Below are 47,076 nucleotides of genomic sequence, written 5' to 3'. Positions count from 1 at the left end.
TGTGTCCCAGCACATACGACTGCACCAGATGATTCCAACTACAGGTCCGGCACACCTCGACCACGTGCACCGAGAACTCTTCCCGAGTTTCGGCCAGCCGCACCAGTTCCTCGGGGGTTCGGGCCGAACCCGCGATCGGTCCCAGTCCGTCGCCGTAGACCCACGATACGAGCGTGAGCTGCTCTTTCCGGCAGATCGGACATGTGACATCGCTCCCCCGCCCGTGGAATTTCGCCGCACGCAGCAGGTACGGATTCGCATCACATACCTCGGCGACGTCCACACGGCCCGCATAGACATCGGCCAGCAGCGACCGGCGCCGGAGCGCGTAGTCGACCACCTGCCGCTGAATTCGCACGGGTCCCAGAGTACTTGCGTCGGCGGGGGCACGGCATGCCACCGAGAGAAGCCACACGTTCCTTTCCGCTCACTATATCGGTCCGATATAGTTTGTAATCGCATCCATCGGTTAGGTCTGTTCAATACAGTCAGGAGGTGAAGCCCGTGCTCGAACTCGCGATTCTCGGGCTGCTCCTGGAGTCACCCATGCACGGCTACGAGCTGCGCAAACGGTTGACGGGCCTGTTGGGACCGTTCCGGGCCTTCTCCTACGGGTCGCTGTACCCGACGCTGCGGCGCATGCAGACCGACGGTCTCATCGCCGAGGAGAGTCCGGCCGGCGCGGTCACCCGCCGGGCCCGCCGGGTCTACCAACTGACCGAATCGGGTCGGGAGCGGTTCGGTGAACTGCTCGCCGACACCGGTCCGCAGAACTACACCGATGACGGCTTCGGCGTTCATCTCGCCTTCTTCAGCCGCACCCCCGCCGAGGCGCGGATGCGGATCCTCGAGGGCAGACGACGGCAGGTCGAGGAGCGCCGAGAAGGACTGCGGGAGGCGATCAAACGCGCCAGCGGAACACTGGATCGCTACACCCGCCAGCTCCATCAACTCGGTCTCGAATCAAGCGAGCGCGAAGTGCGCTGGCTCAACGAGTTGATTGCAGCGGAGCAATCAATGAAGGCGGCACCACAGAAAGAGGGAAATGTCGGCCATGAGTGATGTCAACCCGGCTGCCAATGAGATTCGCGTGGCCATCGTCGGCGTGGGCAACTGCGCCTCCTCGCTGGTCCAGGGCGTGCAGTACTACAAGGACGCAGACGAGAACTTGACTGTGCCCGGCCTCATGCACGTCAAGTTCGGCCAGTACCACGTGCGCGATGTGAAGTTCGTCGCCGCATTCGACGTCGACGCGAAGAAGGTCGGATTCGACCTGTCCGATGCGATCTTCGCCAGCGAGAACAACACCATCAAGATCTCCGACGTGCCGCCGACCGGCGTCACCGTCCAGCGGGGCCCGACCCTCGACGGCATCGGCAAGTACTACGCGCAGACCATCGAGCTCTCCGAGGCCGAGCCGGTCGACGTCGTGCAGGCGCTGAAGGATGCCGAGGTCGACGTGCTGGTTTCGTACCTGCCCGTCGGTTCGGAAGATGCCGACAAGTTCTACGCGCAGTGTGCCATCGACGCCAACGTCGCATTCGTGAACGCGCTGCCCGTCTTCATCGCCTCCGACCCGGCCTGGGCGCAGAAGTTCGTCGACGCCGGCGTGCCGATCGTCGGTGACGACATCAAGTCCCAGGTCGGCGCGACCATCACCCACCGCGTGATGGCCAAGCTGTTCGAGGACCGCGGCGTGCAGCTGGACCGCACCATGCAGCTCAACGTCGGCGGCAACATGGACTTCAAGAACATGCTCGAGCGCGAGCGCCTGGAGTCGAAGAAGATCTCCAAGACCCAGGCCGTCACCAGCAACCTGAAGAAGGAACTGGGCGCCAACGACGTGCACATCGGCCCGTCCGACCACGTCGGCTGGCTCGATGACCGCAAGTGGGCCTACGTGCGCCTCGAGGGCCGCGCCTTCGGTGACGTGCCGCTGAACCTGGAGTACAAGCTCGAGGTGTGGGACTCGCCGAACTCGGCCGGCATCATCATCGACGCCGTGCGCGCCGCCAAGATCGCCAAGGACCGCGGCATCGGCGGACCCGTCATCCCGGCCTCGGCCTACCTGATGAAGTCCCCGCCGAAGCAGCTCGCCGACGACGTCGCCCGCACCCAGCTGGAAGCCTTCATCATCGGCGCTGAATAGTCTGGCCTCGCTCCGCTCGGCGGGTTCGCGGCCCCGGCCGCGAACGGGGCCTCCTCGAGGTCGGCCTCGTGCGGGGTTGGGGTAGGCGCTATGTCGCCTGGAACGTCGGCCTTCGAAAAAGGCTGGGCTACATGGTTTTCCATGTAGCCCAGCCTTATCGCGTTTCCGGGGGCGGGTTACAGGTCTCGATAGACGTCTCGTCTCCATCCGACTTTGACCACGAGGATCACGAGGACGCCGTTGTCGATTCGGTAGGCGACCCGGAATCTTCCGACACGCAGCCGATACAAGCCCTCGTGTCCGACCAGCTTCTTCACGTCCAGGCCCGGGGCATACGGGTCGTCGCCGAGCGCGGTCAGGGCGGTCAGGATGCGCATCGCGTCCTGCCGATCGAGCGCGCGCAGTTCGTGCCGGGCCGATTCCAGGAAGCGGAAGCGGTACTTCACTCCTCATCCTCGAAGAGGTCGGCGAGAACCTCGCTCATGCTGTAGGTCCGTTCATCGGAAGTGAGCCGGGCCGCCGCTTCGCGTGCGAGCAACTCGTCCTCGGCGGCATCGAACTTTTCCACCATCGACAGCGGGACCAGCGCGGCGGCCGGGGTGCCGTCACGCAGGATGATCACCCGCTCGCCCTGCTCGGCTTCACGGATGTGGGTGGCGAGGTTGGCGCGGAGTTCACGGATGCTGATCTCGGACACGCAGCAAGTGTACGCGCTTTCGTGTACACGCGGCTCAGTCGAGGGACACGTATACCTCTACCGAGGTGGGGCCGGTGTAGCGTTCGATTTCCGCGGCGTGAGAGCGGGTTATGGTGCCGGCGTTTTCGGCCTTGGCGACCTTGGCCCAGGCGGTGCGCAGCAGGTCGTACGGTTTGTCGGAGACGACGAACTTGGCGTAGCGGCCCGCGGGGATGCGGGTGATCACGTCGCCGGTCTCCAGGTCGTCGAGTCCGCCGAGTTCGTAGCCGAGGACCGCGACCGCGTGGTCGTCCTGGCCGATGTAGGCCGCCACGCGCGGGACGTTCCTCTCCCGCGACAGGTAGCGGTCCCAGGTGAAGTTCACCAGATCCAGATCCCGGGCGGTCACCTCGCGCCCGGCCAGCGGAACGGTGAGCCCGCCGACGAGGCTCGGTTCCAGGGTGACGATTTCGAAGTCCACGAGTCCCTACCTGTTCTCGGCGGAATCTGCCTGTGCCACACCGTTGTTCAGCGCATCGGTGAGCGGATCGCTCTGCAGGGCGACGAACACCTCGACCGTGCGAGCCTCCGGATAGTGCTCGAAGTCGCCGGTGTAGGCCCGCACCAGCGCGCCGGCCGCTTCCAGATCCCAGACCGCGCGCCAGATCGAGACGATGGTGTCGCCCAGATTGTCACCGGTGCGCAGGAAGCGCGCGAACTTCGCCGCGGGGATGCGGGCCAGTACATCGCCGGGCTGCAGATCGTCGAGGCTTTCGCACTGGTAGCCGACGATATGGGTGAGATAGGAACCGATCTCGGGCGCGTGGTCGACATAGGCGGTCGCCGGCGGACCGGGTAACCGGCGCGCCAGAGTTCGCTTCCACGCCTCTTCCACCTTCTGCCGGCGCGGTCCCTCGACCGCCAGCGCCGGGCTGCGTAGCACCGTGCCCGCCACCAGTGTTTCGTGGCGCTCAACCACTTCGAAATCCACCCGTGTCGCCCCTAATGTCTCGTGTTCAACCCCGTTCCACCCTATCGGCGTGTGCTGGGTGATGGCCGGATTACTCCAATTCGTTTCATCACAGCGTGCCGGATCGGACGGTCATCCGGGAACCGGGACGGTCAACCCCGGAAAGATCTCCACCTGCCGCGGCGGCGGGGGTGGTGGCGGTGGTGGCGGCGCGGGCGGAATGACGATCACCGGCGGCTGCTGCGGCTCCGGCTGCGACGGCGGTTGCAGGATGTCGAACGGTGCGTTCCCGGTCGGCTGCGGCGGCGCGGCCTGCGGCTCCGGCTCCGCGAACGGCCCGGCCGAATTCGGCGGCGGGGGCGCCGCGAACGGCCCGGCCGCAGCGCTCGGATCGGGATTCGCGAACTGCTCGACCGGAGTTCCGGCGAGCGCGCCGTCCATGGTGCGCTTCCAGATGTCGGACGGCAGCCCGGAACCGTAGATCAGGCCGCCGCCCGCCGTCCGGATCGGCTGGGGTTGATCGGTGCCCACCCACACCGCGGTGGACAGCGAGGGGGTGAACCCGATCATCCAGGCGTCCTTGTTCTCGCCGGAGTCACCGAGCTGCGTGGTTCCGGTCTTCGCCGCCGACGGCCGCCCGGCCAGATTGTGGCCGTTCGAATATCCGGGGATGGGCTGCATCGCCTTGGTGGTCGTATCGGTGATCCCGCGCGGGAAGCGTTGCTGCGGCGGCGGCAGCTGCCCCGCCCCGGGCGCCCCGCGATCCAGTAGTACCCGGCCGTCCCCGGCCACCACCCGCTGCACGAAATACGGCTGGTGATAGCTGCCCGACGCCGCGATGGTGGCATAGGCCGATGCCATGTCGACGGGCCGCACCGAATACACGCCGAGGACGACCGTGGGCGCCGGCTGCCCGTCCGGTTCCGACAGCGAGGTGCCCGGCACGCCCGGGATCTGCAGCGGAATACCGGCCTGATGGGCGGCATCGGCCACCGACCGCGGCCCGATGGCCTGGGTGAGCCGGATGAAACTGGTGTTCAGGGAACGCTTGTAGGCCTCGGCGAGACTGCAGGTCCCGCAGGATTCGCCCTCCACGTTGGTCACCCGCACCCCGTTCACCACGACCGGCGAACTGTCCAGCTGGGACGTCAGCGTGAAGCCCTGCTGCAGCGCCGCCAGCACGGCGAAGGTCTTGAAGGAGGACCCGGTCTGCAAGGGGGCCTGCGCGAAGTCGTAGCCGACACCGTCCTCACCGCCGTAGTAGGCCCGGATCGCGCCCGACCGCGGATCGATCGACACGACCGCACTGCGCAGCTGCGGCGGCTGGCCGTCGAGAGTGCGGTGCACCGCGTCCAGCGCGGCCTGCTGCGCCTTGGCGTCGATGGTCGTGGTGATCTGCAGCGCGCCGGTATTGATCTCCTGATCGCCGATTCCCGCGGCGCGCAACTCCTTCAGCACCTGGGTGCGGATCAGGCCGGCCGGGCCGCGGGCGGCATCGTCGTCGGGTTTGGGCGGCGGCGCGATCGTCGGGAATTGCACCTTGTCGCGTTCGCCGAGCGGCAGCACGCCCATCCCGACCATGCCGTCGAGCACATAGTTCCAGCGAGCCTTCAGTTGGTCGAGGTGCGTCTCGGGGTCCAGGATCGACGGCGTGCGCACCAGCGCCGCCAGCACCGCGCCCTCCGCGAGGGTCAGCTGCGAGACCGGTTTGTCGAAGTAGGCGCGCGCGGCCGCGGCGATCCCGTAGGCGTCTCGGCCGTAGTAGATGGTGTTGAGGTACGCGGCGAGGATGTCGTCCTTGCTCCACTGCCGCGCCATCTTCGCCGAGATCACCAGCTCCCGCATCTTGCGCGACAGGGTGCGCTCCGAGCTGAGGAAGGCGTTCTTGACGTACTGCTGGGTGATGGTGGACCCACCGCCCGCGTCGTCGCGGCCGAGCAGATTGTCGCGCGCGGCCCGCAGGAAGGCGGGCGCCGAGAATCCGGGATTGCGGTAGAAGTCGCGATCCTCGGCCGAGAGTATGGCGTCGCGCATGGTCTGCGGCACCTCCGACAGCGGCACCGGCGTGCGGTTCCCTTCGGGGGGAACGATTTTCGCGAGGACCGTCGTTCCGTCGCTGGCGGTGACGGTGGCGATCTGATTGGTCTGCACCGCACTCGGATCGGGTATCTCGGCACTCCAGTACGCCAGTACCAGCAGTAACGACGGAATCGCGACGAAGATCAGGAACAGCGCCAGCAGCAGGCGCCGAATTCGCTGCCCGCGAGTGCGCGGCGGGCGTTCGCCGGCGCCGGCCGGTCTCTCGCGACGGCGGGGACGGCCGCTGTTCGGCCGGGACGCACCGTCGAGCTGCTTCCACCCGGCAATCGAGGCATAAGGCGCCGTTTCCGGGCGGCCGCGCCGCGGTTTGCGGGTCGAGCTCACGATCATCTCCTCCCGGAGCGTCGGCGAACCAGCGAGAAACAACGATCCCGACCAGCCTACGGGGCCGGTCGATGGTCGACCAGAACAGCTAATACCCAGTAAATCGCAGTCTCACTCGGAAACCGGGCACGACCGGCCGACGGCACCTCGGCGTGAATTGAACAACCGCTACGGCAACCCGACTCGCGGCGGTCCGGCCATCGCGCGGCAAGAGCGCGACGCAACAGGTACTCGACGCCGCGTCGACGGCCCGGTTGCCGGTACAGAAACGGATGAATTAGACGTCCGGCCCGCATTTTGTGAAGTGGGGCACCAGCGGTCGTTCCGGATGGTAGCGCGTCGAACTGCCTGGTAGCTTCCGTTTTGCTTACGTGCAACGTCGCGCATCGCATTCGATCTCTCACTCACCGAACGTCTTCTTCCTGTCGTCCGTGTGCCTCGGCCGTCCGGTACGAGGCGGAATCGTCATATCCGTCCACCGCCGATCGCGCGGGTCGTCGTCGACCCCGAAATCGGTGGTGACGCTGATGGAGCCGTCATGACACGCACCCTCGCGATGCCCGCGAATCGCGCACTCGAAATACCCCACGACGTCGTACGGAGTCGCGGCCTGCTGACGGGCTACTTCGCCGGCCTCGGCGTGGTGATGGCCGTCTGGGGAACTCGCATCCCCGCCGTCCAGGAATCCGCCGGACTCGGCACGGCCGGGCTGGCCGGGGTCCTGCTCGCCGCGGCGATCGGAATGGTCGCCGGCCTCCAGGTGGGTGGTCGCCTCGCCCGTCCCGCGCGATTGCCCCGGTTGCTGACCACCGGCGGACTCGGTCTGGCCCTCGGCCTCGCGTTGGTCGGCAGCTGCCGAATGCCGCTCGCGCTCGCCGCCGCGGCGCTGTGCTTCGGCGCCGCGCACGGTGTGCTGGACGTCGCGGCGAACGCCGCCGCGGTGCGCTGCCAGAACGCCTACGGCCGGCCGATCATGTCGGGCCTGCACGCGGCCTACAGCCTCGGCGCGCTGGGTGGGGCGGTGATCGCCGTTGTGGCCGCGGACGTTTCGCACACCTACGTCTTCGGTGTCACCGCGGCGGCGGTCGTCGTCGCGACGATCGCGGCGGCGCCCGCTACCGGCTGTGTCGGATCGCCGGTCGCGGACGCGGGGGTGGTGGCGCGGGAGCGTGCGCCCGGACTGTCCCGGTCGCGAATCTGGTTGCTGGGGGCATTGGCCGCCGCATGTCTGCTCGGCGAGGGCGCGGCGGCCGATTGGTCGGCGGTGCACCTGACCGGCCTGCACGCCTCGGCCGCGATCGGCGCCGCCGCCTACGCCGCCTACAGCGCCGCGATGGCGGGCGGACGCCTCGTCGGCGATCGGCTCACCACTCGCTTCGGGGCGCCGAAAGTCGTTCGGGCGGGCGCGATTGCGGCCTCGGCCGGACTTCTCACCGGCGTGGCGGTGAACGATGTGCCGTTCGCGCTGGCCGGCTGGGCCGTCTTCGGTCTCGGCCTGGCCGTCACGATTCCTTCCCTGTTCAGCACGGCCGGGACGGGAGGTCCGCGCGCCGTCGCCGCCGTGGCCGTCGCCGGATATCTCGGACTCCTCGCGGGACCGGCCCTCATCGGTGCCGTGGCCACCGTCACGACCCTGCCCGTCGCCCTCGTGCTGCCCGCCCTGCTCGCCGCGGGCGTGGCCGCGCTGTCTCATCGAGCATTGGAGAACCAGTGGTAAGTCCACTATCCCATTCGCCAGCCGACATCGACGCGGTCATCTTCGACTACAACGGGGTCATCGGTCTGCAGCCGACGACACCTATGTGGAGCGACCTCGCCGAGCTCGCCGGATGGCGCACCGACGACCTCACCCACTTCCAGACCACCTTCTGGAGCGCCCGCGAACCCTACGATTCCGGCGAGTTCGACGACACGGACTTCTGGGCCGCGGTACTCGGCCGCCGGCCGGAACCGGTATTGCTCACCCGGTTGCGCGAGGTCGACACCGCCCTGTGGACGCGGACCGACCACCGCGTCGTCACCCTCCTGCAGCAGGCGCGCCGGGCGGGTCTGCCGATGGTGCTGCTGTCCAACGCGCCCCACCCGGTCGGCGACGCACTCGACGCCTCCGAGTGGCGCGGGCTGATGACCGATGCCCTCTACTCGGCCCGTCTCGGCATGAACAAACCGCATCCCGACACCTATCGAAACGCTCTGGCGGCCACCGGTATTCACGATCCGAGCCGGGTGATGTTCATCGACGACCGCCCCGACAACTGCGAAGCGGCGGCACAACTCGGCCTGCGAACCCTCCACTACACGGGCTCGCCCGCCGAGTTGGAAAAACACCTCGACTTCCCCGCCGGACGCCTGATTTCGGGAGCTAGCTCTTGACGCCGCCCGCGGTGAGGCCGGAGATGATGCGGCGCTGGAACAGCAGCACCATGATCACCAGCGGCACGGTGACGATGATGCCCGCCGCCATGATCGCCGCATAGGGCTGCACCAGCGGATCGTTACCGGAGAACCGCGCGATCGCGACGGTCACCGGCTCGGTCCGGTCGACCGAAAGCAGACTGGCCAGCAGGTACTCGTTCACCGCGGCGATGAACGCCAGGATCGCCGTGGTGAACACCGCGGGCGCGGCCAGCGGCAGCATCACCAGCCGGAAGGCCTGGAACCGGCTGGCGCCGTCGATGCGGGCCGCCTCCTCGAGCTCCCACGGCAGTTCGGCGAAGAACGAGGCGAGGACGTAGACCGTCATCGGCAGCACGAAGGAGATGTTCGGGATGATCATCGCCTGGTAGTGCCCGATCCAGCCGATGTTGGTGAACAGCTGGAACAGCGGCGTCACCAGGACGACCACCGGGAACATCGAGGCGCTCAGGATCAATCCGGCGACCAGCGTCTTACCGCGAAAAGCCATGCGCGCCAGCGCATAGGCGGCCATCATGCCGATCAGCAGTGCGATCACGGTGGTGGCCGCGCCGATGACGACGCTGTTGGTCAGTGCCCGCCCGAAGTCGTTGCCGCGGCTGGTGTCGAACGCGTTGCGGAAGTTCTCGAAGGTCACGTGGGTCGGCCACGGGGTGTTGTCGAAGGTGTAGTCCGGATCGCGGAAGGCGGTCACCGCCATCCAGTAGAACGGGGCCAGACCCCAGATCAGCACGATCAGCGCACCGACGTACACCCGTGCGGACCGCCACGGTTTGCGGCCGGAGGTAGCAGTGGTCATCAGTGTGCCTTCCGCTGTTCTTCCTGCGTCGCCACCGCATTGGCGCCCAGTATCTTCACCAGCACGAACGCCACCGCGAAGATCATCAGGAAGGTGAGCACCGACAGCGCGGCCGCACTGTTGGAGCCCTGCCGCACCTGATCGACCACGAGGATCGAGATGGTCCGGGTCGCCGGGTTGCCCTGCATCATGATGGCCGGCAGGTCGTAGAGGCGCAGCGCGTCCATGGTCCGGAACAGCACCGCGACCAGCAGCGCCGGCTTCAGCAGCGGCAGCGTGATGTGGGTGAAGCGCTGCCAGGCCGAGGCCCCGTCGACCTTGGCCGCCTCGTACACGTCGTTCGGAATCACCTGCAGTCCGGCGAGGATCAGCAGGGCCATGAACGGGGTGGTCTTCCAGACGTCGGCGATGATCACTGCGAATCGCGACCACCACGGATCGGTCTGCCACAGGATGTGCGTGTGCAGGACTCGGTTGACCACGCCGTTGTACTGGAACATGAACTCCCACAACCGGGCCGTCACCGCGGTCGGGATCGCCCACGGGATCAGCACCGCGGCACGCAGCAGCGCCCGCCCGCGGAAGGTCTTGCCCATCACGGTCGCCATGCCGAGGCCGATGGTCGCCTCCAGCGTCACCGTGATCAGCGTGAACAGCAGCGTGATGCCGATGGCCGCCCAGAACTGGGAACCCAGGTTGCCGGTGGGGCAGGGCTCGGTTCCGCCGCCGGGCAGGGTGCACTGCTGCAGCAGCCAGTGCGTGTAGTTGCTGAACCCGGCGCTGCCGCCCTCGACGAACATGCCGGTGGCGGGGTCGAGTCCGGCGTCCTTCTGGAACGACATCCACACCGCGCGCACCACCGGATAGCCGATGACGACCGCGAGCGCCACCAGCACCGGTGCGACGAACAACCACGCGCGGCCCGACCCCCGCGGTAGCCGTAAGCCCCGGGAGTTACTGTCGCTCTTCGGTTTCGGGCTCACCGGCTGATCGTCGGGTGGCGCGAGATCGGTCGCACCCGAAGGACTCGACACGTTCAACTCTCCTACGGGGCAGACTGCGGACAGGGTCAGGAGCCGGCGGCTTCGATGCCCTTCTGCATGCCGACGATCGCGTCATCGACTGATTTCTTACCGGTCAACGCAGCATATGCGTTGTCCTGGATGGCCTTCGACACCGCCGGGTAGAAGGGGGTGACCGGGCGCGGCACGGCGCTGGCGATCGAATCCTTCAGCGCGGGCAGGTACGGGAACTTCGCGATCAGCGCCGGATCGTCGTACATCGACGACCGGACCGACGGGAACGCGCCCTCGGCGACGATCCGCTGGGCGTCCTCGCTGATCAGGAAGCGCAGGAAGTCCAGCGCGGTGGCCTTGTGCTTGGAGTAGGCGCTGATGGCGGCGTTGTAACCACCGAGCGTGGAGGCGCCGATGCCGTCCTTGCCGGGCAGCGGGGAGACGCCGAAGTTGCCCTTCACGGCGGAGGAGTCGGCCTGGGCCACACCGTAGAAGTTCGGCCAGGTGCGCAGGAACAGCAGCTTGCCCGAGGCGAAGGCGTTCTGGCTCTCCGGCTCCTTGTAGGAGATGGCCTCCTTGGGGATGTCGCCGTTCTTGTAGGCGTCGGTGAGCACCTGCAGGCCGGCGCGCGACTGCGGGGAGTTCACGGTCGCGGTCTTGCCGTCCGGGCCGACGAACGAGCCGCCGTAGGCGTTGATCACCTCGGCCGCGTTCACGGTCAGACCTTCGTAGGGCGCGAACTGCCCTGCGTAGCAACCGATTCCGTGATCATGCGCGATATTGCAGTCGGCCAGCAGCTCCGGCCAGGTCTTCGGCGGGTTCGGGACCAGATCCTTGCGGTAGTACAGCAGGCCGCCGTTGGTGTTGCGCGGCGCGGCGTAGAGAGTGCCCTGGTAGGTCGCGCTGGCGACGGTCGGCGAGAGCAGCGTGGAGGTGTCGAGGGCGAAGGAGTCCTTCAGCGGCTGGATCCAGCCCTTGGCCGCGAATTCCGCGGTCCACGGCACGTCCAGCGCCATCACGTCGTAGTCGGACTGCTTGGCCCGCATGTGCTGGGCCAGATCGTCGTACTGCTGCGAGGCGTCGTTCGATTGCTCCTTGAACGTCACCTGCTCGTTCGGATGGGCGGCGTTCCACCGGTCGATGAGTTGCTTGACCGCACCCGTCTCGGTGGTGTCCTTACCCTCGACATAGGTGATCGGGCCGCGGCCGCCCAGGTTCTGGCCGGTCGGGTTGCTGCCGTCGCCGCTCGAACAGGCGCTCGTCAACCCGGCGGTCAGCAGCGCCACCGAGGCGGTGGCCAGTGCGGCGCGGGACACGAGGGACGAGCGTCGTGACGCGGCGCGCGCGTGAACCTTGCGCGCCTTGTTCGAGGACGCCTTGTTCAAAGCCATCGATACTCCAGGGTCGTAACGAACACAGGTGCCATGCGTGAGCGCCCGCACACTGCGCCGGTTGCACAAGGCAAGATACATTGTTCGGCTGCCGGATGGGACTCGGCGTCCGCACCGCCCTCCGTGGTTACGCAAGCTGCCGCCTCCGCCCCGCCCGATGGTGTGGCGATGTCGGTGGGTTCTCGTATCCTGGCGCTCGATGTCGACCCAGATGCCTCAGGACAAGTTGCTCACCCGGATCGGTGGGCTGTTGCGTCAGGCCGAGTCGACCGACAACGAGCACGAGGCCGAGGCGTTCATGGCGGCCGCCCAGCGCCTGGCGACCCGTTCGTCGATCGACCTGGCGGTGGCGCGCGCCCATATCGCCGGTCGCGAACGCCGCCCGACGCCGATGCAGAAGGTCGTCGCGATCGGTGCGGCGGGCAAGAAGGGGCTGCGCACGTATGTGCAGTTGTTCGTGGCGATCGCCGCGGCCAACGACGTGCGCTGCGATGTGACCCGCACATCCACGCAGGTCTACGCCTACGGCTTCGATACCGATATCGCGACGTGCGAGGCGCTGTACACGAGCCTGCTGGTGCAGATGGTGCGCGCGTCCGACCACTACATCAAATCCGGCGCCTACAGATCGGCGACGGTGGAGAAGATCGTGGTGGAGACGCGCTGGGGTCGCACGGTGCAGCGTCGCATTCAGGCCCCGGTCGCAGCCGTGACGGCTCGGCTGAATTTCCAGATGGCGTTCGCCGACCGGATCGGCCGCCGGCTCGCACAGGTGAAGGCGGATGTGGAGGCCGAGGCGGTGGGCGCGGGTACGACCGCCGCCGAATCCGCGGGTACCGCCCTGGCGCTGCGCAACAAGGACCTCGAACTGACCGATTACTACGCCCGCACCTCCGAAGCCCGCGGTACCTGGCGCGGGCCACAGGAATCCACCGGGTACTCACCGGCCGCGCGCCGGGCGGGCGACCGCGCCGGTCGCACCGCGCGCCTGGGCCTGTCGGCCGAACTGCCCTCCGGGCGAGGACGACTCGAAGCGCCCGGGGCATGAGCCGCGCGCGAATGGCGCGATGCGGTGCCTTCGTGAAGTACACGTCGTTCGTTGTCTGCGGGAAAGCACTGTGACGCAACGGGATTCGCAGCGTAGCCGGGTCTACGACGCCGAGGGCCTGGTGCGGCGGATGTTCGAACGAGCCGCCGAGTTCGGGGCTCGCACGGTCGACTTGCACGGTTCGCAGCTCACGCTGCCGATCGAGCGGAAGTTCGCTTCGGTCGAGTCGGTCCAGAGTTATGTGGACCGGGTGCTGGCCCTGAATTGGGTACGCGCGCAGTGGGTGCGAGCGGGCACGCCGCTGGCCGTGCGGGCCCGTGCGGGCACCGCGGCGGCGCACTACGAGACCGGCCGCGCCGTGCTGGCCGTCCCGTTGCATACCGGCGGAACCGCTTGGGCCCTGCGTGAATTGGTCATCCTGCACGAACTCGCCCACCACCTGGAGCCGCCCGGGGCCGACCTCGCCCCGCACGGCCCCGAGTTCTGTACCCGATACCTCGAGCTGGTCGACGGTGTCATCGGCCCCGAAGCCGCCCTTCTCCTGCGCGCCACCCTGCACGACTGTGGCGCTCGCGTGGGCTGAACCCCCGTGACGAACGCGAGGCACGGTTCGCCGGCTCCGGCGTGACCCGCGGTTGCCGGCCGGAACAGGTGCGCCCCGGGCCGTTGCGGACGACCCGGGGCATGCCGAGCCCTACTGTCCCGGCGTCTCCGCCCGCACCGTCGGGTCGATGAGGCCGAAGATCTCGCCCTGGGGAGCCTGGACGACGGCCGAGCGACCGAACGGGGTGTCGTCGGGGCCCATCAGCACCGTGGCGCCGAGTTCGGTTGCGCGAGAGAGTTTTTCGTCCGTGCCCGCGACCTGGAACCAGGTGAGCCAGTAGGGCGGGTTGTCGCCGGGTGCGTTGCCCGCGTCCATCACACCGCCGGCGACGTCCGCCCCGGGCGGGGAGAAGGTCGAATAGACGAAGTTCTCGCCGTCGCCGATTTCGTCGAAGGTCCAGCCGAAGACGCGGCGGTAGAACTCCTGGGCGGTGGCGTAGTCGCCGGTGTGCAGTTCGTTCCAGCAGTAGGAGCCGGGTTCGTTGTAGATACCGGCGCCGGTGTGGGCCTTGGCCTGCCAGACGCCGAAAATCCCGCCGGTGGGATCGGAGGCCACGCACATGCGGCCCACGTCCATGACGTCGAAGGGTGGGACGAAGACGGTTCCCCCGGCCGCGCCGATGGCCTCGGCGACCGCGTCGACGTCGTCGGCGGCGAGGTAGGTGGTCCACACCGAGGGCATCGGCGCCTCGCCCATCTTGGGGCCGATTCCGGCTGCCGGTTTACCGCCCAGCATCGCCATCAGATATCCCCCGGCCTCGGGCGGGCTGTCCATGATCTCCCAGCCCAGCAAACCGGAGTAGAAGTCGCGGGCGGCCCGCGGATCATCGACCGAACAGTCGACCCAGCAGGGCGTACCCTGCGGCCACGCAGAATCACGAGTGGGCATTGCGGAACTCCTATCGTGTGTTCGAGCACGTGAGAACTGCCGATGGCACACGATCAGCTAATCACAGACCGGCGGGTGGGAAAACCCTCTCCCCGGCCCTGTCGAGGCTCGAGACGCCGTGATCAGTCCAGCAGCCGCAGTACCCGCTCCAACCGGCTCCGCCACCACGCCGTGCGCTCCGGATCGGGGTGGCGGAAGCGTTCCAGCAGAGCGGGATCCGGGGCCGGCGGGGTGCGCGGAACGCTCAGATATCCGTCGACCGGGCGCAGCGAATCCGCGACCACATCGCCGGTGAACAGGTTCACGGTGCCCAGCCCGCAGGCGTGGTCGAGTTCCGGCAGCGCACCGGCCAGCGCGAGCTGCGCCGACAGTCCGACGCTCGTCTCCAGGGCCGAGGAGATCACGCACGGCAGCCCCGCGGCCTGCGCCACCCGCAGCGCCCGCCGCACCCCGCCGAGCGGCGTGCATTTGAGGACGGCGATATCGGCCGCTCCCGCCACCGCGACCCGCAGCGGATCCTCGGCGCGCCGGATGGATTCGTCCGCGGCGATGGGAATGTCGATCCGCCGCCGGACCGCCGCCAGTTCCTCGATCGTCCGGCACGGTTGCTCGGCGTACTCCAAACCCTGTGCGGCACGGTCGATCTGCCGCAGGTTCGCGACCGCCGTGTCCACGTCCCAGACCGCGTTGGCGTCGACCCGGACGGCGCCGTCGCGGCCCAGCGCATCGCGCACGGCCGCCACCCGCTCGATATCCTCGGCGAGCGATTCGGGATGATCGGCGATCTTGACCTTCGCTGTGCGGCAACCGGATTCGGCGACGATGGCATACGCGCGCTCGGGCCCGACCGCGGGGACCGTGCAGTTGACCGGAATACGATCCCGGACCGGTTCCGGCCACCCGTCCTCGATCTGCTCGACGGTGGTGGCCAGCCAGTTCGCGGCCTCCCGATCGTCGTACTCGACGAACGGGCAGAACTCACCCCAGCCGCGCGGGCCTTCGAGCAGCAATCCTTCGCGGACGGTGATGCCGCGGAAGCGAGTTCGCAGCGGAATCGCGTACACCAGCGCCGACGCCGGATCCAGATCGCTCACCCGAGCCAGCCTAACCACCGCGGCTCGGGGTCCGCGATATGGCGCAGCAGCGCACTCGTCCGGGGCGCAGTCATCCGACGCCGGCCTACGCCGCGGTTTTCCTGGCCCTGGTGGGCGCGCTGCTGACGGCCGGGCGGTGGACCCTGCGGGCGTTGCGGGAGCGCCGCCCGGCCTGGTGTTACGCGTTGCTCACCCTGCCGCTGCTCGCCGAGGCGTGGCTCCTCGGTTTCGCGGTGGCGCTGATCGTGGTGCCGGTCCGACGATCACAGCCGCTCGTAGATGGTCGCGTTCGCCAAACCGCCTGCCTCGCACATGGTTTGCAGCCCGAAGCGGGCGCCGCGTTCGTGCAGCGCGTGGACCAGCGTGGTCGCCAGCCGCGCACCGGAGGCGCCGAGCGGATGCCCCAGCGCGATCGCGCCGCCGTTGACGTTCACCCGGGACAGATCGGCCCCGGTATCGGCGGCCCAGGCCAGGACCACCGAGGCGAAGGCCTCGTTGACCTCGAACAGATCGATATCGGCGAGCGACAGGCCGGAGCGCTGCAACACCTTTCGGGTCGCCGGGATCACCGCGGTGAGCATCAGCAGCGGATCGTCGCCCGCGACCGCGAAACTGTGCAGCCGGGCCAGCGGCCGCAGGCCCAGTTGCGCGGCCTTCTCGCTGGTCATGATCAATACCGCGGCACTGCCGTCGTTGATCTGACTCGCGTTGGCGGCGGTCACGTTCCAGCCGATCTCGGGGAACCGGGCGGCATAGGCCTCGCTGTAGTAGGCCGGCCGCAGCCCGGCCAGGGTCTCCAGGGTGCTGCCGACCCGGATGCCCTCGTCGGTGCTCAACCCGGCCAGCGGCGCGAGTTGTGCCTCGAAGGATCCGTTCTTCGTCGGGGCGGCGGCCTTCTCGTGACTGGCGAGTGCGAACTCGTCCATGGCGGTGCGCGAGATGTTCCAGCGCGCCGCGATCAGTTCCGCGCTGATTCCCTGCGGTACCAGCTCGTCCGGATACCGTTCGGCGAAGGCCACGCCGTTGATATCGGTCGCGCCGGCCACGCTCGACCCCATCGGCACCCGGCTCATCGACTCCAGACCGCCGGCGACGACGATGTCGTAGGCCCCGGCCAGCACGCCCTGTGCGGCGAAGTGGATGGCCTGCTGGCTGCTGCCGCACTGCCGGTCGACCGTGGTGGCCGGAACGGACTCCGGGTAGCCGGCCGCGAGCGCGGCGCGGCGGGTGACGTTGACCGACTGCTCGCCGATCTGGGTGACCACGCCGCCGATGACATCGTCGATCAGCACCGGATCGATCCCGCTGCGCCGCACGACCTCGCGCAGGCTGTGGGCGAACAGGTCGACCGGATGCTGATCGTGCAGCGCCCCGGTGGCTTTGCCCTTCCCGATCGGGGTGCGTACGGCCTCGACGATCACTGCGTCTCTCATGGCGATTCCTCCGGTATCGCGCCGTTGCGACAATCTGACTTAGTCGCCCTAAAGTCAGCCTAGGAGCTGACATTAGTTATGACAAGTCAGAGTTGGTATGATCGTCGTCATGCCCGTGAAACTGGAAGGACCCCTGCGTGACCTGAATTCGTGGAAGCCGGACGGCTGTTCCATCGTGAAGGCTCTCGACATCGTCGGCGCGCGCTCGGCGATGCTGATTCTGCGCGAATCCATCTACGGGACGACCCGCTTCGACGGTTTCGCGGCGCGGGTGGGTATCACCGACGCCGCCGCGGCCGCCGCGCTGCGCAAACTCACCGACGCCGGGCTGCTGCGCAAACAGCCGTATCGCGAAGAGGGTAAGCGCACCCGCAACGAGTACGTGCTCACCGAGATGGGCCGGGATCTGCTCCCGGCGATCTTCGCGCTGTGGCAGTGGGGTGACAAATATCTGCAGGGCGGGGTGCCGCCGCTCGAGCGGATCGAGGACACCACCGGCGAACCGGTGCGGGTGGAACTGCGCGGCGCCGGAGGCGACGAAGTCGGACTGGAGGACATCCGGATCCGGGTGAACAAGGATTGGCGCCGGCCACGCGGCTGAACGCGAACTGCCCCCGAATACCGAAAGTATTCGGGGGCAGTCGGTTTCGACGACTAGGTCAGTCGCCGACCGTCGGCCGGGTCGAAGAAGTAGGTGTGCTCCGCATCGGTTGTGAGTGTCAGCTTGTCGCCCTTCTGCGGCGGATTGCGCCAGTCGGCGCGGGCGACGATGGTCTGATCTCCGCCGGCCTCACCCAGGGTGCGGCCGTAGATGTAGGCGTCGGAGCCCAGCTCCTCGACCACGTCGATCTCCATGGCGATCCCCTCGGAACCACCGGCCAGATCGAAGTGCTCCGGGCGGATACCGACCACCACGGTCTCGCCCGCGGCATCGGCCACCGCGCGCGGCAGCGCGATCGAATGTCCGCCGAGGGTGACCGAACCGTCCGACACCGGCAGCGTGAACAGGTTCATCGCCGGTGAACCCATGAAGCCCGCGACGAACAGATTCGCCGGATCCCGATACAGATCCCGCGGCGAGGCGCACTGCTGCAACAGCCCGTCCTTGAGCACCGCCACCCGGTCGCCCATGGTCATCGCCTCGACCTGGTCGTGGGTGACGTAGACGGTGGTGGTGCCGAGCCGGCGCTGCAACTGGGCGATCTGCGTGCGGGTCTGCACGCGCAGTTTCGCGTCCAGATTCGACAGCGGTTCGTCCATCAGGAACACCTGCGGCTGGCGTACGATCGCGCGGCCCATCGCGACACGCTGCCGCTGACCGCCGGACAGCGCCTTCGGCTTGCGGTCCAGGAAGTCCTGCAGGTCGAGCAGTTTCGCCGCCTCCAGCACGCGCTGGCTGCGCTCGGCCTTGCCGACCTTGGCCATCTTCAGCGCGAAGCCCATGTTCTCCGCGACGGTCATATGCGGGTAGAGCGCGTAGTTCTGGAACACCATCGCGATATCGCGCTGTTTGGGTTCGGCGTCGGTGACGTCCCGGTCGCCGATCAGGATGCGGCCGTCGTCGACCTCCTCGAGTCCGGCCAGCATGCGCAGCGAGGTGGATTTGCCGCATCCGGACGGTCCGACCAGTACCAGGAATTCGCCGTCGGCGATCTCGAGATTCAACTTGTCGACGGCGGGTTTGGTGCCACCCGGGTAGAGCCGGGTGGCGTGGTCGAAGGTGACCGTGGCCATGGTGAATCAATCCCTTCACCGGCAGGAACGTGCCGGACGATCCGAGTAGAGGGGTCGGTGCGCGCCCCACAGTAACCCAGCGCCCCGCACGGGGTGCAGCGGGCGAGTAGCCTCGTCAAGGGCCGCTGACCGGCCGCGAGAGCAGCTCACGAGACGAAGGAGCATCGGATGACTCGACCGGTTCGCATCGGAGTTCAGCTACAGCCGCAACATGCTCCCGATTACGGGTTGATCCGGGATGCGGTGCGCCGGGCCGAGGATGCGGGCGTCGACATCGTGTTCAACTGGGATCACTTCTATCCGCTCACCGGCGATCCCGACGGCGCGCATTTCGAATGCTGGACCATGCTCGGTGCGATCGCCGAGCAGACCGAACGCGTCGAACTCGGCGCACTGGTGACCGGCGGCGGATATCGCAATCCCGATCTGCTCGCCGATATGGCCCGCACCGTCGACCACATTTCCGGCGGCCGGCTGATCCTCGGCATCGGCGCCGGCTGGTTCCAGAAGGACTACGACCAATACGGCTACGAATTCGGCACGCCCGGAACACGTCTGGCGTTGCTGAAGGAATACCTCGCGCGCATCGACGCCCGGCTGCCGAAGCTGAATCCGCAACCGACGCGCCACATTCCGATTCTGATCGGTGGCGGTGGTGAGCGAAAGACGTTGCGACTGGTGGCCGAATACGCCGACATCTGGCACAGCTTCGCCGATATCGAAGCGCTGGAACGCAAATCGAAGATCCTGGCCGAACACTGCGCCGAGGTCGGCACCGACGCGAACCGGATCGAGCGGTCGGTGTCCTGGCCCGGTGCCGAACAGGCCGAGCGGCTGGTGGGCGCCGGGGCGACGCTGTTCACCGTGGGCGCCGGCGGACCCGACTACGACCTGAGCGTGGTCGAGCAGGCCGTCGCATGGCGGGACAACTTCAATCCGGAGTCGGTGGCCGGTATCGCCTGATCGAATCAGCGGGATTCGATTTCCGCCGGGCGATGTGGCAGGGGCGGCGGCCCGTGGACCCGCGTCGCCGCCCTCGGCGCGCCGCCGGCCCCGCTAGGGTTCTCGGCTATGGCCCGTTTGCCCGTCTCGCGCCCGCGTGCGCTGATCGCGCTGATGGCGGCGATGATGCTGCTGTTCGCCGTCGCCTGCAGTTCCGACGGCGGCAGCTCGTCGCAGGCCTCGAACCTGTGCGCACCGCCCGGGCCCTCGGCCGCCTCCCCCGCGCCGACGAAACTGGCGAGCGGTGCGACGGCCGGCACCGATCGCTACACCACCGCGACCACCGCGCCGCTGAGTTCGATCGATGTCACCAAGCTCGGTTTGTCCCAGCCCGGTGTGCTGAGCGTGGGCACGCTGTCGGATGCGCCGCCGAGTATCTGCGTGAATCCGTCGGGGACCTTCACCGGATTCGACAACGAACTGCTGAAGGCGATCGCCGCGAAGCTCGGATTGCGGGTGCAGTTCTCCGGCACCGAATTCGCCTCGCTGCTCTCGCTGGTCGCCACCGGCCGGTTCGACGTGGGGTCGTCCAGCATCACCACCACCGATGCGCGGCGGCAGCAGGTCGGTTTCACCAACGGCTACGACTTCGGTTACTTCTCGCTCGTGGTGCCCAACGGCAGTGCGATCCAGGGGTTCTCGGATCTGAAACCGGGCGTGCGGATCGGCGTGGTGCAGGGCACCGTACAGGACGAATACGTCAGCGGCACGTTGCATCTGGACGCGGTGAAATTCCCCGACTACAACACCGCTTACGCGAATCTGAAGACCGGGCAGATCGATGCCTGGGTCGCGCCGTCCCAGCAGGCCACCGGTGCGATCAAACCGGGTGATCCCACCTCGATCGTGCAGAACACCTTCAGCCTGGACAATTTCACCGCCTGGGCGGTCCGCAAGAACAATCAGCCGCTGATCGACGCGCTCAATTCCGGCCTCGACGCGGTGATCGCCGATGGGACCTACGCCAAGCTCTACTCCGATTGGGTGCCGCGCCCGCTGCCGCCGGGCTGGAAACCGGGCTCCAAATCCGCGCCGATGCCGCAACTTCCGGACTTCGAGAAAATCGCGGCCGAACATCAGCACAGCGATCAGCAGAACGCGCCGAAATCGACGCTGACGCAACTGAAGGAAACGTTCTTCGACTGGTCGTTGTACCGCAAGGCATTTCCCGATCTGTTCAAGACCGGTTTGCCGAATACGCTGATTCTGGCGCTGGTTTCGGGGGTGCTGGGCACGCTGATCGGCATTCTGCTGGCGGTGGCCGGTATTTCGCGCACCCGCTGGTTGCGGTGGCCCGCGCGGGTCTACACCGACATCTTCCGCGGTTTGCCCGCGGTGGTGATCATCCTGTTGATCGGCCTGGGCATCGGCCCGATCGTCAAGGGGATCACCGGGAACAATCCGTACTGGCTGGGGGCCGTCGCGCTGGCGCTGCTGGCCTCGGCCTATATCGGCGAGATCTTCCGCTCGGGTATCCAATCGGTGGAGCCGGGGCAGTTGGAGGCCGCGCGCGCGATCGGATTCGGCTATCGGCAGTCCATGACGCTGGTGGTGATTCCGCAGGGTGTGCGGCGGGTGCTGCCGGCGCTGATGAACCAGTTCATCGCGCTGATCAAGGATTCCTCGCTGATCTACTTCCTCGGCCTGCTCGCCTCCCAGCGGGAACTGTTCGCCGTCGGCCGCGACCTGAATTCCCAGACCGGAAATCTGTCGCCGCTGGTCGCGGCGGGCCTGGTCTATCTGCTGCTCACCATCCCGCTCACCCACCTGGTGAACTACATCGACCGCCGATTGCGCACCGGCCGCGCCGAAGCCGCCGCCGACGAAATCGACCAGGCAGTCATCACGGAAGGACGCGGAGCGTGAGCGACCAGAATGCCGACGGCGTGAGCGACCAGAATGCCGACGGCGTGAGCGACCAGAATGCCGACGGCGTGAGCGACCGGAAGGGCGCCGGCGTGGGCACGAGTTCCTCGCTGACCGGGGTGGATCTGCATCTGACCCTCGGCAACAACCAGGTGCTGCGCGGCGTCGACATCCACGTCGAGGCCGGTCACACCACCACGGTCATCGGCCCGTCCGGTTCGGGAAAATCCACCCTGTTGCGGGTGTTGAACCGTCTGCACGAACCCGATTCCGGCGATGTTCTCATCGACGGGGTGTCGGTGCTGGGCGAGAATCCGGATCGGCTGCGGCAGCGCATCGGGATGGTCTTTCAGCATTTCAATTTGTTCCCGCACAAGACGGTGGCCGAGAACGTGGCCCTCGGACCGCGGAAACTGCGCGGCCTGAGCAAGGAAGCGGCGCGGGCGCTGGCGTTGGAACAACTCGAGGCGGTCGGATTGGCGGCGCGCGCCGATACCCGGCCCGCGAATCTGTCCGGTGGTCAGCAGCAACGCGTCGCCATCGCCCGCGCGCTGGCGATGAAACCGGAACTCATGCTGTTCGACGAGGCGACCTCGGCCCTGGACCCGGAGCTGGTCAAGGGCGTGCTCTCACTGATGGCGGATCTGGCTTCCGGCGGTATGACGATGATCGTGGTGACCCACGAAATGGGTTTCGCCCGTTCGGTTTCCGACAGTGTGGTGTTCATGGACCAGGGCAAGGTGGTGGAGTCGGGGTCTCCGGAACGCCTCTTCGACGATCCGGAAACCCCACGCCTGCAACAGTTTCTGTCCCAGATCCTCTAACTGCCCGAACTGCTGCCGCTGAACGGCATATTGGCGAACTGCGCGAAATTGCCCTGCGCTCCGCTGTAGACGTTGAGGTCGGTATTGCCCGCGATACCGGGCACACTGCCGGAATCGGTGGTCTGCCAGAAGGTCCACGCCGGCCAGCCGCCGGGCACCTCGGGCTGGGCGTTACCGCGGTAATCGGCGATCCACAGCGGATATTGGTGGAACTGGTCGGAATCGGCCATCGCCGTCTGCCAGAACCGCGGGTAGGTGTAGATGATCGGCACGCGGCCGGTCAACGCCTGCACCGTGGTCAGATAGCGATGGGTCCAGTCGATCAGCGCCGCCGGGGGCAATCCGCCGGAATTCTCCATATCGAGAACCGGCGGCAGGTCCAGCGGGCCGTTCTGGCCGAGGACGACCGCGGCATAGAGGGCGGCCTGCGGTTCCGGCGGCAGATCCGGATGGGCGTAGTGATAGGTGCCGCGCGCGACCCCGGCCGCGCGCATGAGCAGGCTGTCGGGGACGAAATAGGGATTGACGTAGTTCAGCCCCTCGGTGGCCTTCACCATGGCGAAGTTGTGCCCGGAGGCGCGGACCGCGAACCAATCGATCAGACGGCCGTCGATGTGCTGCCAGGACGACACATCCGGCCCGGTGGGTCCGGCGGAGGCGATACCGGTTGCCGAAAATATGCCGGCAACGGCGAGCAGCGGCAGGGCTGCGGTGAAGCGACGGACTTTCGGACGAGCCACGGTGCGTCGATACATGGCTACGAGAGTAGGCAGCCGAGGCGCTTGTGACCAGTGTTTACGTGTGACTCATCCGAGCCAGTCGAGGACCGCGGCCGCCGTCCAGGACTGCTGCATGCTCCCCAGCGGGTCCCCGGTGAACGGGTCGTAGTACTCCGCGAAGCTGCCGTCGCCCGCCTGCCGCAAACCTTCCGCACGCAGCATGAAGGACCGTTCGGCCCAGCCGCGGCGGGCGAAGACCCAGGAGAACAGCCAGCTCATCACCGGCCAGACCGGCCCGCGCCAGTATTCGCGGGGGCGGAAATCCTTCGACACCGGCGAGGTCGAGGGCGGCAGCGCGTAGCGCAGATCGGGGTGTCCGCAGAAGCGCGGACCTTCGAACAGTCGCAGCAGGCTGCGTTCGGTGGCGCGCGGCAGCCCCCCGCACAGCAGCGGTGCGAACATGGCCAGCGTCTCGGTGCCGATCCACTCGTCGGCGCGCAGGTCGAAGTCGCGCGCGGCGCCGGAGCGCGGGTCGGCGGTAGCGATCACGCCGGCGCGGAAATAGTCGGCCCACTCGTAGAGCTCGCGGACGTCGGCGTGCGGCATGCGGTAGTCCTCCCCGATTCCCGCCAGCACCTCGCAGGCCAGCGCGAAGACGGCGGTGACGAAGACATCCTCCACAGCGAAGCTCATCGTCGAGGCGAGTTGAAAATCGTCGTATCCACAACGACGCATTTGTTCCACAAGCCACAGGTAGCGGTCGTATTCGCGATCGGAGGGACGCTGCGCCGGGTCGACCACGTCGATATCGGCCCGCCGATACGGCGGCAGGTCGCCGACCACCACGTTGGCGTAGGCGCGATCCCACCGCGGCGAATTGTCCATTCCGGATTCCCAGCCGTGATACAGGGTGATCCGGCCGTGCTGTTTGGGGTCGCGGGCATGGGCCAGCCAGCGATGCCACCGCATCAGATCGACCCAGCGCCGATCCAGGAATTCCGCGGCAACCGCCCGGGTGGTGCGGCCGTGGCGCCGGGAATGGTCGAGGATGCGCTGAACCGCGATCGCGTGCACCGGCGGCTGGGTGATGCCCGATGTATCGGGACCGGCGGGGGCGTTCGTGGCCAGCCGGCGACACTCCCACCGGCTCGGTCCCGGGAAATAGCCGTCCACCCCGTTGGCGAACACGATGTGCGGGATCATCCCGTTGCGCCACTGCGCCGACAGCAGGGTGTCGAGTTCGACCACGGCGCGCTCCACACTCAGCGGCGCCAAGCCGACCGCGACGAAGGCGGCGTCCCAGCTCCACATATGGGGATAGAGCTTCGGGGCCGCGCTGGTCATGGTCCCCAGATCGTTGCCGCGGAGCAGATAGGAGGCCCGGGCAGCCAGTTGGGTGGGGGTGAAGCCGGGACCGTTCATTTCCCTATTCTGCGACGTCACCTTCAGATATGCGCGCCGCCCCGGCGTCGCGTGCCGCACACCGGCCGCTGCTGGGGCATGGTCCGGCCCGGTCACCTGTTCGGCAGTGTCCACCCTCATCGCCTCGTTCTTCGTCATGCGCGGTGTTCGTCCCCGCCCGCCGCTGTGAGCCGGTTGTTCGAATCCGGATTACACCCATCGGCCGGGGCTCGCCACCGATGGACGACAGATGTCCGCTCGCGGCGGTGCAATTGTCCGGGACGTCCCTCCCCGGTGCGTAGCGCCGCGACGGTGCCGTGCGTAGCGCCGCGACGGTGCCGTGCGTAGCGCCGCGACGGTGCCGTGCGTGGCAAGCGCCGCCCCAGCCGGGGCGGTGGGGGGTCTACGGTGGGCACATGGCCGCAACTTCGGAATCCACTGCCGCACAGGATGTACCGACCGCCTTGATCACCGGCGCCAGCCGGGGCCTGGGGGCCGCGATCGCGCGGGAGCTGGCGGGAACGCACCGGCTGCTGCTGGGCGCGCGCTCGGCGGAATCGCTGGCGCCGATCCGGACGGAACTTCCCGATGCCGAACCGTGGCCGGTCGATCTGACCGATTACGCCGCACTGCCCGCCGCCACGGCGTCGATCGACCGCCTGGACGTACTGGTGCACAACGCGGGTGTCGCCGAACTGGGATCGCTCGCCGAATCGTCGGTCGAGCAGTGGCGAAACACCCTGGAAGCCAATCTGATTGCCGTCGCCGAGCTGACCCGGCTGCTACTTCCCGCGCTGCGCGCCGCGAGCGGCCATGTGGTGCTGATCAATTCGGGCGCCGGCCTGCGTGCCAACCCGGGCTGGGGCGTATACGCCGCGAGCAAATTCGGGCTGCGCGCCTTCGGTGACGCGCTGCGGCTGGAGGAACCGAGCCTGCGCGTCACCTCCGTCCACCCGGGGCGCATCGACACCGAAATGCAGCGCGCGATCGTCGCCTCCGAGGAGCGGGATTACAACCCGGACGAATTTCTCACCGCGGCGACCGTCGCCCGTGCCGTCCGCAATGCCGTCGAGACGCCTCGCGACGGGCACCCGACCGAGATCGTGCTGCGCCCGATCGCCCGCTGAATCGGCTGGAGGCCGCGAAGTACTCCACCCCGCAGGCGATCGTCATCGGCCATGCCAACCATCCGGCCGTCACGCATTGTTACGGCCGGTTGGTCGACATCATCCGCGAGCGCCGGCTCTCGATGGTCACCCTCGACGACGTGCTGTTGTCGCCGCGCTGAAATCCCCAGCGCGGGAACGTGTCACGCGACGACGTTCACCAGCTTGCCGGGCACGACGATGACCTTGCGCGGGGTCTTGCCGGCCAGGAATTCCAGCAGCTTCTCGTCGGCGAGCGCCGCCGTCTCCACCGTCTTCGCATCGGCATCCGCCGGTACACTGACCCGGCTGCGGACCTTGCCGTTGACCTGGATCGGATATTCGACCGAATCCTCCACCAGCAGTGCGGGATCCGCGATCGGGAAGGGGCCGTGCGCCAGCGCCGTGCTGTGCCCCAGGCGTTCCCACAGTTCCTCGGCGATATGCGGGGCCATCGGGGCCAGCATCAGCACCAGCGGTTCCACCACGGTGCGCGGGGCGCCCTGCGGGTACTGCTTGGTCAGATGGTTGGTCAGCTCGATCAGCTTCGCGCCGGCGGTGTTGTCGCGCAGGGCGGCGTAGTCGGCGTCGACACCGTCGATCGTCTTGTGCAGCAGGCGAAGTGTGGCATCGGCCGGCTCGGCGTCGGTGACACGCGCGGCCCCGGACTCCTCGTCGACCACCAGGCGCCACACCCGCTGCAGGAAGCGGTGCGCGCCGACGACGTCCTTGGTCGCCCAGGGACGTGAGGTGTCCAGCGGGCCCATCGACATCTCGTACAGCCGGAAGGTGTCCGCGCCGTACAGATCGCACATCTCGTCGGGGGAGATGGCGTTCTTCAGCGATTTGCCGATCTTGCCGTACTCCTGGAAGACCTCGATCTCCACACCGGAGGTGTTCGTCCAGAAGAACTTGCCGTCCCGCTCCACCACCTCGGCGGCCGGAATGTAGGTTCCGCGCTCGTCGGTGTACGCGAAGGCCTGGATGTAGCCCTGGTTGAACAGGCGCCGGTACGGCTCCGGACCCGACACCTCGCCCAGGTCGAACAGCACCTTCTGCCAGAACCGCGCGTACAGCAGATGCAGCACCGCGTGTTCCACGCCGCCGACGTACAGATCGACGCCGCCGGGGTCGTTCGCACCGTGTTCGGCCGGGCGCGGGCCCAGCCAGTAGCGCTCGTTCTCCGGCGCGCAGAACGCCTCCGAGTTGGTCGGGTCGGTGTAGCGCAGCTGGTACCAGGAGCTACCGGCCCACTGCGGCATCACGTTGGTGTCGCGGCGGTAGGTCTTCGGACCGTCGCCCAGATCCAGTTCGACGGTCACCCAATCGGTCGCCTTGGCCAGCGGCGGCGACGGTTCGGAATCGGCGTCGTCGGGATCGAAGGTGACCGGCGCGAAGTCGCGCACCTCCGGAAGTTCCACCGGCAGCATCGATTCCGGCAGCGGATGGGCCGCGCCCTGCTCGTCGTAGACGATCGGGAACGGCTCGCCCCAGTAGCGCTGGCGGGCGAACAGCCAGTCGCGCAGCTTGTACTGGATGGTCCCCTTGCCGTGGCCGTCGCGTTCCAGGCGTTCGACGACGGTGGCCTTGGCGGTCTCGACGTCCAGCCCGTTCAGGTAGTCGGAGTTCACCAGCAGGCCGTCGCCCGAGTACGCCGACTCCGAGATGTCGCCCCCGGCGATTACTTCCACGATCGGCAGGCCGAACGCCCGCGCGAACTCCCAGTCGCGCTGGTCGTGGCCGGGCACCGCCATGATCGCGCCGGTGCCGTAGCCCGACAGCACATAGTCGGCGATGAAGATCGGCAACTGCGCGCCGTTGACCGGGTTGGTGGCGTAGGCGCCCAGGAAGACGCCGGTCTTCTCCTTGTTCTCCTGCCGCTCCAGATCGGATTTGGCGGCGATCGACTTACGGTAGGCCGCGACGGCTTCGGCAGGGGAGGGCGCGTCGAAGGTCCACCGGGTGTCGACGTCCGCGGGCCACTGCGCGGCGGCCAGCCGGTCCACCAGTTCGTGCTCGGGAGCCAGCACCACGTAGCTCGCCCCGAACAGCGTGTCGGGCCGGGTCGTGAAGACCTCGATGTTCTCCCCGTTCGCGGTATCGACGGTGGCGCTCCCGGGGCGCTCCGTGGTTACGCCGGCTGCCTCCTCCGCGCCCGTCGCTCGCGCCACGCCGAACGAGACCTCGGCACCCCGGGAACGCCCGATCCAGTTGCGCTGCATGGCCTTCACGTTGTCCGGCCAGTCCAGCAGGTCCAGATCGTCGACCAGGCGGTCGGAGTAGGCGGTGATGCGCATCATCCACTGTCGCAGGCGTTTCCGGAACACCGGGAAATTGCCGCGCTCACTGCGACCGTCGGCGGTGACTTCTTCGTTGGCCAGCACGGTGCCCAGTCCCGGGCACCAGTTGACCATCGAATCCGATTGGTAGACCAGGCGATACGAGTCCAGGATCTCGCCCTGTTCGGCGGGGGACAACTCGGCCCACGCGCGACCGTCGGGGGTGGGCCGCTCGCCGGCGGCGAAGGCGGCCACCAGATCCGCGATCGGGCGGGCCTTGTTCGCCGAGGTGTCGTACCAGGCGTTGTAGATGCGCAGGAAGATCCACTGCGTCCACTTGTAGAACTCGGGGTCGGTGGTGGCGAACGAGCGGCGCCGGTCGTGGCCCAGGCCCAGCCGGTCCAGCTGGCGCTGCATGGTGGCGATATTGGATTCGGTGGTCACCCGGGGATGCGCGCCGGTCTGCACCGCGTACTGCTCGGCGGGCAGGCCGAAGGCGTCGTACCCCAGGGCGTGCAGCACGTTGCGACCGTGCATGCGGTGGTACCGCGCGAACACGTCGGTGGCGATATAGCCCAGCGGATGGCCGACGTGCAGGCCCGCACCCGACGGATACGGAAACATGTCCTGGATGAACAGCTTGTCGGCCGGAGTCTCGCCGGCCAGCGGGCCGACCGGGTTCGGCGCGTGGAAGGTGCCGCGCTCCGCCCACACCCGCTGCCACTTGCTCTCCAGGGCACCGGCCAGTTCGGCGTTGTAGCGGTGTGCGGGCACATCGGTTCCGGGAAGCGTGGGCAGGCTGCTTTCGGGCCCGTCACCCCGGCCGGTCGATGCGCCGGCTGTATCGGTTGCACGAGTGTCCTGCACGGTCCTGCCTTCTTGTCGCCGAGTTCCCCTGGTGAACGTCTGTGGACAACGTCGTCACTCAGGGTAGAGCCTGCGCACGTCAGCACCCAAAAAGGGGTGAGCGGGGCGTTCGTGGCGGCGGCGAGCCCCGCGGGCACCACGTTTTGATACCGGAGTACCGTATTCCGGGTGTTCGTGGTCGCGCTCCTCCTGTTTCTGCTTGCGGCCGTGGCCCTGGTCACGGGCGTGCTCGGGCTGACCGGCACCCTGCCACCCAATCGTTTCTTCGGTGTTCACACCGAAGAGGCCCTGCGCACCGAAGAGGCGTATCGCGTGGCCAACCGCGTCGCCGGGCCCACCTCGGTCGGTGCGGGTCTGCTGCTCGCCGCCGCCGGTGCGATCGCGCTGGTCGCGACCGTATGGGTGGGCTTGGCCGCCGCCGCGGTAGCGCTGGTCGTGGCGCTGTTCACCCTGGGCGCCGGTGTGAACGCGGCGAACGAGGCCATCGCGGGCCTCGCCCCGGCCGAGGCGGGCGGCTGCGGTAGCTCCTGCGGCGCGTGCTCACTGCGCGACGCCTGCCAGCCGGCCGAGTGATCCGCCCGCCGTCCGGTATGACGGCACCGCTCACGGTCGGCTTCGACCTCGATATGACGCTGATCGATTCCCGTCCCGGTATCCGCGCCTGCTATCGGGAATTGTCGCGGCGCACCGGCACGCCGATCGACAGCGATCTGGTCGTCACCCGCCTCGGCCCGCCGCTGGAACACGAGCTGGCCAACTGGTTCCCCGCCGACCGCGTCGCGGCCGTCGCCGATCTGTATCGGGAGATGTATCCGGAGTACGCGATCACCGGCACGGTGGAACTGCCCGGCGCCCGCGCCGCGGCCGCGGCGGTGCGGGCGCTGGGCGGCCGCGTGATCGTGGTCACCGGCAAATACGAGCCGAACGCGAAACTGCATCTGACCCACCTCGACATCCCGGCCGACGCGGTGATCGGCGACCTGTGGGCCGAGCAGAAGGCCCAGGCGCTGCGCGACCACGAGGCGAGCGTGTACGTGGGCGACCATATCGGCGATATGCGCGGCGCCCGCACTGCGGCGGCCTATGCGGTCGGCGTGACCAGCGGTCCGTGTGACGCGGCCGAGCTGCGGGCCGCCGGCGCCGATGTCGTCCTGCGCGACCTCACCGAATTCCCCGGCCTGCTGCACGAACTCGTGAGCTGACCCGGCCGGGCGCCTACCGCCGGTCTGTGTCGCACTCCGGCCCGGGGACCGGACGGGACAGCGGACTGCCGGCCGGGAGGACGTAGAACACGGTGAGCCGCAAGGGTTTTCGAGTGCGGTTGCGGGCCGTGTGAGCGTGAGTGGCGCCGGCGGGCTCGCGGAACATCCGGCCCGGGCGATAGGTGACCGGTACGCAGTCGGTTCCGGGGTGGTCCAGGGCACTGCCGGTGACCAGGACGAACAGGGTGCCGTCGTGATAGTGCCAGCCGCTGTCACCGCCCGGTTCGACGATCGTCTGCCGGAGCAGGAAATCCCGCCCCGCGCACCGGAATCGCAGCAGCACCCGGCTGCGGGTACCCATGGCCGGCGGCGGATTGGGCCGGAAGCGTCCGGGAAGGGGCATATCCCGATGATGCGGCTAGACGATGCCCAATGCCAGCATCGCGTCGGCGACCTGGGTGAAACCGGCGATGTTCGCGCCGGCCACGTAATCGCCCGGGGTGCCGTACTCCTCGGCGGTCTCGAGGCAGCGGTCGTGGATGCCGCGCATGATCGTTTCGAGGCGTTGCTCGGTGTGCTCGAAGGTCCACGAATCGCGGGAAGCGTTCTGCTGCATCTCGAGCGCGCTGGTGGCCACGCCACCGGCATTGGCGGCCTTGCCCGGTGCGAAGGTCACGCCCGCGTCGATCAGCAGCCGGAAGGCCTCGGGGGTGCAGGGCATGTTGGCGCCCTCGGCGACGATGGCGCAGCCGTTCTCGATCAGCAGGCGGGCGTCGCTGCCGTTGAGTTCGTTCTGCGTCGCACACGGCAGCGCGATATCGCACGGCACCGCCCAGATCGAGCCCGAGTCCACGAAATATGCCGAGCCGCGGGCGATATCGGGGTATTCGTGGATGCGGCCGCGGCGGTCGTGCTTGATCTCCTTGAGCAGTTCGAGGTCGATCCCCTTGTCGTCGACGATGTAACCGGAGGAGTCGGAACAGGCGACGACGGTGCCGCCCAGCTGGTGCACCTTCTCCACGGCGTAGATCGCGACATTGCCGGAGCCGGAGATCACCACGCGTTTGCCCTCGAAACTGTCGCCGCGCCGGTCGAGAATCTGCTCGGTGAAGAAGACGGTGCCGTATCCGGTCGCCTCGGGGCGGACCTGCGAGCCGCCCCAGCTCAGCCCCTTACCGGTGAGCACGCCGGATTCGTAGCGGTTGGTGATGCGTTTGTACTGGCCGAACAGGTAGCCGATCTCGCGCCCGCCGACGCCGATGTCACCGGCCGGCACATCGGTGTGTTCGCCGATGTGCCGGTACAGCTCGGTCATGAAGGATTGGCAGAAGCGCATCACCTCCGCATCCGAGCGCCCCTTGGGGTCGAAATCCGAGCCGCCCTTGCCGCCGCCGATCGGCATTCCGGTGAGCGAGTTCTTGAAGATCTGCTCGAAGCCGAGGAATTTCACGATGCCCAGATAGACCGACGGATGGAATCGCAGGCCGCCCTTGTAGGGCCCGAGCGCCGAATTGAACTCCACCCGGAAACCGCGATTGATCTGCACCGTCCCGCTGTCGTCGACCCATGGGACACGGAAGATGATCTGCCGCTCCGGTTCGCACAACCGCCGGATCACCGCGGCGTCGACGTACTGGGGATGTTTGGCGACGACCGGCCCGAGGCTGTCCAGCACTTCCCGAACAGCCTGGTGGAACTCCGATTCGCCGGGGTTGCGCTGCAGTACCTCGGCATAGATGTCCTGCAGCTTCTCGTCCAGGGCGGCCATGGACGCACTCCTTCCGGTCGTCGTCGACTGCGCCACCGGCCCGGGCCGGATGGTGCCGGCCCGGGCCGTTCGGCCTCTGTCTTACGTTCTCACGCGCGGACGATGCGGTTTCGACCGGTATGTCCGTTAATCACTGAGTGGTAGCTCAGTTGGTCTTACGGCGGAACAACGAGCGCGACCACAGGTAGCCGACCGCCGCGAAACCGAGGCACCAGGCCACCGCCGCGACGCCGTTACCTCCGATGGCCGTACCCATGAGCAGTCCGCGCAGGGTTTCGGTCAGGGGTGTGAAGGGCTGGTACTGCGCGAACTGGCGGACACCGGCGGGCATCGTGTCGGTGGGGGCCAGGCCGCTGCCGAGGAAGGGAAGGAAGATCAGCGGAGTGGGGGTGTTGCTCGCGCCCTCCGGCGTCTTGGCGGCCAGCCCGAAACCCACTCCGAGCCAGGCCAATCCGAAGATCACCAGGATGATGAGGCCGAAGGCGGCCAGCCACTCCACGATCGTGGCATCGGGCCGGAAGCCGATCAGCACGGCGACCGCGACCATCAGCCCGACGCCGAGCACGCCCTGGATCACGGTTCCGGCGACCTGTCCGGTGAGGATCGAGGAATGTGCCATGGGCATGGTCCGGAACCGGTTCACGATGCCCTTGGTCATATCCGAGGCGATCGCCACCGCGACGCCGACCACCAGATAGGCCGGGATGATGAGCATCATGCCGGGGACCAGATAGTCGATGTAGCTGCCGCCGGTGGCCTTCTCCAGCGCGCCGCCGAAGATGTAATCGAACATCAGCAGCATCACCAGCGGCATGACGAACATGCTGATCGTCATGCCGGGATATCGCTTGGCGTGCACCAGGTTCCGGCGCAACATGGTGCGGGAGTCGGCGAGGGTGTGCGTGGTCATCGTGCGGTTTCCTTCTCGGGTGCGGTGTGGCCGGTGAGGGTGAGGAAGACGTCGTCGAGATCGGGTGTGTGCACCGAGAGGCTCTCGGGCTCGAGATGGGCGCGGCCGAGCCGGTCCAGCACGTCGCGCAGCGATGCGACGCCGCCGTCGCTGGGCACCGCCAGCGTCGAGTCCGTGGTCGTGCCGCCGAGTAGTCCGGCGGCGCTGCGCAGTTGTTCGTCGTCGCCGAAGGTCAGGCGGATATGTCCGCCCGGCACCAGGCGTTTCAGTTGTTCGGGTGTGCCCTCGGCGACGATCCGGCCGTGGTCGAGTACCGCGATCCGGTGCGCGAGTTGGTCGGCCTCCTCCAGGTACTGGGTGGTGAGGAAGATGGTGACGCCGTCGGCGACCAGTTCGCGGATGATGTCCCACATTCCGCGCCGGCTGCGTGGGTCCAGGCCCACCGTGGGTTCGTCGAGGAAGATGATGCGCGGCTCGCCGACCAGCGTCATCGCCAGGTCGAGCCGGCGCGTCATACCGCCGGAGTAGCTTCCGGCGACCTTGTCGGCGGCGTCGCGCAGGTCGAAGCGGGTCAGCAGGTCCTCGGCGACGCGCCGGCCCTCGCCGCGGGGCAGATGGTGCAGATCCGCCATCAGCAGCAGGTTCTCGCGTCCGGTGAGCAGTTCGTCGACCGCCGAGAACTGGCCGGTCACACCGATGGCGGTGCGGACGGCATCGGGTTCGGCGACCGGATCGTGGCCACCGACGCGCAGACTGCCGTCGTCGGGCCGGGTCAGGGTGGCGAGGATGTGGACGGTGGTGGTCTTGCCCGCGCCGTTGGGACCGAGCAGCGCGAAGATCCTGCCCTCGGGCACGGTGAGGTCGATACCGTCGAGCACCACGTGGTCGGCGAACGATTTGCGCAGGCCGGTGACCGAGATGGCCGGTGAACTCATGGTCGTCCTTTCATATAAAGATAGCGATGAATGCATGCGTCGACCGAGCCGTGTCCGCGGGTTTCCGGCGGACAAGGGGGGTCGATATCGAATTGTCTTGCAGCCGAATTCATGTCGGCCCGAAGCGGTCGATCAGATGTCGAGATCCTCGATCTGCGGATGCTCGGTCAGATCGCTGATGCGGTCGTACAGCTTGTCGGGAACCCTGCCTTTCAGGTCGGCCGGCGACTCGTAGATGTCCAGGGTGAATTCACCCCAGTCCGGATCGGTGACGCCGAGCATCCGCCGCCAATTGGTCAGATCCTTCAGCCAGTTCGTATCGGTGGGGTACTCGCTCCATTCGGAGCGCTGCCGGTGCAGCACGTATTTGCCCTTGCGCGTGCGGAATACGCGGATCCGCTCGAAACGCGCGTCGCTCATATCACTCGACTCGGTGAGTAGTGCGCCCGAGAACCGCACCTGCCGGGCGCCGTTGTGGCCGACCCGCAGGACGATTTCGTCGTATCCCTGCAGGCGTCCCTCCTCCAGTTCGATGTACCGGCGCAGTGCCGTCACGATCGCACCCGACAGATTGCCGCCGACCAGCTCCTGTGCGCGCTGGAACAGGGGGAGATCGTCATCGGAGACGTACACGGTCTTGTTCGGCATGACCCAACTATACGTAGATGTATACGCACACACAAGACCGTCTTTCCGAGATGGCATGCGGCGGCGGTGAACCGACCGGGGGCGTGCTTCGTATCCCCGCTGAGTGCGTTCGGTCCGGCAGTGCGGCCGGCTTCGGACCGCCCCACGGGAAGGAGCGGCGATGCCGACACGAGTGGTCGACTATCTGGTGCAGGCCGTATCGAACATGGGCGTGCGACATATCTTCGGGGTAGACGGCGCCAATATCGAAGATCTCTACGACGCGGCCTACGACGCCGCGGACCGGATCACCGCGGTGGTGGCCAAACACGAATTCGCCGCCGCCACCATGGCCGACGGATATGCCCGCTCCACCGCGGGTTTCGGCGTGGTCTGCGCGACCTCCGGAGGCGGCGCGATGAATCTGGTTGCCGGACTGGCGGAATCGCACGCCTCGCGGATTCCGGTGCTCGCGCTGGTGGGCCAGGCGCCGACCGATCTGGAAGGGAAAGGCGCGTTTCAGGATTCCAGCGGACGAGCCGGAACCTTCGACGCCGCAGAGCTTTTCGACACGATCTCCCTGTATTGCGCGCGAGTGGAAGCACCCGCCTCGTTACCGGCGCATCTGTCCCGCGCCGTCGCGGCGGCACGGGCGGGCGGTCCGGCGGTCCTGCTCCTGCCGAAAGACGTGCAGCAGGCCGAACTCGACGCCGATCCGTTCGTCGCGCCGCGACCGATGCACGGGCGAGACGATGCCGGTATCGAACGGCTCCTGGAGGGGCTGCGCGCGGCCCGGGCGGTCGGCAAGGTCGTGATCATCGCGGGCGCGCAGGTCGCCCGCGACGATGCCCGCGACGAACTGCGCGATCTGGCGGCGGTTCTCGACGCCGGAGTCGGCGTCGCACCGGACGCCAAGGATGTGTACGACTGCACCGAACACGGCTTCCTCGGGGTCGCCGGAAGTATGGGCCATACGGAACTGGCCGACGCCCTGCGCGGCAGTGCGCTGTGCCTGCTGGTCGGCACCCGGATGCCGGTCACCGCGCGAGCCGGTCTCGAATCGGTACTCGGCGCGTCGACGGCGTCGGTCGGCGGCGAGCCGCCCTACCTCCCCACGGTCCACGCGACCAGTACCGATCTGGCCGCCACCCTCCGCGAACTGACCTCGGAGTTGACGACCGGCGCGGGCCGGGTGCCCCGGGCGGAACCGCGGCGACCGCGCCGGGCGCCCGATCCACTGGCGGTGCCGCCGGCGGACGGGCCGGGGCTGCGGTATCGCGACATCGTCGAAACACTCAACGGCGCAATGCATTCCGATACCGACGTCTTCGCCGACGCGGGCAATACCGGCGCTTCGGTGGTCCATCACCTGCGCCCACCGCGCGACGGCCGCTTCGTCGTCGCCCTCGGCATGGGCGGCATGGGGTACGCCTTCGGCGCCGCCATCGGGTCCTGTTTCGCCCGCCGGCACCGGGCCGACGGTACCGAGCGCCGCACCGTGGTCGTGGCCGGGGACGGCGCTTTCTACATGCACGGCATGGAAATTCACACCGCGATCCACTATGGGCTGCCGGTGACCTTCGTCGTCCTCGACAACTCCGCGCATGGCATGTGCGTAACCCGTGAGCAACTGTTCTACGGAGATCGATACAGCTTCAACAGATTCCGCAAAGCGCATCTGGGAGCCGGTATGGCGGCCATGTTCCCGGATCTGCCCGCCTTCTCGCCGGCGACGCCGGCCGAACTCGCGACAGTGCTGTCGTACTGCCTGGAAACGCCTGGGCCCTCGTTCGTTTCGATCGACTGCGATCCGGACGAGATACCGCCGTTCATCCCCTTCCTGTCCGCATCGAGGAGGAATCCGTGACCATCAGCACCGCACCCGCGCTCAGCGATATCCCCGACCATCCGCATCGGGTCATGCCCGGATTGTTGCGCATCGAGAATTCCGATCGCGAGACGACCACTCCGATCATCATGGATATGCTGCGCTCGGTCTATCCCCACGACCAGGTCTTCGGGCAGTTCTGCCCGGTGCAGGACTACATCGCCGCGCCGCCGCGTGAATTGTACGAATACCTCTCGCACACGCAGAGTTTGGAGGAATGGACCTACAGCCTGCGTGGCTTCGTCGAAACCGTCACCCCGGGACTGTGGGAATCCTACGACCGGCTGGGCAAGGACACCCGGATCTTCACTCGCACCGAGGCCAACCCGGATGCTATGACCGTGGACTACCACTGTGCGTGGGACCAGGGTGACCACCTGTGGATGATCTACCTGATGCGCGTCGTCGACGCCCAGGTGGTGTTGAACAAGCCCGGTTCGGTGGTGCTGTGGACCAATTGCCGCCACCCCTTCTACGACGCGAATCCCTATCCCGACAAGGCCCCGCAGGGCCGCAAGGTCTGGGTCGGCGATTTCTGGGAGATGTTCTCCGCCGGACACCGGCTGGAGCTGGACAACCTGAAAGCGATCGCCGAATACCGTGCCGCGCACGGGCTTCCGATCACCCCCGAGTGGATGAAGTGAGAAGGATAGGTACGCCGAAATGGATTTCACCGATCCCGCCCTGCGGCTGGCACCGGTCAGTCTGGTCGATGTGGCCTCCTATCTGCCGGGTGAACCGGTAGGTACCGAATACTTCACGCAATTCTCGCGTTCGGAACGAATGGCGAAGAACGTCATGTTCCGCGCGCCGCACGGCCGCCATCACAAGGGCCGCGACGAAACCGCCGTGGATATGGTCGAACGCGCGGTCGCGCCGTTGATCGACCGGCACGGCGCCGGCACGCTCGCCGATATCGACGTGCTGCTCACCCACACCCAGCTGCCCGACAATCCCGTCATGGGCGCCGGTCCGGAGGTGGCGCGGCGGCTGGGGATGAACCCGAAATGGGTCTTCGATGTGCACAACGCAGGTTGTGCGGCATTCATCCACATGATGATGCTGGCCCGGATGATTCTGCGGACGACCGACGCCCGCACCGCGTTGATCGCGACGACGCAGAACACCGCCGGACCGGTCTTCACGCAGACCGAGATTCGCAAACTCGCGCAGGCGCCGGTGCCGGGTGACGGCTGCGGAGTGGGATTGCTGGTCAAGGACAATAGTGCGCCGATCCTCGACGTGGAATGCCGCACCTTTCCGGAATTCGCCGGGGATATGGATTTCTCCACCGGCTCCGAACGCAAATACTGGGAACCCGGTGAGGGCCAGGGCTGCGTGAGTTTCACCGAATCGAAGGTGACGAAGGTCTTCGCGCGCGGCAACCGGCTGGTCCCCGAACTCGCCCTCGCGGTATGCGACCGCATCGGGGTCAAGGGCCGCGATATCGACACCTTCGTCACCAACCAGCCGAATCGGCTGTTCCTGCGGAACTGGCACGATGCGCTGGAACTGCCCGCCGAACGCCATCCCGATTCCTTCGATCGGTGCGGAAATCTGTTCGCCGCGGGCATTCCCGTGACCCTCGATATCGAGAACCGGGCCGGCCGGTTGCGCAACGGTTCGGTGGTGCTGCTGGCGGCCTTCGCCCATGCCGGGGATTTCGCGGCCGCGGCCGCGGTGCGCTGGGGTGCGGCGTGATGAATTCCTCCGCCGGGGAACCCGTCGTGACGCAGCCGATGCCGCCGGCGCGGTTCGATCTGGCGCTCAGCGAAAACCCCTTTCCGCCACTGCCTTCGGTGCTCGCGGTGGTGAACGAGGCGATGCGCGGCGCCAATCGGTATCCGGAATTTCTGCCGCGGCGGCTTCCGGCCGTGATCGCCGCGCACCTCGGCGTCGATCCCGATCAGGTGGTCGTCGGTGCGGGGGCGACCGGTGTGGTGCTGCAGATCATGCAGGCGGTGTCGGGGCCGGGGCGGCGCATGGTGTTCGCGACCCCGACCTTCGACGGTTATCCGATCATGGCCGCCATGGCGGGCTTGGAAACCGTTGGGATACCGCTGGATTCGCACGGACGGCAACGCCTGTCGGTGATGGCCCGGGCGGTGAACGAGCGCACGGCACTGGTCGCGATCTGCCGCCCGCACAACCCGACCGGAACCGTGGTGCCCGCCGCGGAGTTGAAGGCCTTCCTGTTCGGCGTGCCGCGACATGTTCCGGTCATCCTGGACGAGGCCTATGTGGAATTTCTGGCCGATGCCGAGACCGTCGATCCCCACGAACTCATCGCCCACTATCCCAATCTCCTGGTGTTGCGCACCTTTTCGAAGGCGTACGGACTCGCCGGACTGCGCATCGGGTATGCCTTCGGTGCGCCGGAGCTGATCGCGCGGGTGCGACGGCTGCAACTTCCGTTCGGAATGCCCGACTACGCCGTGGCGGCCGTGCGCGCCTGCTATGCCGCGTCGGCCGAGCTCGCCGCACGCATCGCCGGTATCACCGCCGAACGCGAGTCGCTGCGAACTGCGCTGCGGCACAGGGGTTTCGCCGTGCCGTGCAGCCGCGGCAACTTTCTCTACCTGCCGGGGCCCGCGGTGCACGCGACGCTGGCGGACGCGGGGATCGCGGCCAAGGGATATCCCGACGGCAGTGCGCGGATCGCGGTCGGTGATCCGCGTGCCGATGCCGCGGTACTGCACGCCCTCGACGACCGCGCCGAGCCGGTGCCACGCCTCCATCCGCCGTCCGCGCGGGTCGCCGGGGATCGGTGCGCCGACTACCCGGTAGGGGTGGGGCGGTAAATTTTCTAGCAGCGCTAGACAAGCTAGTTATCTCCATCTACTGTTGCTGCATAAGCTAGCAACGCTAGATGATGACTAGGAGTCTTCCCATGCTGACCACATCCGCCCAGGTGCTCGCCGTGCTGGCCGTTCTGACCAACGCCATCGTCTACGGCACCGATGTCGCCGCCGCCCTCATCTTCCGGCCCGTCTACGCCAAACTCGACGACGCGACGATGACCGTCTCGGCCGGATGGGGGCACTACTACGGCGACCGGCGGATGCCGTTCGCCGGTGCCGGCGGTGTGATCAGCACCGTCCTCGCCGTCATCGTCGCGGCCGTCGCGGGAGCCACCGGCGCCGCGGTGGCGGCCGGGATCGCGTTGCTGGCGCTGCTGTCCTGGCTCGGCCTCTACGCGCGGATCGCCAAGCCGATCAACACCGCGCAGACCCAGGCGGCGATGACCGGCGTCATCCCCGCCGACGCCCGTGCGCTGCAGGACAAGTGGGAGAGCATCCTGGGCTACCGGGTCGGCCTGCAGGCCCTCGCCGTCGCCGCCCTGTGCACCACCCTCGCCCTGCTGTGAGACCGAGAAGCGGGCCGGAACATACGCCGGCCCGCACGGGCCGCCCCGAGACCCGGCGCAATCAGCGGTAGCCGTACTTGTGCCAGTTCGACAGCACCCGCTGCTGGATCTCGGCGGGCCAGCCGTTCTCGAAGCTGCCTTTGACCGGGCGCCTGCCGCCGGGATAGAGATCGGCGAGCCGGCAGTTGTAGACGACCTTGCCGGCCTTGAAGCTGTGTGCCTCTTCCTCGGACAGATAGACCGCCAGTTGATCGGATACCGCGGGCGGATAATGGAATTCGCCGCGATCGACATCGGGATGCGAGCGGGTGGCGAAGGCCCAGACCACCTCGTCGAGGGCAGTGATGTCGACATCGTCCTCGACCACCAGGATCTTCGGTGCGTTGACCGAGGTCTTTCCGGTGAAGATCACCGCCGCGATCCGATCGATCAATTCGTGTGATGCCAGTCCGGTGGTCTCGTGCCAGTCCTGGCGTATCGCCAGCGTCAGCCAGTGCACGGCGGCCTCGAAGTTGTACCAGGCCGAGGAGACCGGTAATCCGTTCTCCCGCAACAGATATAGGATTTCCGCCGCGCTCGTGGCGCCGATTATCGTGTGATCCTCCTCGACCGGCGGTCCTGCCGCCACGGTCGGCTGAATGGCGTCGTCCCGGTAGGTGATCGCGGAGACGTGGAACACCTGCTTCGGCGTCGCCTCGGTGGCGTTGTACCCGGGAAACTCGTTGAACGGACCTTCCATCACCGTCTCGTCCAGCGAAATATGGCCCTCGATCACGATTTCCGCGGTGGCGGGAACCATCAGATCGACCGTTTCCGCGGGGACGACCTTGATCCCCTCGCCGAACAGCGCTCCCAGATAATGACTTTCGTCGGCGCACTCGGGCAGCGGCATGCCGCCGACCCACGGCAGCGCCGGTTCGACGCCGATGGCGAGCGCGATCGGCATCGGGGCGCCGATCTCGGTCCATTTCGACCGGATGACGCCCAGATGCTGCGGCGCCGGAATCAGGCAGGCCAGGGTGTCGCGGTCGGCGATCATCATGCGATTGATCGACCAGTTCGTCCAGGACCCGTCCGGGGTGCGCACGATATTCATGCCGTAGGTCTGGATGTAGCGGCCACCGTCGTTACCGTGCAATTTCGGTGTGGGAAAGGCGAACAGATCGATATCGTCGCCCAGCATCACATTCTCCTTGCACGGGGCCTGGGCGCGCTCGACCACGACCGGTTCGATCCCCGGCTTGCTCCGCGCGCTCGCCAGCACATCGACGATCTGCTGACCCGAGGCATCGGCCGGCAGACCGAGCGCGAGCGCGATGCGGGCGAGCGGATGCCGCGGCCCCGACAGCGCACCCGGGGCGCCGAGTACGCGAAAGCCGGTGTCGCGGTAGCCGGTGATATCGGTGAAAAGTGGTGCGGGAGCGCGGAGATCATAGGAGCGCCGGATGATCGCGCCGATTTCCAGATCCCAGTCGACCTCGGTGTCGATGCGCTGAATTTCCCCGATCCGTTCCAGTTCGGCGATGAACTCGCGGAGGCTCTCGAGATGTTTGAGCGGCGTATTCGATTGATTCACAATCGTTTCCTCATACTGTCATTCGCCCCAGCGGGGCATATCCGGTACGTCGATGCCCAGCAGATCCAGCGCTCGGGCGACGGTATGGTCGACGAGTTCATCGATACTGCTGGGACGCAGATAGAAGGCGGGCGCCGGTGGCATCACGATCCCGCCCATTTCGGTCACCGCCGTCATCGCCCGCAGATGGCCGAGCGTCAGCGGTGTTTCGCGCACCAGCAGGACCAGCCGGCGGCGCTCCTTCAAGGTGACATCGGCGGCGCGGGTCAGCAGATTGTCGCCGTTGCTGTAGGCGATGGCCGACAGGGTGCGAATCGAACACGGTGCCACCAGCATTCCCGCGGTTCGAAACGATCCGGAAGCGATCGCGGCGCCGATATCGGACGGCCGGTACACGACATCCGCCATCGCCGCGAGATCCCTGGCGCTCAATTCCGTTTCGTATTGCCGCGTCTGCTGACCGGCCGGGGTGACCACCAGATGGGTCTGCACCCCGGCCTTGCGAGCGAATTCGAGCGCCCGTACGCCGTAGGCGATTCCGGTGGCTCCACTGATCCCGACGACCAGCCGCGTGGGCTGCTCGTCCACTCCTCGTGACACCGCCTCAGCCTCATCGGAGACGGCGTGTGACGGTAGGTCCGAACGTGCCGGTCACCGGACCGAAGACGTCAGCTTCGCGCCGGCGACACGCCGACGGCCACTTATCATGGTCGGGTGGACGAGTCCGTACCTGCCTATAATGCGGTAATTGTCCGTTGTGTACTGAAAACCGCGGCGGACGGCCTCGATATTCACGCGCTGTTGCGCGAATCCGGAGTTCCCGAAAGCGTTTTGACGAGCGAATACGGCATGGTCACCAGCGGCGCCTATTTGCGCCTGTGGGAACGCGCCGAGTTCCGGCAGCCCGCCTCGGACAGCGGATTGCGCATCAGTACGACCTACTACCTCGGTAAGCACGGCATTTTCGATTATCTGTTCAGCACCGCCGCGACCGTCGGCGCGGGCCTGGCCACCGTCCGCCGAGCCGGCACCGCGATGGCGACCAACCACCGCTACACGGTGCGCACCGACGAACTGCGGGGCGAACAAACCCTCGCGCTGGAACTGGTGGAAGGCGACGGCCGCGGTGCCGAGCTCACGGTGCAGGCCTCTTTCGCCAGCACCGTGGCGCGCATCCGGCACGGAAGCGGCCGATCGGTGTCACCGTCGCGAATCACCCTGCGACAGAAGCCGCCCCGATCGCACCGCACCTTCGCCGAAGCCTTCGGGACCGACCGCATCGACTTCGACGCGCCGGCCGACACCCTCACCCTGCGCACGGCCGATCTGAATTCACCGCTGCCGACCGCGGATCCCGCGCTGGCGCAGATCGTCCAGCGCTACGCCACGATGATGGCGACACCGCTGCTGCGCGACCCGACCTGGCCGGATCGAGTGCAGCGCACACTGACCCAGGCGTTGCGCGAACGGGACGCGACACTCGAGGCCGTGGCACGCCGGCTCGCCGTGAGTCCGCGAACACTGCAGCGCCGGCTGGCGGAATCCGGTACGACGTGGCGGCGGGAACTCGATCTGGCGCGGCGGTCCGTCGCCGGCACCGTCGCCGAGACGACGACCCAATCCGCACTGGCGTATCGGCTCGGCTATTCGGACGCGCGGGCATTGCGGCGGGCCGCGCGGCGGTGGAAATCCGATATCGCCGCCGAAACCGCGGTGGAGGGCGATCTCGATTCCCGGCGGACCGGCTGAGGGCCGTCGCTCACACCGTTCCGCGCAGGAACACCTGATTCGTTGTGGTCGAACGGATTTCGACCGATCGGATCTGATCCGGTGGGGCCGATGTGATGCCGTCCGCGGTCACCGTCTGGCCGGGATGTGCCGTCCACTGGGCCACCATCGACTGCGTGCCGTCGGTATGCACCACCCACAGGGCGCCGTCCCAGGTGTAATCCGTATCCGAGGGCGCGTAGTTGCACGACATGTTCACCCGGGTACCGGAACGCAGTTGCGTCAGAGTGAAATTCGCGGTGATCGGAGACGGGATCACCTGATCCATCTGCCGCTCCGTCACCACCTGCTCGGCGGTGGGCGGATTGTTGTGCTGGGTATGGGCGACGGTTATCGGGATGGTGATGGCGACCGCGGCCGCGGCGGCAGCCACCGCACCGGCCAGGGCGAGCCATGGACCGCTGCGGCTGCGCTTGCGCTCGCGCGCGTCGGCCAGGGAGGCGGGGGCTTCCCCCGGCTCGGTGCGGCCGGTTTCCGAGGGCGTCTCGCGGACCGTCGGCGTGCCCGCGGCCCTGTCCCGCTCGGCTGCGCCGGATTCGGCGGCCGGGCCGGTAGCGGGATGCGCTTCGAAGGGCAGCATCCCGGCGCCGTCGGTGGTCGCCTCGCTCGCGCGCACCCGGTTCAGCAGGGCGTCGAAGCCGGCGTCGCCGAAATTGCCGGCATGGTGGGCGGACTCGTCGTCGAGCAGCGAGAGGGCGACGTCATCGGGTACGTGGCTGAGCAGTCCCGGCAGGCCCGACAGATCCGCGACGGCGAGCCGGCATTCGTCGCAGTCGGCCAGATGCGCCTCGTATTCGAGCCGCTGGTCGCGGTCGAGGGCGCCGAGCAGATACGGCGCATCCCAGGTCGCGTAGTCGTCGTGTGACGCGGTGTCGGCCGTCATTTCGTCACCCCCATCTCCTGTAGGGCCGAACGCAACGCTCGCATCCCGTAGTGCATCCGGGATTTGACGGTGCCCTCGGGTATCGCCAGTTCGTTCGCTATCTGCTGTGTCGACAATCCGCGATAGTAGGCCCGCACGATCACCTCCCGGTGATCGGAGCTCAGCCGAGCCAGCGCGTCGGTGATCACCCAACTGTCCACTGCGCGTTCCGCCTCATCCGGAGCCGTCTGTTCGGGCGGTGTGTCGGTGCCGTACTCGCGTCGATGCCGCGCACTGCGGAATTCGTCGACCGCGAGATGCCGGGCCACGGTGAACAGCCACGCCCGCGCCGAGGCCGTCGACTGGTCGAGGACCTGCGGCCGTTGCCATGCCCGCAGCAGCGTCTCCTGCACGATATCCTCGGCGCGCCCGGCATCGCCGACCAGGCTGTAGGTGAATCGCCACAGCGTCGGTGCATGCTCGTCGTAGAGCACCCGCAACAACTGCGCCCGGGAGGGCGCCGCGTCGACGGGGGGGATCGCGGAGTCAGACATCGGCGCCGACCGGGCGTATCCGCCGCCTCGGTCGAGGCGAGCGTTGGGGGACCACACTCCGTGGATACGTAATCAATTGCGTTCTAGTTCGATGGGGTGTGTCGCCAGCAGCGACAGCGGCAGCGGCTGCCGGCGCAACACGTGCGCCCACAGATCGGTGCGTCGCGCCAGCGGATCCGACGGCAACGCCGACAACACGATCCAGTCCCCGCGTTCCAGTTCGCCCTCCAGCTGGCCGAAGGTCCACCCGGCGTAGCCGGCGAAGATGCGGATGCCCTCGACCAACGGTGCGATCGAGTCGGGGTCGGAGTCCAGATCGAGCAGCGCCACGCGACCGTCCACGCGGCGCAGCCCGCGGATGCCCTCGATCGAGGCACCGACGCGGACCGTGGTCAGACACAGTGCCGAATCGCGCTTCACCGGCCCGCCCACATACAGGGTGCGGGGTCCGGCCGCGAGATCGGCCCAGCGTGGCAGCACATCCTGCACCGCGGTTTCGCTCGGGCGGTTCAGGACGACACCGAGACTGCCCGCATCGTTGTGTTCGACGATGTAGATCACGGTGCGCCGGAAAGTGGGCTCGACCAGCTCCGTTGCCGAGACCAGCAAGGTGCCGGGCCGCACCGCCTGCTCCTCGTACCGGGATTCGCGTCTCGGGCGGTCGCCGTGTTCCTCTGCGCGTGCCACGGTAGCCATCATCGCACCGTCGCGGGGCGCGCGCTGTGTTTAGTGGCGCGTGATTCGCGGTTGGATTCCGGAGCGGCCGGCTCGACGAGTCCGCCGGCTACTGCGGCAGGCCGAATCGTTCGCGCGCCCATTGCGGCACCATCGCCAGATATCGCGGCCGGGATTCGACGAAGTGATGGACCATCGGGCACAGCGGCAGAATGCCGAAGCCCTGTTCCACGGTCCGGTCGAGCGCACCCTGCACCAGCAGGCGGCCGTAGCCCTGGCCCTCGTACTGCGGGTAGATCTCGGTGTGCACGAAGGCGCGCTCGGAGGCGGTGTCCTGATAGGCGGCCACCCCGGCATGCTGTCCGTCGGCCCATAGTTCGAATCGGTCGAACTGTGGGTTGTCTCGAATCTCGGTGTTCTGCTGCGCACCCTGCGTCATCCGCTGAGCCTAGAACGTGCCGATCACCGCGGGCGGGCGGCTCCGCCGACATCCTTGCCCGTGTCGGGAGTGGTTCGAGTTGTCGCACCCGGCACGGGTGGCGACAATGCAGAGGCTCGAGTGGTCGGATGCTCGATGCGACGACGGCCGTCGACCGGCCGGACGGGGAGACGGCGCGGATGGGACGACGGGGACTACCGGTGGCGGCGCGATCGGCGTCCGTTGCGGTGCTGACGGTGGTTCTCGCCGCGCTGGCGCCGGTGACCGCGCACGCCGAACCGGGTTTCGGGACGTGCCCGGCCGGCTCCGTCGGCGAGGGGACCCCGGCCCGCTGCGCGTCGATCTCGGTGCCGATGGACTACGCCGCCCCGGACGGCGCGCGAATCGATGTCACCGTCAGCCGGATTCGCGCGAGCGGGCAGCGATACGGGACTCTCTTCGCCAATCCGGGCGGGCCCGGTGCGGACGCTCTCGGCTACTGGGACGCCCGGCTGTCCCAGCTGCCGAAGGATCTGGTCGAGCACTACGACCTGGTGGCCGTGCAGCCGCGCGGCCTGCGCTGGTCGACGCCGCTGACCTGCGGGGCCGAGATCGCACAGGACGCCGACCATGAGCGCGAACCGCTCCGGAAGGCATGTGACACCGCCCAGCCCGGCTATCTGCGGACCATCACCACTGAGGCCACGGCCCGCGATATGGATGCGGTGCGCGCGGCGCTGGGAGTGGACCGCATCGACTTCCTCGGCATCTCCTACGGGACCTATCTGGGCGCGGTCTACGCCTCGCTGTTCCCCGAGCGTGTCGACCGGATGGTGCTGGACTCCAACGTCGACCCGCAGTGGGTGTGGACCGAACAGTTCGCACAACAGCAGCTCGCGGGGAAACAGCGGCTCGACGATCTGTTCGGCTGGATCGCCCTGCACGACAACGTCTACCACCTCGGCGATTCCGCGCTGCGGGTGTACGAGACCTGGGTGCGGCTGGTGTCGGCACAGGGCGGCGGCTGGTACGCCAACCTGACTCCGCCCCCGGTATCGGCGGCCGACCTGCCGCGCGAGCTGCCCGCACCGCTGCCGGCACTGGCGCGCGAGGGCGTGAACGCCGGTGCCGAGGAGATGGGCAAGGCGCAGAATCTGGTGCGCGCGTTGGCCTCCGGCGGTATGTCGGCCCAGGTGCCGTTGGTATCGGCGACGACGGTGGCCGCCTACACCCGCGGTTTCTGGCCGAGCCTGGCGCAGGCGATGGCCGAGGCGAATACGCAGCCCGGTGACCTGCGCCGGATGCGCGCCATCGCGGGCGCGGCGACCACCGACCCGACCGGTCGAGCGGTGTTCGCCGCGATCACCTGCAACGAGAACGCGGTGCCGGCCCGGATGGACGCCATCGGTTCGGCGGCCGCCATCGTCGCCTCCGGCGGCAATGCCCTCGACGCCCGCGCCGATCTGGTGCGCAGCGGATTGGCCTGCGCCGATTGGGATCCCGTGACCACACCGGTGCCGATCGCCGATCACGGCCTGACCACGGCCCCGCTGGTACTGCAGAGTCGCAACGACGCGGTGACCGCCTATCCGGGCGGTCCCGCGATGGCGGCGGCGCTGCACGGCCATCTGATCACCGTCGACGGTGGCGACCACGGGACCTTCGGCCGCGGTAATGCTCCGCTCGACGACGCCGTGGTGCGATATCTGCGTACCGGCGAGGTCGGGATCGATCAGGTGGATCAGGCGCCGATGCCGTGAGT

General features: G+C 67.7%; 47 protein-coding genes and 1 pseudogene. 21 read left to right on the top strand and 27 right to left on the bottom strand.

Annotated features, from left to right (window positions below):
* Positions 1 to 340, bottom strand: a 340-nt coding sequence (locus RJ03_RS26655) for a DUF5318 family protein (protein WP_036507133.1), incomplete at its 3' end; no start/stop codon positions are given.
* A 164-nt stretch (positions 341 to 504) separates the two neighbouring features.
* Here RJ03_RS26655 and RJ03_RS26650 point away from each other — a divergent pair.
* Both RJ03_RS26650 and RJ03_RS26645 read left to right on the top strand, forming a co-directional pair.
* Positions 505 to 1,062 carry a PadR family transcriptional regulator gene (locus RJ03_RS26650; protein ID WP_036507131.1) on the top strand — a complete coding sequence of 186 codons (558 nt, stop codon included), beginning with the start codon at positions 505 to 507 and terminating at the stop codon, positions 1,060 to 1,062.
* On the top strand, positions 1,055 to 2,149 hold the full coding sequence (locus tag RJ03_RS26645; RefSeq protein ID WP_036507040.1) for an inositol-3-phosphate synthase: 1,095 nt from the start codon (positions 1,055 to 1,057) through the stop codon (positions 2,147 to 2,149). The genes RJ03_RS26650 and RJ03_RS26645 overlap by 8 nt, the downstream gene beginning before the upstream one ends.
* 176 nt (positions 2,150 to 2,325) lie before the next feature.
* Here the strand turns inward: RJ03_RS26645 and RJ03_RS26640 are convergent, their stop codons facing one another.
* From RJ03_RS26640 to RJ03_RS26620, 5 genes are all read right to left on the bottom strand, one after another.
* Complete coding sequence (locus RJ03_RS26640; protein ID WP_036507037.1) at positions 2,326 to 2,595, bottom strand: type II toxin-antitoxin system RelE family toxin; 270 nt, start codon at positions 2,593 to 2,595, stop codon at positions 2,326 to 2,328.
* Positions 2,592 to 2,846, bottom strand: a complete 255-nt coding sequence (locus RJ03_RS26635; protein ID WP_036507034.1) for a type II toxin-antitoxin system Phd/YefM family antitoxin — start codon at positions 2,844 to 2,846, stop codon at positions 2,592 to 2,594. The genes RJ03_RS26640 and RJ03_RS26635 overlap by 4 nt, the downstream gene beginning before the upstream one ends.
* Before the next feature lie 34 nt (positions 2,847 to 2,880).
* The gene (locus tag RJ03_RS26630) at positions 2,881 to 3,306 is read right to left on the bottom strand and encodes a GyrI-like domain-containing protein (protein WP_036507029.1); all 426 of its coding nucleotides are present in this window, start codon (positions 3,304 to 3,306) and stop codon (positions 2,881 to 2,883) included.
* A gap of 6 nt (positions 3,307 to 3,312) precedes the next feature.
* Complete coding sequence (locus RJ03_RS26625) at positions 3,313 to 3,816, bottom strand: GyrI-like domain-containing protein (protein WP_051025284.1); 504 nt, start codon at positions 3,814 to 3,816, stop codon at positions 3,313 to 3,315.
* Between the two features lie 111 nt (positions 3,817 to 3,927).
* Positions 3,928 to 6,225 carry a transglycosylase domain-containing protein gene (locus tag RJ03_RS26620; RefSeq protein ID WP_036507026.1) on the bottom strand — a complete coding sequence of 766 codons (2,298 nt, stop codon included), beginning with the start codon at positions 6,223 to 6,225 and terminating at the stop codon, positions 3,928 to 3,930.
* A 532-nt stretch (positions 6,226 to 6,757) separates the two neighbouring features.
* On the opposite strand from RJ03_RS26620, the gene RJ03_RS26615 reads away from it, so the two are divergent.
* Positions 6,758 to 7,936, top strand: a complete 1,179-nt coding sequence (locus RJ03_RS26615) for an MFS transporter (RefSeq protein WP_218001006.1) — start codon at positions 6,758 to 6,760, stop codon at positions 7,934 to 7,936.
* The gene (locus RJ03_RS26610; protein ID WP_036507024.1) at positions 7,930 to 8,592 is read left to right on the top strand and encodes an HAD family hydrolase; all 663 of its coding nucleotides are present in this window, start codon (positions 7,930 to 7,932) and stop codon (positions 8,590 to 8,592) included. The genes RJ03_RS26615 and RJ03_RS26610 overlap by 7 nt, the downstream gene beginning before the upstream one ends.
* Here RJ03_RS26610 and RJ03_RS26605 read toward each other — a convergent pair.
* The 3 genes from RJ03_RS26605 to RJ03_RS26595 all read right to left on the bottom strand — a co-directional run bounded on the left by RJ03_RS26605 (position 8,582) and on the right by RJ03_RS26595 (position 11,765).
* Positions 8,582 to 9,433: a carbohydrate ABC transporter permease gene (locus tag RJ03_RS26605; protein WP_036507022.1), complete on the bottom strand. Its 852-nt coding sequence runs from the start codon at positions 9,431 to 9,433 to the stop codon at positions 8,582 to 8,584. The two genes, RJ03_RS26610 and RJ03_RS26605, sit on opposite strands and share 11 nt — an antisense overlap.
* Positions 9,433 to 10,416, bottom strand: coding sequence for a carbohydrate ABC transporter permease (locus RJ03_RS26600; protein WP_036507125.1), 984 nt, complete (start codon positions 10,414 to 10,416; stop codon positions 9,433 to 9,435). Before RJ03_RS26600 ends, RJ03_RS26605 begins: the two co-directional genes overlap by 1 nt.
* 86 nt (positions 10,417 to 10,502) lie before the next feature.
* Complete coding sequence (locus tag RJ03_RS26595; RefSeq protein ID WP_036507123.1) at positions 10,503 to 11,765, bottom strand: ABC transporter substrate-binding protein; 1,263 nt, start codon at positions 11,763 to 11,765, stop codon at positions 10,503 to 10,505.
* 286 nt (positions 11,766 to 12,051) lie between these two features.
* On the opposite strand from RJ03_RS26595, the gene RJ03_RS26590 reads away from it, so the two are divergent.
* On the top strand, positions 12,052 to 12,888 hold the full coding sequence (locus tag RJ03_RS26590; RefSeq protein ID WP_036507121.1) for a DUF2786 domain-containing protein: 837 nt from the start codon (positions 12,052 to 12,054) through the stop codon (positions 12,886 to 12,888).
* A 70-nt stretch (positions 12,889 to 12,958) separates the two neighbouring features.
* Complete coding sequence (locus RJ03_RS26585) at positions 12,959 to 13,471, top strand: TIGR04338 family metallohydrolase (RefSeq protein WP_036507018.1); 513 nt, start codon at positions 12,959 to 12,961, stop codon at positions 13,469 to 13,471.
* A 111-nt stretch (positions 13,472 to 13,582) separates the two neighbouring features.
* Here RJ03_RS26585 and RJ03_RS26580 read toward each other — a convergent pair whose 3' ends face one another.
* The 3 genes from RJ03_RS26580 to RJ03_RS26570 all read right to left on the bottom strand — a co-directional run bounded on the left by RJ03_RS26580 (position 13,583) and on the right by RJ03_RS26570 (position 16,907).
* Positions 13,583 to 14,380, bottom strand: a complete 798-nt coding sequence (locus RJ03_RS26580; protein WP_036507016.1) for a VOC family protein — start codon at positions 14,378 to 14,380, stop codon at positions 13,583 to 13,585.
* A gap of 122 nt (positions 14,381 to 14,502) precedes the next feature.
* Positions 14,503 to 15,474, bottom strand: coding sequence for an o-succinylbenzoate synthase (locus RJ03_RS26575; protein ID WP_174372351.1), 972 nt, complete (start codon positions 15,472 to 15,474; stop codon positions 14,503 to 14,505).
* A gap of 263 nt (positions 15,475 to 15,737) precedes the next feature.
* Positions 15,738 to 16,907 (bottom strand): thiolase family protein, encoded by a 1,170-nt coding sequence (locus tag RJ03_RS26570; protein WP_036507014.1) that lies wholly within the window; start codon positions 16,905 to 16,907, stop codon positions 15,738 to 15,740.
* Positions 16,908 to 17,016: 109 nt separating this feature from the next.
* Here RJ03_RS26570 and RJ03_RS26565 point away from each other — a divergent pair, with 109 nt between their 5' ends.
* Positions 17,017 to 17,508 (top strand): winged helix-turn-helix transcriptional regulator, encoded by a 492-nt coding sequence (locus RJ03_RS26565; protein ID WP_036507119.1) that lies wholly within the window; start codon positions 17,017 to 17,019, stop codon positions 17,506 to 17,508.
* Positions 17,509 to 17,561: 53 nt separating this feature from the next.
* On the opposite strand, the gene RJ03_RS26560 is transcribed toward RJ03_RS26565, so the two are convergent.
* Entirely contained in the window at positions 17,562 to 18,641 is a 1,080-nt protein-coding gene (locus tag RJ03_RS26560) for an ABC transporter ATP-binding protein (RefSeq protein ID WP_036507012.1), read from the bottom strand.
* Positions 18,642 to 18,809: 168 nt separating this feature from the next.
* Between RJ03_RS26560 and RJ03_RS26555 the strand changes: the two genes are divergently transcribed.
* The 3 genes from RJ03_RS26555 (at position 18,810) to RJ03_RS26545 (ending at position 22,333) form a co-directional block, all read left to right on the top strand.
* Positions 18,810 to 19,604, top strand: a complete 795-nt coding sequence (locus RJ03_RS26555; RefSeq protein ID WP_036507009.1) for an LLM class F420-dependent oxidoreductase — start codon at positions 18,810 to 18,812, stop codon at positions 19,602 to 19,604.
* Positions 19,605 to 19,712: 108 nt separating this feature from the next.
* The gene (locus RJ03_RS26550; protein WP_036507007.1) at positions 19,713 to 21,509 is read left to right on the top strand and encodes an ABC transporter substrate-binding protein/permease; all 1,797 of its coding nucleotides are present in this window, start codon (positions 19,713 to 19,715) and stop codon (positions 21,507 to 21,509) included.
* Positions 21,510 to 21,601: 92 nt separating this feature from the next.
* The gene (locus tag RJ03_RS26545; protein WP_036507117.1) at positions 21,602 to 22,333 is read left to right on the top strand and encodes an amino acid ABC transporter ATP-binding protein; all 732 of its coding nucleotides are present in this window, start codon (positions 21,602 to 21,604) and stop codon (positions 22,331 to 22,333) included.
* Here the strand turns inward: RJ03_RS26545 and RJ03_RS26540 are convergent.
* Both RJ03_RS26540 and ggh read right to left on the bottom strand, forming a co-directional pair.
* Positions 22,330 to 23,088 carry a glycoside hydrolase family 25 protein gene (locus RJ03_RS26540; RefSeq protein ID WP_036507005.1) on the bottom strand — a complete coding sequence of 253 codons (759 nt, stop codon included), beginning with the start codon at positions 23,086 to 23,088 and terminating at the stop codon, positions 22,330 to 22,332. The genes RJ03_RS26545 and RJ03_RS26540 overlap by 4 nt on opposite strands.
* 51 nt (positions 23,089 to 23,139) lie before the next feature.
* The gene (gene ggh / locus RJ03_RS26535) at positions 23,140 to 24,474 is read right to left on the bottom strand and encodes a glucosylglycerate hydrolase (RefSeq protein WP_036507112.1); all 1,335 of its coding nucleotides are present in this window, start codon (positions 24,472 to 24,474) and stop codon (positions 23,140 to 23,142) included.
* A gap of 395 nt (positions 24,475 to 24,869) precedes the next feature.
* On the opposite strand from ggh, the gene RJ03_RS26530 reads away from it, so the two are divergent.
* A complete protein-coding gene (locus RJ03_RS26530; RefSeq protein WP_051025281.1) occupies positions 24,870 to 25,580 on the top strand; it encodes an SDR family oxidoreductase in 711 nt (236 codons plus the stop codon).
* 11 nt (positions 25,581 to 25,591) lie between these two features.
* Positions 25,592 to 25,741, top strand: a pseudogene (locus RJ03_RS38525) (polysaccharide deacetylase family protein); the annotation flags it as partial.
* A gap of 21 nt (positions 25,742 to 25,762) precedes the next feature.
* Here the strand turns inward: RJ03_RS38525 and leuS are convergent.
* Complete coding sequence (leuS, locus tag RJ03_RS26525; protein ID WP_036507109.1) at positions 25,763 to 28,675, bottom strand: leucine--tRNA ligase; 2,913 nt, start codon at positions 28,673 to 28,675, stop codon at positions 25,763 to 25,765.
* A gap of 237 nt (positions 28,676 to 28,912) precedes the next feature.
* On the opposite strand from leuS, the gene RJ03_RS26520 reads away from it, so the two are divergent.
* Positions 28,913 to 29,317, top strand: coding sequence for an SdpI family protein (locus RJ03_RS26520; RefSeq protein WP_036507003.1), 405 nt, complete (start codon positions 28,913 to 28,915; stop codon positions 29,315 to 29,317).
* Between the two features lie 17 nt (positions 29,318 to 29,334).
* Positions 29,335 to 29,946, top strand: a complete 612-nt coding sequence (locus tag RJ03_RS26515; protein ID WP_036507000.1) for an HAD family hydrolase — start codon at positions 29,335 to 29,337, stop codon at positions 29,944 to 29,946.
* Positions 29,947 to 29,959: 13 nt separating this feature from the next.
* On the opposite strand, the gene RJ03_RS26510 is transcribed toward RJ03_RS26515, so the two are convergent.
* The 5 genes from RJ03_RS26510 to RJ03_RS26490 form a co-directional block, all read right to left on the bottom strand.
* Positions 29,960 to 30,349, bottom strand: a complete 390-nt coding sequence (locus RJ03_RS26510) for a cupin domain-containing protein (protein WP_036506997.1) — start codon at positions 30,347 to 30,349, stop codon at positions 29,960 to 29,962.
* 15 nt (positions 30,350 to 30,364) lie between these two features.
* Positions 30,365 to 31,714, bottom strand: a complete 1,350-nt coding sequence (gene gdhA, locus RJ03_RS26505; RefSeq protein ID WP_036506994.1) for an NADP-specific glutamate dehydrogenase — start codon at positions 31,712 to 31,714, stop codon at positions 30,365 to 30,367.
* 145 nt (positions 31,715 to 31,859) lie between these two features.
* Positions 31,860 to 32,624, bottom strand: coding sequence for an ABC transporter permease (locus RJ03_RS26500; protein WP_036506990.1), 765 nt, complete (start codon positions 32,622 to 32,624; stop codon positions 31,860 to 31,862).
* Positions 32,621 to 33,559 (bottom strand): daunorubicin resistance protein DrrA family ABC transporter ATP-binding protein, encoded by a 939-nt coding sequence (locus RJ03_RS26495; RefSeq protein WP_036506987.1) that lies wholly within the window; start codon positions 33,557 to 33,559, stop codon positions 32,621 to 32,623. Before RJ03_RS26495 ends, RJ03_RS26500 begins: the two co-directional genes overlap by 4 nt.
* A 132-nt stretch (positions 33,560 to 33,691) precedes the next feature.
* Complete coding sequence (locus RJ03_RS26490) at positions 33,692 to 34,207, bottom strand: EXLDI protein (RefSeq protein ID WP_036506985.1); 516 nt, start codon at positions 34,205 to 34,207, stop codon at positions 33,692 to 33,694.
* 160 nt (positions 34,208 to 34,367) lie between these two features.
* Here RJ03_RS26490 and RJ03_RS26485 point away from each other — a divergent pair, with 160 nt between their 5' ends.
* The 5 genes from RJ03_RS26485 to RJ03_RS26465 all read left to right on the top strand — a co-directional run bounded on the left by RJ03_RS26485 (position 34,368) and on the right by RJ03_RS26465 (position 39,441).
* On the top strand, positions 34,368 to 36,053 hold the full coding sequence (locus RJ03_RS26485; RefSeq protein WP_036506983.1) for a thiamine pyrophosphate-binding protein: 1,686 nt from the start codon (positions 34,368 to 34,370) through the stop codon (positions 36,051 to 36,053).
* The gene (locus RJ03_RS26480; protein WP_036506980.1) at positions 36,050 to 36,718 is read left to right on the top strand and encodes a hypothetical protein; all 669 of its coding nucleotides are present in this window, start codon (positions 36,050 to 36,052) and stop codon (positions 36,716 to 36,718) included. The genes RJ03_RS26485 and RJ03_RS26480 overlap by 4 nt, the downstream gene beginning before the upstream one ends.
* A gap of 19 nt (positions 36,719 to 36,737) precedes the next feature.
* Positions 36,738 to 37,775, top strand: a complete 1,038-nt coding sequence (locus tag RJ03_RS26475; protein WP_051025280.1) for a 3-oxoacyl-ACP synthase III family protein — start codon at positions 36,738 to 36,740, stop codon at positions 37,773 to 37,775.
* On the top strand, positions 37,775 to 38,875 hold the full coding sequence (locus RJ03_RS26470; RefSeq protein WP_157163496.1) for an aminotransferase class I/II-fold pyridoxal phosphate-dependent enzyme: 1,101 nt from the start codon (positions 37,775 to 37,777) through the stop codon (positions 38,873 to 38,875). The genes RJ03_RS26475 and RJ03_RS26470 overlap by 1 nt, the downstream gene beginning before the upstream one ends.
* 89 nt (positions 38,876 to 38,964) lie before the next feature.
* On the top strand, positions 38,965 to 39,441 hold the full coding sequence (locus RJ03_RS26465) for a hypothetical protein (protein ID WP_036506977.1): 477 nt from the start codon (positions 38,965 to 38,967) through the stop codon (positions 39,439 to 39,441).
* 61 nt (positions 39,442 to 39,502) lie between these two features.
* Here the strand turns inward: RJ03_RS26465 and RJ03_RS26460 are convergent, their stop codons facing one another.
* Positions 39,503 to 41,017 (bottom strand): UbiD family decarboxylase, encoded by a 1,515-nt coding sequence (locus RJ03_RS26460; protein WP_051025279.1) that lies wholly within the window; start codon positions 41,015 to 41,017, stop codon positions 39,503 to 39,505.
* Between the two features lie 18 nt (positions 41,018 to 41,035).
* Positions 41,036 to 41,617, bottom strand: a complete 582-nt coding sequence (locus tag RJ03_RS26455) for a UbiX family flavin prenyltransferase (RefSeq protein WP_232329236.1) — start codon at positions 41,615 to 41,617, stop codon at positions 41,036 to 41,038.
* Positions 41,618 to 41,731: 114 nt separating this feature from the next.
* On the opposite strand from RJ03_RS26455, the gene RJ03_RS26450 reads away from it, so the two are divergent.
* Positions 41,732 to 42,766, top strand: a complete 1,035-nt coding sequence (locus tag RJ03_RS26450; RefSeq protein ID WP_051025278.1) for an AraC family transcriptional regulator — start codon at positions 41,732 to 41,734, stop codon at positions 42,764 to 42,766.
* 10 nt (positions 42,767 to 42,776) lie between these two features.
* Here the strand turns inward: RJ03_RS26450 and RJ03_RS35230 are convergent, their stop codons facing one another.
* From RJ03_RS35230 to RJ03_RS26430, 4 genes are all read right to left on the bottom strand, one after another.
* The gene (locus RJ03_RS35230; protein WP_051025277.1) at positions 42,777 to 43,688 is read right to left on the bottom strand and encodes an anti-sigma factor family protein; all 912 of its coding nucleotides are present in this window, start codon (positions 43,686 to 43,688) and stop codon (positions 42,777 to 42,779) included.
* On the bottom strand, positions 43,685 to 44,221 hold the full coding sequence (locus RJ03_RS26440; protein WP_051025276.1) for a sigma-70 family RNA polymerase sigma factor: 537 nt from the start codon (positions 44,219 to 44,221) through the stop codon (positions 43,685 to 43,687). Before RJ03_RS26440 ends, RJ03_RS35230 begins: the two co-directional genes overlap by 4 nt.
* 72 nt (positions 44,222 to 44,293) lie before the next feature.
* A complete protein-coding gene (locus RJ03_RS26435; protein ID WP_083871347.1) occupies positions 44,294 to 44,917 on the bottom strand; it encodes a YqgE/AlgH family protein in 624 nt (207 codons plus the stop codon).
* Positions 44,918 to 45,005: 88 nt separating this feature from the next.
* Complete coding sequence (locus RJ03_RS26430) at positions 45,006 to 45,335, bottom strand: GNAT family N-acetyltransferase (RefSeq protein ID WP_036506969.1); 330 nt, start codon at positions 45,333 to 45,335, stop codon at positions 45,006 to 45,008.
* A 128-nt stretch (positions 45,336 to 45,463) separates the two neighbouring features.
* Between RJ03_RS26430 and RJ03_RS26425 the strand changes: the two genes are divergently transcribed.
* Positions 45,464 to 47,074: an alpha/beta hydrolase gene (locus RJ03_RS26425; protein WP_245552390.1), complete on the top strand. Its 1,611-nt coding sequence runs from the start codon at positions 45,464 to 45,466 to the stop codon at positions 47,072 to 47,074.
* The last annotated feature ends 2 nt before the right edge of the window (positions 47,075 to 47,076 follow it).

The sequence above is a fragment of the Nocardia aobensis NBRC 100429 genome (assembly GCF_000308375.1).
Lineage (GTDB): Bacteria > Actinomycetota > Actinomycetes > Mycobacteriales > Mycobacteriaceae > Nocardia > Nocardia aobensis.
Note: the sequence above shows the minus strand (reverse complement) of the source record. Positions and strands in the feature narration are given on the sequence as shown.

Excerpts from the sequence above, each read along its gene's own strand:
- RJ03_RS26510 (WP_036506997.1), bottom strand. The coding sequence starts at position 30,349 with ATGCCCCTTCCCGGACGCTTCCGGCCCAATCCGCCGCCGGCCATGGGT.
- RJ03_RS26645 (WP_036507040.1), top strand. The coding sequence starts at position 1,055 with ATGAGTGATGTCAACCCGGCTGCCAATGAGATTCGCGTGGCCATCGTC.
- RJ03_RS26580 (WP_036507016.1), bottom strand. The coding sequence starts at position 14,380 with ATGCCCACTCGTGATTCTGCGTGGCCGCAGGGTACGCCCTGCTGGGTC.
- RJ03_RS26615 (WP_218001006.1), top strand. The coding sequence starts at position 6,758 with ATGACACGCACCCTCGCGATGCCCGCGAATCGCGCACTCGAAATACCC.
- RJ03_RS26430 (WP_036506969.1), bottom strand. The coding sequence starts at position 45,335 with ATGACGCAGGGTGCGCAGCAGAACACCGAGATTCGAGACAACCCACAG.
- RJ03_RS26495 (WP_036506987.1), bottom strand. The coding sequence starts at position 33,559 with ATGAGTTCACCGGCCATCTCGGTCACCGGCCTGCGCAAATCGTTCGCC.
- RJ03_RS26470 (WP_157163496.1), top strand. The coding sequence starts at position 37,775 with ATGAATTCCTCCGCCGGGGAACCCGTCGTGACGCAGCCGATGCCGCCG.
- RJ03_RS26440 (WP_051025276.1), bottom strand. The coding sequence starts at position 44,221 with ATGTCTGACTCCGCGATCCCCCCCGTCGACGCGGCGCCCTCCCGGGCG.
- RJ03_RS26565 (WP_036507119.1), top strand. The coding sequence starts at position 17,017 with ATGCCCGTGAAACTGGAAGGACCCCTGCGTGACCTGAATTCGTGGAAG.
- RJ03_RS26550 (WP_036507007.1), top strand. The coding sequence starts at position 19,713 with ATGGCCCGTTTGCCCGTCTCGCGCCCGCGTGCGCTGATCGCGCTGATG.
- RJ03_RS26540 (WP_036507005.1), bottom strand. The coding sequence starts at position 23,088 with ATGTATCGACGCACCGTGGCTCGTCCGAAAGTCCGTCGCTTCACCGCA.
- RJ03_RS35230 (WP_051025277.1), bottom strand. The coding sequence starts at position 43,688 with ATGACGGCCGACACCGCGTCACACGACGACTACGCGACCTGGGATGCG.
- RJ03_RS26435 (WP_083871347.1), bottom strand. The coding sequence starts at position 44,917 with ATGGCTACCGTGGCACGCGCAGAGGAACACGGCGACCGCCCGAGACGC.
- RJ03_RS26605 (WP_036507022.1), bottom strand. The coding sequence starts at position 9,433 with ATGACCACTGCTACCTCCGGCCGCAAACCGTGGCGGTCCGCACGGGTG.
- RJ03_RS26465 (WP_036506977.1), top strand. The coding sequence starts at position 38,965 with ATGCTGACCACATCCGCCCAGGTGCTCGCCGTGCTGGCCGTTCTGACC.
- RJ03_RS26560 (WP_036507012.1), bottom strand. The coding sequence starts at position 18,641 with ATGGCCACGGTCACCTTCGACCACGCCACCCGGCTCTACCCGGGTGGC.
- RJ03_RS26515 (WP_036507000.1), top strand. The coding sequence starts at position 29,335 with ATGACGGCACCGCTCACGGTCGGCTTCGACCTCGATATGACGCTGATC.
- RJ03_RS26570 (WP_036507014.1), bottom strand. The coding sequence starts at position 16,907 with ATGAGAGACGCAGTGATCGTCGAGGCCGTACGCACCCCGATCGGGAAG.
- RJ03_RS26490 (WP_036506985.1), bottom strand. The coding sequence starts at position 34,207 with ATGCCGAACAAGACCGTGTACGTCTCCGATGACGATCTCCCCCTGTTC.
- RJ03_RS26555 (WP_036507009.1), top strand. The coding sequence starts at position 18,810 with ATGACTCGACCGGTTCGCATCGGAGTTCAGCTACAGCCGCAACATGCT.
- RJ03_RS26425 (WP_245552390.1), top strand. The coding sequence starts at position 45,464 with ATGCTCGATGCGACGACGGCCGTCGACCGGCCGGACGGGGAGACGGCG.
- RJ03_RS26530 (WP_051025281.1), top strand. The coding sequence starts at position 24,870 with ATGGCCGCAACTTCGGAATCCACTGCCGCACAGGATGTACCGACCGCC.
- ggh (WP_036507112.1), bottom strand. The coding sequence starts at position 24,474 with ATGAACGGTCCCGGCTTCACCCCCACCCAACTGGCTGCCCGGGCCTCC.
- RJ03_RS26590 (WP_036507121.1), top strand. The coding sequence starts at position 12,052 with ATGCCTCAGGACAAGTTGCTCACCCGGATCGGTGGGCTGTTGCGTCAG.
- gdhA (WP_036506994.1), bottom strand. The coding sequence starts at position 31,714 with ATGGCCGCCCTGGACGAGAAGCTGCAGGACATCTATGCCGAGGTACTG.
- RJ03_RS26485 (WP_036506983.1), top strand. The coding sequence starts at position 34,368 with ATGCCGACACGAGTGGTCGACTATCTGGTGCAGGCCGTATCGAACATG.
- RJ03_RS26620 (WP_036507026.1), bottom strand. The coding sequence starts at position 6,225 with ATGATCGTGAGCTCGACCCGCAAACCGCGGCGCGGCCGCCCGGAAACG.
- RJ03_RS26500 (WP_036506990.1), bottom strand. The coding sequence starts at position 32,624 with ATGACCACGCACACCCTCGCCGACTCCCGCACCATGTTGCGCCGGAAC.
- RJ03_RS26475 (WP_051025280.1), top strand. The coding sequence starts at position 36,738 with ATGGATTTCACCGATCCCGCCCTGCGGCTGGCACCGGTCAGTCTGGTC.